The 57,671-nt window shown below is 58.1% G+C and carries 51 protein-coding genes (2 of these 51 cut by a window edge); 28 read left to right on the top strand and 23 right to left on the bottom strand.

The genetic code is table 11. The features are described 5' to 3' along the window. The 4 genes from CC94_RS0108560 to CC94_RS24635 all read right to left on the bottom strand — a co-directional run. Positions 1–679 carry the start of a cytochrome b gene (locus CC94_RS0108560; protein WP_005368925.1) on the bottom strand. It extends 737 nt beyond the left edge of the window, so 679 of the gene's 1,416 nt are visible here — the first part of the coding sequence; it begins with the start codon at positions 677–679; the stop codon falls past the left edge of the window. Beyond that, positions 676–1,275: a ubiquinol-cytochrome c reductase iron-sulfur subunit gene (gene petA / locus CC94_RS0108555; protein WP_005368923.1), complete on the bottom strand. Its 600-nt coding sequence runs from the start codon at positions 1,273–1,275 to the stop codon at positions 676–678. The genes CC94_RS0108560 and petA overlap by 4 nt, the downstream gene beginning before the upstream one ends. A 184-nt stretch (positions 1,276–1,459) precedes the next feature. Next, positions 1,460–2,551: a histidinol-phosphate transaminase gene (gene hisC / locus CC94_RS0108545; RefSeq protein WP_031430494.1), complete on the bottom strand. Its 1,092-nt coding sequence runs from the start codon at positions 2,549–2,551 to the stop codon at positions 1,460–1,462. 210 nt (positions 2,552–2,761) lie between these two features. After that, the gene (locus CC94_RS24635) at positions 2,762–2,956 is read right to left on the bottom strand and encodes a hypothetical protein (RefSeq protein WP_031430492.1); all 195 of its coding nucleotides are present in this window, start codon (positions 2,954–2,956) and stop codon (positions 2,762–2,764) included. Between CC94_RS24635 and CC94_RS0108535 the strand changes: the two genes are divergently transcribed. Next, complete coding sequence (locus tag CC94_RS0108535; RefSeq protein WP_031430491.1) at positions 2,940–6,383, top strand: PPi-type phosphoenolpyruvate carboxykinase family protein; 3,444 nt, start codon at positions 2,940–2,942, stop codon at positions 6,381–6,383. The two genes, CC94_RS24635 and CC94_RS0108535, sit on opposite strands and share 17 nt — an antisense overlap. Before the next feature lie 91 nt (positions 6,384–6,474). On the opposite strand, the gene CC94_RS0108530 is transcribed toward CC94_RS0108535, so the two are convergent. Beyond that, positions 6,475–8,520, bottom strand: a complete 2,046-nt coding sequence (locus tag CC94_RS0108530) for a TonB-dependent receptor (RefSeq protein WP_031430490.1) — start codon at positions 8,518–8,520, stop codon at positions 6,475–6,477. Positions 8,521–8,744: 224 nt separating this feature from the next. Here CC94_RS0108530 and CC94_RS0108525 point away from each other — a divergent pair, with 224 nt between their 5' ends. Both CC94_RS0108525 and CC94_RS0108515 read left to right on the top strand, forming a co-directional pair. After that, positions 8,745–10,097 carry an ATP-binding protein gene (locus CC94_RS0108525; RefSeq protein ID WP_031430488.1) on the top strand — a complete coding sequence of 451 codons (1,353 nt, stop codon included), beginning with the start codon at positions 8,745–8,747 and terminating at the stop codon, positions 10,095–10,097. A gap of 652 nt (positions 10,098–10,749) precedes the next feature. Next, entirely contained in the window at positions 10,750–12,000 is a 1,251-nt protein-coding gene (locus tag CC94_RS0108515; RefSeq protein ID WP_031430485.1) for a cysteine desulfurase-like protein, read from the top strand. Positions 12,001–12,163: 163 nt separating this feature from the next. Here CC94_RS0108515 and CC94_RS0108510 read toward each other — a convergent pair whose 3' ends face one another. The 3 genes from CC94_RS0108510 to CC94_RS24630 all read right to left on the bottom strand — a co-directional run bounded on the left by CC94_RS0108510 (position 12,164) and on the right by CC94_RS24630 (position 14,341). Further along, entirely contained in the window at positions 12,164–12,835 is a 672-nt protein-coding gene (locus CC94_RS0108510; RefSeq protein WP_031430484.1) for a 2OG-Fe dioxygenase family protein, read from the bottom strand. Positions 12,836–12,970: 135 nt separating this feature from the next. Next, entirely contained in the window at positions 12,971–13,681 is a 711-nt protein-coding gene (locus tag CC94_RS0108505; RefSeq protein WP_031430483.1) for a hypothetical protein, read from the bottom strand. A 429-nt stretch (positions 13,682–14,110) separates the two neighbouring features. Beyond that, entirely contained in the window at positions 14,111–14,341 is a 231-nt protein-coding gene (locus tag CC94_RS24630) for a hypothetical protein (RefSeq protein ID WP_169740932.1), read from the bottom strand. A 4-nt stretch (positions 14,342–14,345) separates the two neighbouring features. Here CC94_RS24630 and CC94_RS24625 point away from each other — a divergent pair, with 4 nt between their 5' ends. Continuing rightward, complete coding sequence (locus CC94_RS24625) at positions 14,346–14,501, top strand: hypothetical protein (RefSeq protein WP_169740931.1); 156 nt, start codon at positions 14,346–14,348, stop codon at positions 14,499–14,501. Positions 14,502–14,516: 15 nt separating this feature from the next. Here CC94_RS24625 and CC94_RS24620 read toward each other — a convergent pair whose 3' ends face one another. After that, the gene (locus CC94_RS24620; protein ID WP_281174036.1) at positions 14,517–15,506 is read right to left on the bottom strand and encodes a PAS domain-containing sensor histidine kinase; all 990 of its coding nucleotides are present in this window, start codon (positions 15,504–15,506) and stop codon (positions 14,517–14,519) included. Next, positions 15,507–16,985 (bottom strand): transporter substrate-binding domain-containing protein, encoded by a 1,479-nt coding sequence (locus tag CC94_RS24615; RefSeq protein ID WP_051911403.1) that lies wholly within the window; start codon positions 16,983–16,985, stop codon positions 15,507–15,509. A gap of 328 nt (positions 16,986–17,313) precedes the next feature. On the opposite strand from CC94_RS24615, the gene CC94_RS0108485 reads away from it, so the two are divergent. After that, positions 17,314–17,787 (top strand): Crp/Fnr family transcriptional regulator, encoded by a 474-nt coding sequence (locus CC94_RS0108485; RefSeq protein ID WP_005368905.1) that lies wholly within the window; start codon positions 17,314–17,316, stop codon positions 17,785–17,787. A gap of 339 nt (positions 17,788–18,126) precedes the next feature. On the opposite strand, the gene CC94_RS0108480 is transcribed toward CC94_RS0108485, so the two are convergent. Then, a complete protein-coding gene (locus CC94_RS0108480) occupies positions 18,127–18,819 on the bottom strand; it encodes a carbonic anhydrase family protein (RefSeq protein ID WP_005368903.1) in 693 nt (230 codons plus the stop codon). Between the two features lie 37 nt (positions 18,820–18,856). Further along, complete coding sequence (locus tag CC94_RS0108475) at positions 18,857–20,398, bottom strand: SulP family inorganic anion transporter (RefSeq protein ID WP_005368901.1); 1,542 nt, start codon at positions 20,396–20,398, stop codon at positions 18,857–18,859. A 182-nt stretch (positions 20,399–20,580) separates the two neighbouring features. Here CC94_RS0108475 and CC94_RS0108470 point away from each other — a divergent pair, with 182 nt between their 5' ends. The 3 genes from CC94_RS0108470 (at position 20,581) to CC94_RS0108460 (ending at position 22,358) form a co-directional block, all read left to right on the top strand. Continuing rightward, positions 20,581–21,249, top strand: a complete 669-nt coding sequence (locus CC94_RS0108470; protein ID WP_245619719.1) for a TetR/AcrR family transcriptional regulator — start codon at positions 20,581–20,583, stop codon at positions 21,247–21,249. Between the two features lie 146 nt (positions 21,250–21,395). Next, positions 21,396–21,533 carry a hypothetical protein gene (locus CC94_RS23690; RefSeq protein WP_005368897.1) on the top strand — a complete coding sequence of 46 codons (138 nt, stop codon included), beginning with the start codon at positions 21,396–21,398 and terminating at the stop codon, positions 21,531–21,533. A gap of 165 nt (positions 21,534–21,698) precedes the next feature. Beyond that, a complete protein-coding gene (locus tag CC94_RS0108460) occupies positions 21,699–22,358 on the top strand; it encodes a peroxiredoxin (RefSeq protein ID WP_031430478.1) in 660 nt (219 codons plus the stop codon). Positions 22,359–22,394: 36 nt separating this feature from the next. On the opposite strand, the gene CC94_RS0108455 is transcribed toward CC94_RS0108460, so the two are convergent. Then, positions 22,395–22,754 (bottom strand): DUF3301 domain-containing protein, encoded by a 360-nt coding sequence (locus CC94_RS0108455; RefSeq protein WP_005368893.1) that lies wholly within the window; start codon positions 22,752–22,754, stop codon positions 22,395–22,397. 86 nt (positions 22,755–22,840) lie between these two features. Between CC94_RS0108455 and CC94_RS0108450 the strand changes: the two genes are divergently transcribed. From CC94_RS0108450 to pyk, 4 genes are all read left to right on the top strand, one after another. Beyond that, on the top strand, positions 22,841–23,263 hold the full coding sequence (locus CC94_RS0108450; RefSeq protein ID WP_005368891.1) for a GFA family protein: 423 nt from the start codon (positions 22,841–22,843) through the stop codon (positions 23,261–23,263). Between the two features lie 8 nt (positions 23,264–23,271). Further along, positions 23,272–23,937 carry an alpha/beta hydrolase gene (locus CC94_RS0108445; protein WP_005368889.1) on the top strand — a complete coding sequence of 222 codons (666 nt, stop codon included), beginning with the start codon at positions 23,272–23,274 and terminating at the stop codon, positions 23,935–23,937. Between the two features lie 543 nt (positions 23,938–24,480). Further along, positions 24,481–25,494, top strand: a complete 1,014-nt coding sequence (gene gap / locus CC94_RS0108440) for a type I glyceraldehyde-3-phosphate dehydrogenase (RefSeq protein ID WP_005368887.1) — start codon at positions 24,481–24,483, stop codon at positions 25,492–25,494. A 15-nt stretch (positions 25,495–25,509) separates the two neighbouring features. Beyond that, positions 25,510–26,955 (top strand): pyruvate kinase, encoded by a 1,446-nt coding sequence (gene pyk, locus CC94_RS0108435; protein WP_005368886.1) that lies wholly within the window; start codon positions 25,510–25,512, stop codon positions 26,953–26,955. 89 nt (positions 26,956–27,044) lie between these two features. On the opposite strand, the gene CC94_RS0108430 is transcribed toward pyk, so the two are convergent. From CC94_RS0108430 to def, 6 genes are read right to left on the bottom strand one after another with little or no spacing between them, the layout of a single operon-like run. Beyond that, on the bottom strand, positions 27,045–28,406 hold the full coding sequence (locus tag CC94_RS0108430) for a sigma-54-dependent transcriptional regulator (protein ID WP_005368884.1): 1,362 nt from the start codon (positions 28,404–28,406) through the stop codon (positions 27,045–27,047). 17 nt (positions 28,407–28,423) lie between these two features. After that, complete coding sequence (locus CC94_RS0108425) at positions 28,424–30,565, bottom strand: sensor histidine kinase (protein ID WP_031430475.1); 2,142 nt, start codon at positions 30,563–30,565, stop codon at positions 28,424–28,426. Then, positions 30,547–31,119, bottom strand: coding sequence for a DUF4390 domain-containing protein (locus CC94_RS0108420; RefSeq protein ID WP_005368881.1), 573 nt, complete (start codon positions 31,117–31,119; stop codon positions 30,547–30,549). Before CC94_RS0108420 ends, CC94_RS0108425 begins: the two co-directional genes overlap by 19 nt. Further along, on the bottom strand, positions 31,097–32,383 hold the full coding sequence (gene rsmB, locus CC94_RS0108415; protein WP_005368879.1) for a 16S rRNA (cytosine(967)-C(5))-methyltransferase RsmB: 1,287 nt from the start codon (positions 32,381–32,383) through the stop codon (positions 31,097–31,099). Before rsmB ends, CC94_RS0108420 begins: the two co-directional genes overlap by 23 nt. Before the next feature lie 6 nt (positions 32,384–32,389). Beyond that, complete coding sequence (fmt, locus tag CC94_RS0108410) at positions 32,390–33,313, bottom strand: methionyl-tRNA formyltransferase (protein ID WP_005368877.1); 924 nt, start codon at positions 33,311–33,313, stop codon at positions 32,390–32,392. Then, on the bottom strand, positions 33,310–33,822 hold the full coding sequence (def, locus tag CC94_RS0108405) for a peptide deformylase (protein WP_005368876.1): 513 nt from the start codon (positions 33,820–33,822) through the stop codon (positions 33,310–33,312). Before def ends, fmt begins: the two co-directional genes overlap by 4 nt. 101 nt (positions 33,823–33,923) lie before the next feature. Here def and CC94_RS0108400 point away from each other — a divergent pair, with 101 nt between their 5' ends. The 5 genes from CC94_RS0108400 to grxC all read left to right on the top strand — a co-directional run bounded on the left by CC94_RS0108400 (position 33,924) and on the right by grxC (position 39,331). Next, the gene (locus CC94_RS0108400) at positions 33,924–35,042 is read left to right on the top strand and encodes a LysM peptidoglycan-binding domain-containing protein (RefSeq protein ID WP_005368875.1); all 1,119 of its coding nucleotides are present in this window, start codon (positions 33,924–33,926) and stop codon (positions 35,040–35,042) included. 46 nt (positions 35,043–35,088) lie between these two features. Further along, a complete protein-coding gene (gene dprA / locus CC94_RS0108395; RefSeq protein ID WP_031430474.1) occupies positions 35,089–36,141 on the top strand; it encodes a DNA-processing protein DprA in 1,053 nt (350 codons plus the stop codon). Positions 36,142–36,156: 15 nt separating this feature from the next. Further along, positions 36,157–36,624, top strand: coding sequence for a Smg family protein (locus tag CC94_RS0108390; RefSeq protein ID WP_005368871.1), 468 nt, complete (start codon positions 36,157–36,159; stop codon positions 36,622–36,624). A gap of 92 nt (positions 36,625–36,716) precedes the next feature. Further along, the gene (gene topA / locus CC94_RS0108385; RefSeq protein WP_005368869.1) at positions 36,717–39,041 is read left to right on the top strand and encodes a type I DNA topoisomerase; all 2,325 of its coding nucleotides are present in this window, start codon (positions 36,717–36,719) and stop codon (positions 39,039–39,041) included. Positions 39,042–39,076: 35 nt separating this feature from the next. Next, entirely contained in the window at positions 39,077–39,331 is a 255-nt protein-coding gene (gene grxC / locus CC94_RS0108380) for a glutaredoxin 3 (RefSeq protein ID WP_005368868.1), read from the top strand. A 59-nt stretch (positions 39,332–39,390) separates the two neighbouring features. Here grxC and CC94_RS21350 read toward each other — a convergent pair whose 3' ends face one another. Both CC94_RS21350 and CC94_RS0108370 read right to left on the bottom strand, forming a co-directional pair. Next, a complete protein-coding gene (locus CC94_RS21350) occupies positions 39,391–39,612 on the bottom strand; it encodes a PA3496 family putative envelope integrity protein (protein ID WP_036304347.1) in 222 nt (73 codons plus the stop codon). A 446-nt stretch (positions 39,613–40,058) separates the two neighbouring features. After that, entirely contained in the window at positions 40,059–43,751 is a 3,693-nt protein-coding gene (locus CC94_RS0108370; RefSeq protein ID WP_031430471.1) for an FAD-dependent oxidoreductase, read from the bottom strand. Positions 43,752–44,393: 642 nt separating this feature from the next. Between CC94_RS0108370 and nrdR the strand changes: the two genes are divergently transcribed. The 11 genes from nrdR (at position 44,394) to CC94_RS0108315 (ending at position 53,475) form a co-directional block, all read left to right on the top strand. Then, complete coding sequence (nrdR, locus tag CC94_RS0108365; RefSeq protein WP_005368862.1) at positions 44,394–44,846, top strand: transcriptional regulator NrdR; 453 nt, start codon at positions 44,394–44,396, stop codon at positions 44,844–44,846. Beyond that, entirely contained in the window at positions 44,847–45,935 is a 1,089-nt protein-coding gene (gene ribD / locus CC94_RS0108360; RefSeq protein WP_005368860.1) for a bifunctional diaminohydroxyphosphoribosylaminopyrimidine deaminase/5-amino-6-(5-phosphoribosylamino)uracil reductase RibD, read from the top strand. It begins immediately after the preceding gene. Positions 45,936–46,036: 101 nt separating this feature from the next. Then, the gene (locus tag CC94_RS0108355; protein ID WP_005368858.1) at positions 46,037–46,690 is read left to right on the top strand and encodes a riboflavin synthase; all 654 of its coding nucleotides are present in this window, start codon (positions 46,037–46,039) and stop codon (positions 46,688–46,690) included. Between the two features lie 15 nt (positions 46,691–46,705). Then, a complete protein-coding gene (gene ribBA / locus CC94_RS0108350; protein WP_005368857.1) occupies positions 46,706–47,836 on the top strand; it encodes a bifunctional 3,4-dihydroxy-2-butanone-4-phosphate synthase/GTP cyclohydrolase II in 1,131 nt (376 codons plus the stop codon). A 230-nt stretch (positions 47,837–48,066) separates the two neighbouring features. After that, a complete protein-coding gene (gene ribH / locus CC94_RS0108345; protein WP_005368855.1) occupies positions 48,067–48,540 on the top strand; it encodes a 6,7-dimethyl-8-ribityllumazine synthase in 474 nt (157 codons plus the stop codon). Further along, positions 48,540–48,998 carry a transcription antitermination factor NusB gene (gene nusB, locus CC94_RS0108340; protein WP_031430469.1) on the top strand — a complete coding sequence of 153 codons (459 nt, stop codon included), beginning with the start codon at positions 48,540–48,542 and terminating at the stop codon, positions 48,996–48,998. Before ribH ends, nusB begins: the two co-directional genes overlap by 1 nt. A 183-nt stretch (positions 48,999–49,181) precedes the next feature. Further along, the gene (gene thiL, locus CC94_RS0108335; protein WP_031430467.1) at positions 49,182–50,117 is read left to right on the top strand and encodes a thiamine-phosphate kinase; all 936 of its coding nucleotides are present in this window, start codon (positions 49,182–49,184) and stop codon (positions 50,115–50,117) included. Beyond that, complete coding sequence (locus tag CC94_RS0108330; protein WP_031430465.1) at positions 50,101–50,613, top strand: phosphatidylglycerophosphatase A family protein; 513 nt, start codon at positions 50,101–50,103, stop codon at positions 50,611–50,613. The genes thiL and CC94_RS0108330 overlap by 17 nt, the downstream gene beginning before the upstream one ends. 14 nt (positions 50,614–50,627) lie before the next feature. After that, positions 50,628–51,548 carry a glycerophosphodiester phosphodiesterase gene (locus CC94_RS0108325; protein WP_245619718.1) on the top strand — a complete coding sequence of 307 codons (921 nt, stop codon included), beginning with the start codon at positions 50,628–50,630 and terminating at the stop codon, positions 51,546–51,548. A 16-nt stretch (positions 51,549–51,564) separates the two neighbouring features. Next, complete coding sequence (locus CC94_RS0108320; RefSeq protein ID WP_036303834.1) at positions 51,565–52,989, top strand: MBL fold metallo-hydrolase; 1,425 nt, start codon at positions 51,565–51,567, stop codon at positions 52,987–52,989. 24 nt (positions 52,990–53,013) lie between these two features. Continuing rightward, positions 53,014–53,475 (top strand): nucleoside deaminase, encoded by a 462-nt coding sequence (locus CC94_RS0108315; RefSeq protein ID WP_031430461.1) that lies wholly within the window; start codon positions 53,014–53,016, stop codon positions 53,473–53,475. 93 nt (positions 53,476–53,568) lie between these two features. Here the strand turns inward: CC94_RS0108315 and CC94_RS22235 are convergent, their stop codons facing one another. Beyond that, a complete protein-coding gene (locus tag CC94_RS22235; protein ID WP_157203407.1) occupies positions 53,569–56,589 on the bottom strand; it encodes a bifunctional diguanylate cyclase/phosphodiesterase in 3,021 nt (1,006 codons plus the stop codon). A 271-nt stretch (positions 56,590–56,860) separates the two neighbouring features. Further along, positions 56,861–57,671: the 3' portion of an aldehyde dehydrogenase family protein gene (locus CC94_RS0108305; RefSeq protein ID WP_031430459.1), read on the bottom strand. The gene runs 635 nt beyond the window's last position; the window shows 811 of its 1,446 coding nt (coding positions 636–1,446); its start codon lies off the right edge, out of view; the stop codon is at positions 56,861–56,863.

The raw sequence follows: 57,671 nt of genomic DNA, 5'->3' as shown, positions 1-57,671 counted from the left end.
TCTTGATTTCGACGCCGTCCGGATTGTTCGAGCCGACTTCATGCAGCGCGACGATGTGCAGGAACACCAGCATCACCAGCACCAGCGGCACCGCGATCACGTGGAACGCGAAGAAGCGGTTCAGGGTCGCATCGGAAATCACGTAATCGCCGCGAATCCACAGCGACAGATCCTCGCCGATCACCGGAATCGCGCTGAACAGCGAAATGATCACCTGCGCCCCCCAGTAGGACATTTGGCCCCACGGCAGCAGATAACCCATAAAGGCCTCGGCCATCAAGGCGACGAAGATGAACATCCCGAAGATCCAGATCAGCTCGCGCGGATGCTTGAACGAACCGTAGATGATCCCCCGGAACATGTGCAGGTAAACCACGATGAAAAACGCGGAAGCGCCGGTCGAATGCATGTAGCGGATCAGCCAGCCCCAGTTCACCTCGCGCATGATGTATTCGACCGAATCGAAGGCCAATTGCGCATCCGGCTTGTAGTTCATCGTCAGCAGGATACCGGTAATGATCTGGTTGACCAGCACCAGAAGCGCCAGCGACCCGAAAAAATACCAGAAATTGAAGTTTTTCGGCGCGTAATAATGCGCCATGTGCTCTTCCCAAATCTTGGTGATCGGAAAGCGTTCGAGTATCCACTCGCCGAACAAAGTCAGACGTGAAGGTTTCATGCGCTTGCTCCTTGGCTGGGTTCACCAATGATCAGTTGGTTTTCGGTCACATACCGGTAAGGAGGAATCTCCAGATTGGTCGGCGCAGGCACGCCCCGGTAAACGCGTCCGGCCAGATCGAACCAGGAACCGTGGCAGGGGCAGAAGAAGCCGCCTTTCCATTTATCGCCGAGGTCGACGGGCGCAATTTCGGGCCGGAAAGTGGGCGAACAGCCCAGGTGGGTGCAGATACCGATCGCGACAAATATTTCGGGCTTCAGGGAGCGGTAGAGATTTTTGCTGTATTCGGGCTGGATCGACTCCTCGGACAGCGGATCGCGCAGCTCGTTATCCAGCGTTTTCAGCGTCGCCAGCACCTCGGGCGTGCGCTTCAGAATCCAGACCGGCTTGCCGCGCCAGGCCACACGGAGCAGTTGGCCGAGCTCCATCTTGCCGATGTCGACCTCGACCGGCGCCCCCGCCGCCATCGCCTTTACGCTGGGCTGCATCTGGGCGAGAAAGGGTACCGCTAAGTAACCCGTGCCTACCGCCCCCACTACGGTCAGCGCCGAGGTTAAAAATTGGCGCTTAGACTTATCGACGCCTTTATTATTCATTATCTAACTCTCCTGTTCCGGTCTATGCCGTGACTAACGCGTTAACCGGGGCAATATACCACTAGAACCTAGTCGATTTGAAGTGCTTCGACCGATTTGTTTACCGTGAAATAACAAAATGCGGCGAGAAAAAATGGAAAACCGGCGTCTTTTTCTCTGCCGCCTTCTCCCGTCGCAAGAAGACTCACTGACTGGATACAAAACTCTGATTCAGCGCGAAAAGAAAAGCTTGGTTTTCATCGGGCTTACCGATCGTCACGCGCAGGCAATCGGCCAGCAGGCCGCCCTGCGGGCTCAAATTCTTGATCAGTATCCCCCGCTGTTTAAGCCCGGCAAAAATTTCGTCCGCGCGGCCCGGCGGCGTTCTGAACAGAATGAAGTTGGCGGCGCTCGGGTAAGACATGATGCCGCCGATGGCGGCCAGCGCGGCGAAAACGCGTGCCCGCTCGGCGCAGATCAGCCGGGTCTGCTGATCGAACAGGGTTTTGTGGTTCAACGCGAACTCGGCGCTGGCCTGGGTCAGCACGTTGATGTTGTACGGCAGGCGGATTTTATCCAGTTGCCCGAGCAGTTCGGCGCTGCCGGCCAGGTAGCCGAGCCGCAGACCGGCCAGTCCCAACTTGGACACCGTACGCATCACCAGCAGGTTCGGATAGCGGCCAAGCATGCCCAGGTAACTGGCGCCGGCGAACGGCTCGTAAGCCTCGTCGATCACAACCAAGCCCGGCGCCTTTTCGACGATTGCCTCGATCGCGGCCCGGTCGAACAGATTGCCGGTCGGGTTGTTCGGATAGGCCAGGAAGATCAGCTTCGGCCGGTGCCGCTCGATCGCGGCCAGCATCGCCGGCAGATCGAGACCGAAATCCTCCGCACGCAGCGGCACGCCAACGTAATCCAGACCCAGGCAGCGGCTGAGCTGCCGGTACATCACGAATCCCGGCTCCGGCGACAGCACGGAGGAATCCGGCGGCAGCGCCATCAACAAGAGCTGAATGATTTCGTCGGAACCGTTGCCGAGCAGCAGCGGCGCATCGTCATCCAGGCCGGCGGAACGTCTGATCGCCGCGGCGAGACGGCGCGCACAGGGATCGGGATAACGGTTCAACGGACAGGCGCGCAGGGTTTCGAGCCAACGGGTTTTGAGGTCTTCGGGCCATTCGTAAGGATTTTCCATCGCGTCCAGCTTGATCAAGCCCTCCGCATCGGCAACGTGGTAGGCGGACATGGCCAGCACTTCCTTCCGGAAAACACCGGCCGCCAGGTCGTTCATGTTCATCATTAATATTAGGAGTCGGTATCGCTGCGGTTGAGTTTCGGTCACATTGTCCCAAATTCCTCGGCCGATGTCTTGCCGAGTTTCAACCGCTGTCGACAGCCTGTTGCTGGGACGCCGGCCGGCTTGGGCACGAATATTTTGGGAACAAAGTGTTAACCGGCGGAGATGATGATCTTCTCTGCGCAACCGCCATGAACCGACGCTCAATCGTTAACCGAAGTTCAGGCCGTCCGGATTTATGAATACAAACGCCAACATCCCGGCAACCGGCAACATGAAATTTCGCTTGAACGGCGCGTTAACTACCGGTACGCTGCACGGCGTCAGTTTCTCAAATGCGTTAGCAATAATAACTAAATTTAAACCAACGCTCGTTACCGTTACCCCGATGAATACATCCGTCATTCCGCCTCCCACCGATTCACCCGGCCAACAACGTGAACAATTGCATCTGATCAATCTGCATCTGGCGGCCTTGGGACAGCCGACCTGCGAAGCCGAGCACGATCAAAGTTATCTGAAGATCGCGGACGGCTTGTTGAAAAATTATTCCCTGCAGCGCCGCCTGCTGTCCCGCTACCGGTGTCCCGCCGATCAGCGCATTCAGGATTTCCTGAACGCCTACCTGCGCGAAAACGGCGTCGAGAGCGAAATTCTGCTGCCCGGCGAAACCTTCATCCTCGAAGAAGGGCTGGCCCGGGAATTGTCGCTGCCGTTCCAGTCGAACGAATACCATTCGCCTTACATCGACTCGTACCGGGTTCGGCAAGGCGTTCTGCACAATCCGAAAAACGACCGGCGCACGACCCAAGGCGTGTTCCACATCGCGGCCGGCGGCTTGCCGGTGCCGGCGGACAAAAGCGAAGTGCCGGTTCGCGCTTACGCGGAAATCCTGCTCCGGGCCCTGACCCCGCCCGACGACCTGCTGTGCCTACCTTATACGAGCCGGCAGCAAAATCCGGCGAAACTGTGGCTGTCGATGCTGATCCGGCCGCGGGTGGTTCCCGGCATTACCGGCGTAGCGCCGCCGAAAACGATGGAAACGCGTTTTTTTGCGCCGGCCGGCCTGGTCGCGAACCTGGACTTCGTCGAATCGATCTTCGGCAATGCCGGCAACCCGTTTCTGCCCGAAAACGATGCCGCGCTGGACATCGAGCATTGGACCGGCCATACCGGCTGCATCATTCTGGCGCCGCATCTGGTGCATTGCCGCAAAAAGGACCTGGGTTTGCCGCCTGTCGAGGAAGCGAGCGAACGGCAGCGCCAGGACGGCATGTGCTGGCGAAGCGAAGACGAACGTTACAACGACGGCAAGCCTTTCAAACTGGTGTGCCGGAACCTGCACGGCGTCATCGTGACGATCATCGCCGACAATTATTTCGGCTACAGCAAAAAAGAGATCAAATCGCAGATCAGCTATGCGGCCAATCTGTACGGCGGCTGCGAAGAAGAACACGCCGGCGGGGCGCTCGCGTTCGTCCGGGCCAGCCTGGGGGACATTTATCTGGCGGGCCCGGAAAACATCAAGGACGTCACCTTCGAACGGATTCCGCGCCTGTTGGGCGATACGATCGACCTGCACCCCGAAGAAGGCTATGCGGTCGACAAAACCCATCCCGACGTCATTTTCATTCCCGAAACGGCCGAAATCAACATCCAGCAACAGCACATCAGTTGGGGGCAGAACGGCGCGGCGCAGACGCTGAAACTGCTGGCCGACCGAACCTACGTGTATCCGAACGGTTTCCGCGTGCACATGGAGCGCCACCCGCACGCGCCGAGCTGGCGGCTGATCGGCACTTTCCCGGAAAGCACCCTGTGCCACAAACCGAGCACGGTGTCCGGCGGCGGCAAATCGGAAATTTCGAAGTCGATCGCCGGCGCGATCCTTTTCGGCTCCATCTTCGTCGAAGATTTCGACAAAGACATGGACACCGTCGCCGAAATTTTCGCCTACGACTATTCGCAGCGTTTTCGCGATCCGGCGCGCAACGGCGTCGACCGGCGCCCGCTGCTCAGCAACCAGCGCACGCTCGGCTCGGTGATCAAACTCTTGACTCCTTCGCAAGGCGAATATGCCGACGCCTACAACCATTGGCTGACGCAATTTCCGCAGCACATCTGGGCGCTGGTGCTGATCATCAAGCGCTTTTTCAACCCGGCGTGGGGCGAAGAAAACTGGCGCGAACATTTTTCGGTCGACGTGGTGAACGGTTATCCGGGCAACGAACTGAAATTTCAGGGCCGCAAACTGATCGCCTGCTATCTGCGCGTCGGCTACGACAGCAGCGGCGCCTGGCGGGTGTTCAAACTGCGCCAGGATTTCATCGCCTCGGAAAAAATCCAGTTCGAAGACGACATCACCGCATCGACCGTGGTGCCTGCCGGATTTTTGCCGGGATTGAGCCCGAACACGCCGAACCCGAGCGTCAAACTGGTCGACAACTGCGAAATGAGTTTTTTCCAGCGGCCGGACGACGCAGTCCACCGCGGCACCGACCTGCAAACCGAAACCGACCTGGCCGGCGGCAACAATTTCATTTCGAATTTCGAACCGCTGACGCCGGCCGACGCCCGGGAAATCCGGGACGACGTGGTGCATTTCGACCAGTTCAGCGAACCGATGCGCAATCTGATCGCGCGCGCCGCCGAGGCCCCGGAAGGCGAATTTTTCGTCTCCTCGGCGCATCCGCGCCGGGTCGACGGCAAACCGAGCCAGAACGTGCGCTACCTGCAGCGGCGGCCCGATCTCGTCGATCCGCGTCCGCGCTATCTGGCGGAACTGTCGACCCGGCTGGCGCGCGGCCTGCGCATCGATCAGCCGGTGCATTTTCCGGTCGATGCGGTGCTGCCCGGACGCCGCAACAACCCGCGCGATGCGGCGGCCGGCATCAAGCCGCTGGCGATTTACAACCCGATCCATTACCAGGATCTGCCCGAGCTGTTCATGGATTTCATCTGCAGCCTGACCGGAAAATCGCCCTCGACGACCGGCGCCGGCTCGGAAGGCGCGCTGACCAAAGGCCCGTTCAACGCGGTCTGCGCCACGGCCGACCTGAATACCGCGTTGGTGTCTTTCATCCTCTGCGGCTACGACGGCTTCTCGACCGCGGCCGGTTATATCGGTTCGGCGCGGCGGATCGATCACGACATCAGCCTGCTGATCCCGGAAATCTGGTCGCGCCTGCCGGTCGAGCAGCGCGATCCCCGCTACCTGATCGCCGAAGGCCATCTCGAAAAGCTCGAAGATTTCGAATTCGAAGGCCGGACCGTGTACGCGAGCCGCCTGGGTTATCGGATCACCGAACGCTTCGTGCATACCAATTTCGGCAAGGTCTTCGATTATCCGACCGCGGTGTTCGACGAAGCGATGCTGAAGCCGGAAATCCAGAGCCTGCCCGATTTCGTCGACGGCGTCGACAACGTTTACCAGGCGCAGCGACGGGTCGCCTCGCTCTATTTCGGGGACGGCTCGATCGACGACGCCTGCCCGCCGCTCAAAGCGCTGCTGCAGGTGATGGCTTACGGGCATTACGAAGGCAAAACGGTAGACGATCCATCCATTCGTGCGCTGTTCACCCGCGAGGCGCTGCTCGAAAGCGACTGGTACCGCGAAAGGCTGCAGATCAAGCAACAGCGGGAATACGCGCTTTGGCTGCGGCACCGCGAATATATCCGGCAACGTTTGAGCGAAACCGAACCAAGCGAAGCGTGGCACCGGGTTTTAAGCGAAAAGCTCGAAACCGCCGAACGGATGCTGGCCGAGGTTGGCGAACCGGCTTATTTCGAAAAGTTGTCCGGGACTTTGGGAGCGGACTGGGTGCATCGGTGAAGAATTGCAGGGCGCAATAGGCGATAGCCGTATTGCGCCGCATGCATAAACATCCGGCGGAATACGCTGCGCCATTCCGCCCTACGCGGGCTTAATAACTCAACCGGAAGCCGATCTCCGCCCCTCGTCCCGCTTCCGGCGCAAAATTGCGCAGGTACGAAGTCGAGTTGCGAATATTTTGATCGAGCAGGTTATTGCCCTTCGCGAACAGCAGCAGTTCGGCCTCCTTGTAAGCCTTCAGTCGATAGTTGACGCCGACATTCAGCAGGAAATAGCCGGCGGTGGAAGTTTCGAAGTCTCCGGCATGCGGCTGGTCCTCGGCGCGCGTGAAGCGCAAATAGCTCGACAGTTTGTCCTGCTGATAATCGAGCTGCAGCCCGTAACGCAAGGGCGGCATCCGCGGCACGTCGCCGCCGTTTACGAATTCGCCGCGCGTATAGTCGCTGAACAGCGTCAGGTCCAGCAGCCCGTAGCGGTTCTCCATCATCGGAAAGATCAGCTTGGCCTCAAAGCCTTTGAAGATCGCGTCCCGCTGGCTGCTGACCAGGACCGGCTTGCAGTCGACGGCGCAGGGATTGCCCTCCTCATCCACGAATTCGCCGCTGCGCTGCTGGTAGATATAATCGCCGGCCCAGTTGTGGAACAGGTCGAACTCGGCGCGCAGCCAGTCGGACTTGAAACGGTAGCCCAGATCGAGGTTGTAGGAAGTTTCTTCCTTGAGGTTCACATTGCCCCGCTCGAAGCTGCGGGTCGCGTCATGGAAGCCGTCGGCCAGCAGTTCCTGCACTTGCGGCGCGCGCGAGGCACGGGTGACGGCCAGATTCAGGCTGTTGCGTTTGTCGATTTTCCAGGCGGCGGACGCCGACGCACTGACCGGCGTGTAGTCGAGGCTTTTCATCCCGTCCGGCTGAATATCGGTTTGATCGATGCGCATGCCGAACTGATAAGCCACAGGCCCCGCATCGAACGATTCGATGGCAAAGAGACTATAGCTGTCGATCAGCGAATGCGGCACGATTGGGGCGCCGGTCAGTTTCTCGATCGCGGTAAAGTCGCTGGACTGCACCTGCAAACCGACGGTGCCGCGTAGGCGGCCGATGTCCCGGTGGTCCATTTCCAGCCGGCTTTCATAAGTCCGGTTCGCAAAAAACGCGCCCGGCTCGCCGTTCGCGATTTCGGTATGCTGGTAGTCGGTATAACCCAAACGGGCGCGCAGGCTTTTCGCCAAGCGGAACGGATCGGCCAGCTCGCCTTTGAAGTCGTACTTGTCCTGCCGGAGAGCGATACGCACGGTTTCTTCGCCGGTCCCATCCGGCGCGATGCCGTAATTGTTTTCGAGATGATTGATCGAGGCGCCCGCGAAGCCCGGTTCGCCGATCCAGGAGAGGCCGGCCGAACCGCTGATCGCCTCCGCGCCGGTGTTGTTCAGATGGCCTTTGGGATTATCGACGATCTCGAGCGAAGGGTCGGTAATCGAAGCCTTGGCCGTATCGATCGCGCTACCGCCGATCGAAAGATTATCGCGGTGGCGGTAGAAGCCGTCCAGGTGGTAGGCGATGTGGTCCCGGCCGCCGTCGATCTTCATCGCGGTGCCGGTTTCGTCGCTGGTCGAATCGAAGCGCTGTTCGAGCGCCCCGCCGACCGGTTTGTCGGGCAGCTTGTCCGGAATGCGGTTGTCGATCACGTTGACGATGCCGCCGATCGCGCCGCTGCCGTACATCAGCGTGGCCGGCCCGCGCAATACTTCGATCCGTTCGGCCAACAGCGGTTCGACGCTGGCGGCATGGTCCGGGCTGAATGCGGACGCATCGTTGCTGCCGATACCGTTGCTCAAGACCCGCACCCTGGGCCCCGCCTGTCCCCGGATCACCGGCGTGCCGACGCCGGGGCCGAACGACTGGCTGGCGATGCCCAGTTCGTCCTTCAGCGTTTCGCCGATGCTACGGCCGATCTTCATCCGCAGCGCTTCCTCGCTCAATACCACCGAAGGCTGTACGGGATTCTCTTTTTCTTTCCGCGCAGGCGCGGTGACGACGACTTCGCCCAGCGTCGTGTCGTTACCCGGTTCCCCGGCTTGCACGCCCCCGCCCGGCAAGAACAGGCAGGCCACGATATAAGGATAAATCGGTTTTTGCATCAAATCATCTCATCCGTTGTGATGTTATATTATAACATACAAAAAATTCTCCCTGCACTTCCATTCTTTCAATCGCCCGATCATCCAAAGCGCAGCCCCGCCCGAACAGTCTCATGATCAAGAACGAAAGCGGCGGAGGCGCGATTTTGATTAAAATAGAATTCCCGCTGACGACAGCGCTGTGACAAACCGATCAGCCTTTAATTCTCAACCGTCATCCGATAATGAATGCACTACGCGCCAAATCCCTAAGCTTTAGATTACTGACCTCCGAGGGCCTGGTGCTGGCGGCCTTTTTCGCGCTGGTCGCCGTGGTGCTCGAACAGGGCTTCCGCGAAAGCGCCGAAGAAGCGTTGAAGGAACGCTTGCAGGTGCAGGTGTACTCCCTCTTGTCTTCCGCCGAACTGAAGGACAACGGCGAATTGTCCGTTTCGCAGAATCTGCAGGACCCGCGCTTCATGAATCCGGGCTCGGGGCTCTACGGCTTCATCCGGCAGACGAACAAGAAACAGGTCTGGAGCTCGCCTTCCGCGATCGGCCTCGATCCGCCGCCGCTCCCCGACATGGCGCCGGGCGAGCCGGCTTTCACCCGTGAAAAACGCAACCGCTACGCGTTTCATTACCGGGTCATCTGGCAGACCCTGACAGGGATGGAACGCGAATACCTGTTTACCGTCGTCGAAGACGGCGATTTCGTCGAACAGCAGGTCAAGCACTTTGCGGTCACGCTGTGGACTTGGCTGCTGGTGATCGGCGTGGTATTGATTTTCATCCAGTTTTCGCTGCTGCGCTGGAGCCTGAAGCCGCTGCGCCGGATCGTCAGGGATCTGGAATCGATCGAAAAAGGCACGCGGTCGCGCCTGGACCATTATTATGCGACCGAACTGCAGGGACTGGCGAACAACCTGAACGCGTTCATCAGCAGCGAGCGCGCGCACCTGGAGCGCTACCGCAACACCCTGGCCGATCTGGCGCACAGCCTGAAGACGCCGCTGGCGATTCTGCACGGCTGCGCGCATTCGTTTCAGGGCAATCAGGACGCGGTGATCGAGCAGCTGACCTACATGGACAAGATTATCCAATACCAGTTGCAGCGCGCGGCCGCCAAAGGCGAAAGCAAGACCGTCGGCGCCTCCGACGTTTCGGACATCATCCGCAAAACGGTCGCTTCATTGACCAAGGTTTATCTGGATAAGGGAATCTCGTTCGACCTGAACATTCCCGAGGCGAGCCCGGTGTATTACGAGGAAGGCGATCTTTACGAAATCATCGGCAACCTGCTCGACAATGCCAGCAAATGGTGCCGGAAAACGGTCCGGGTCCAGGTCGCGCTGAAGCAGCGCAAGAACCGCCGCAATTATGCGGTGTTCCTGTTGATCGAGGACGACGGCCCCGGCATTCCGCAGCAGAAGCTCGGCGAGATTCTGAAACGCGGCGTCCGCGCCGACGAGAACATTCACGGGCACGGCATCGGAATGGCGGTGGTCAGCGACCTGATCGAACTTTTGGATGGCAAGCTGGAGGGCATGCCGAGCAAGACGCTGGGCGGGATGAGCTGGAGCGTGTATTTGCCCTAAAGCCTCTTTAGGATTGGGCCGATCATCACTGCCCTCCACGCGTTCCCTCGCCGCGCGCTTATCGGAATTCCCCCTTTGCCGGTTTGGGTTACACCCCCAAAGAGCACAAACCGCTGTAGGGTACGCTCGACTGCACGGGCAGAGATTTGCTCCGCGACAACCGCTCCCTGCGTTGCCCTACCTCCTGTATCCCTACAGTCGTGCAATCTCTGCATTCACGCCATCCCTGGCGTTCATGCAGGAGGTACGGGGCCCTAGGGATGAGGGAGGTAGATCGTGTCGGGAATATGCGATCGAGAGCAATGCCACCGCTAAAGGGTGGTCTAAGGACAGAGCAATTGCCGACGACTGCACGGAGGCAGGAGATAGAGCGATGCAGGAGCAATTGCCGAGTGCGTACCTTTTCATCACTCCATGGTACGCACAGCGTACCCTACGACTGAAAATAGGAACGAGCAGGCGGCATGTCGGGAAGTTATTTTTAGCCGCATCCTTAACGGCATTGGATAGGGGCTTTGGTGGCGCGGCGGGCGAGTTTGAATTTGTTCAAGGGAAACGGCTGGATTACCCTTTTTTGTTTTGCCGCGATAAACGAAAACCCTATCAACTTGTCCAAGAGCTGTTAACTCAGCATCGCAACAAGGAGTTTCGCATGCGTTCTCTCGACCCCGCTTGGGTACGCTCCCGGTTTCCGGCGCTCTCTCAGGAGATTGACGGGCGCATTCCCGTTTTCTTCGACGGCCCCGGCGGTTCACAAGTGCCCGGCTCCGTAATCGAGGCGATGGCCCGTTACCTGATATTCTCCAACGCCAACGCGCACGGGGCTTTTGCGAGCAGCCGGCGCACGGACAAATGCATTGCCTCGGCCCGGAAAGCGGCGGCCGATCTGCTCGGCTGCGAGCCTTACGAGGTGGTTTTCGGAGCCAATATGACCACGCTGACCTTTGCGTTGAGCCGCGCGATCGGCCGCGAGCTGAATCCGGGCGACGAAATTTTGGTGACCCGGCTCGACCATTACGCGAACGTCTCGCCCTGGAAGGCGCTGGAAGAGGAGGCCGGCGCGGTCGTCCGGGTTGCGGACATCCATCCCGAAGACTGCACGCTCGATCTGGAGAACCTGAAGCGCAAGATCAACGCGAAAACGCGGGTCGTGGCGATCGGCTATGCGTCCAATGCAGTCGGTACGGTCAACGACGTGGCGGCGGTGGTACGCCTGGCGCATGCGGTCGGCGCCTGGGTTTTCGTGGATGCGGTGCATTACGCTGCCCACGGGCCGATCGACGCGTATGCGCTCGATTGCGATTTTCTCGCCTGTTCCGCTTACAAATTCTACGGTCCGCATGTCGGAGTCCTGTACGGCAAGCAGCAACATCTGACCCGCCTGCGTCCGTGCAAGGTGCTGCCCGCCCCCGACGAGATCCCCTCACGCTGGGAAACCGGCACGCTGAACCACGAGAGTCTGGCGGGACTTACGGCGACCGTCGATTATCTGGCCGAATTGGGCCAGCAGATCTCGCCGTCCCCGTCGCGACGGGGCGCGCTCGTCGCCGCGCTGGAAGCGAGCCGGCGGTATGAGCGGGCGTTATGCGCACAATTGATGGCGGGACTGTCAAAGATACCGGGACTGACCGTTTACGGCATTACCGATCCCGCGCGTTTCGCCTGGCGCACCCCTACGGTCGCAGTCCGGCTGGCCGGGAAAAAGCCCGATACGGTTGCGAAGGAACTGGGCGATCGCGGCATTTATACCTGGCACGGCAATTTTTACGCGCCGGGCCTCACCGAAAAACTGAACGTCGAGGCGGACGGCGGTTTTTTGCGCATCGGGCTGCTGGCTTACAACACGTCTGACGAGATTGAACGGCTGCTCAGGGCATTGCGGGAAATTACTGTTGAGGGATAGCCTTTGCAATACGGCAGCGCTGTCCCAATATTAGGCTACAGTGCTTTCCATAGTGATAGATCAAGAAGGTAAGCCCCTTCTCCAGCAGGCATGAGTATCCATACAGCGTTGAACATGCCTGGTATAGGATGGGTAGAGCGCCAGCGAAACCCATCGGCGGGGACTAATCGACCAGCAAACTCGGGCAGGTCAGCACGAACACGTCGCGGGTGCCGTTGCCTTCGCCGGCCGGATGCACCGGCGTCGTATAATGGAAGAATCTGCGGTCGTTCACCAGCACCAGTTCGCCGGGATACAGCGTTTTGTTGAATACCGACGATTCTCCGCTCTCGCTCGTGTACAAATGGGTTTCCGCGCCTTCGACATTGTTCCGGTCGATCGAATAAATGCAGACGAAGTCGGTCCCGTCCCGGTGAATGCCTTCCGGGGCAGGGTCGCCGAAACTCTCCGGCGAACAGGTCGTCCGGATCTGGTGCACACCGATTTCGGCGCCGGGGCGAAGCGCGCAGAAATCCCGAAATACCAGCAAAAGAGCGCTGAACATGTCCAGCTTGACCAGTTTGTCGTCAAGCTCTTCGAATTCCCTTCTGATGTCGCCGACCAAAGGATTATAGTCCTTGCTCTGAAACAGATAGCCGTGGGGCAGCCTCATGATTCCGTCGTCGGTAATCCTGAACCGGGACAGTCTCCGATATCGGTAATGGCCCTCGATGTTGGGGTCGACCGGAAGGTCGTTGAAGAACGGTTTGAATACGGTCGGATCGATCGCGTTTTCCGTTCGCATGCAAAACAGAAACCCGAATTCGAATCCGGTCGATACGAAGACTTCTTGCATAGTGGCGGTCTCCTTTGCGGACGGCATCCCGTTTTTTCTTAGCCCTGAAACACAAGCCCGACGATGCGGGGACCTTTACTACATTCTTTAATCCCGGACGAAATAAGGCAAGATCGGTCTGAACCGGCTGCGATCTTACCAGTTCAAATCATGGACATCGAACTGAAAGGTTTGCTTGGTCTGATCCAGAAACGCGGCGGTAATCGTGACCGTATTGGACACTTCCGCAAAATGGATAAAGATATCCGCGTTTCTTATATAAATTCCCGGCATGTTTTCGTTTTGTGCCGGAGTGGCTTCAAAAAATTGCACCATGCCGGTATCGAACCGCGCGGTGATGCCGCAAGCCCGGTTATCGCACAGGAATTGGCCCTTTTCCAGTCCGAAATACACATCGTGCGAATTGTTGAAATTTTGGCGCAAGGTCAGCACGCCGCGCTGTTTGCCCTCGTAGGGCGGGCCGAATTCGATCTCGTTCAGCGAATAAGTGGTGGCGGTAACGATCGAACCGCGCCCGTTGGGGCTGTGCGTTTTTGCGTAAATCCAGCGCGTTTCCGGTTTTGTCTGTTGCGTTGCCGGTCCAATGGCCGCATCGAGGGGCGCTTCGGGAGGGTTGCCGCTGGACAGGCCGGAATAGACTTTGTAGCCGGCGATCGAAATCAAGGCGAGAAAAATGAGGATGATGAAGCCTACGTTCGTTTCGGTGGGCAAGCCGTATTCGCGGGCGATCTGATTGCGCCGCCGGGTATTGTGAATGCTGATCGCCAGCCACACCAGCAGCCATAAGCCTGCCGTGACGATACTCAAGAACGCGTGCAGGGAGCGATTGGTCTTGTGCCTTGCCATGTTACTAAAAGCAAACCTTCTTTGCGCGTCGCTAGGCTGTCGATTGGGCTGCTTATACGCTGACATTAGAGTGCCGCCTGCTGATAGTGCATGAGTGTCGGTCGTGTTCGGCCAGTGGACGCAAGACATTCGCCCGCAACGAACGGAGCTGCATTTTACTGAATTTTTTGCGAAGCCAGAAGAACTTCCGTACCGTTCCCTTTTTTAGGCTCATTCCCGAATACTCGTAAGACTTTCAAAGCCGGCTGAAATTCCTTCGCTCACAATGGCGAGACCGCCGATTGCATCTTAAAAGTCAGGGTTTCCGCGGTCAGGCGCGCGTTCATCCGCGGAACCGCCGGTTTTGAGGCAGCTTTATTCCCGGCGTCGCTCATTGATGTGGGTTGACTATTGGGAAAGCGGCCAAGGGAGGATTCAACGATTTTATCCCTACAGCGGGTTGGTTCCCTGCCGCTCCGGAGGAAAATTTACCGGCTCAGTCGGGCGCATCTGGACGTTTTCGGCAAACGGGTAGTCAGCCATGTTGAGGCAAAGAAATAAAATCAAACCTTCGAGGTTTTTAAAACCTCGAAGGTCTTTTAGTGCGGTAATCTTCGCTGTCAATGCCAATGGCGCCAACGATAATTTCAAAGGAGCCGCAAGCTTGTTCGGCAGCGGCATCCTCATGATTCTGGCGACCCGTTTCGGTTTTCCGGTCTCGACCAAGCACGCGCTGTTGGGCGCGATGGCCGGCAGGGCCGTAGGATGCGGTGACGATAGGAACCGCATCAATCGCGAACGATGCGGTTCGTTCCTCACCGCATCCTACGGCCCTGTATGATTGAGAATATCCGTTTCAGCCGGAGAAAATTCTCTCTCCTGGAATGAAGATGCGAAAGACTGCACCCGAACGGCGCTCGACGGTAAGCCGGCCATGCAGTTGCAGGACCAGGCTCTGTACGAGTTGCAGGCCCAGTGAGGGCGAGCGGTCGAGATTCAGAGTGTCCGGCAGGCCGCACCCGGAATCGCCCACTTCCAGCGTCAGCCCGCCGGGCGCATTCTGCGCCATTGTCACCCAAATCTCTCGCTTTTCGCCGCCGCTCGGCCTGGGAAACGCATGCTTGAAGCTGTTCGAAACCAGCTCATTGACGATCAGGCCCAGCGGCAGCGCATGGTCGATGTCCTGCGTGAAGGGAAGAATGTCCAGGCGGACCGTGACCTGGGGAATGGTGTGCGCAAACGAGCGGTGAAGGTGGCTGACCAATTGCTCCACATAATCGGCGAAATCGATCGTTTTCAGATCCTGGCTTTTGTAGAGTTGCTCGTGAATCAAGGCCATGGAGCGGATGCGGCACCGGCTGTCCTGGAATAATTCGCGCACAGCGGAGTCGGTTTGGGCATCCGCTTGCAATTGGAGCAGGCTGGCGATGATTTGCAGATTGTTCTTGACGCGGTGATGGATTTCTTTCAGCAGCACTTCCTTTTCATTCAGGGACGCCTGTAATTGTTCTTCGTTGCGCCGAAGTTCGGCGGTGCGTTCCAGGACCCGCCGCTCAAGTTCCGCATTCAGCCGAAGGAGGGCCTCTTCCGCCTGCTTGCGCTCGGTGATATTGAGCACGTGGCCTACAAATCCGCGGACCTGCCCTTCGGCGTCGACGTCCGGTGAGTATGTGCCATGAACCCAGCGCAAGTTCCCATCGTGAAAGAGTGATTGGAACTCGAAGTCGATCCGTTCTTGGGTAAGAACACGCTCCAGATAAGGCTCAACGGTTTGCCAAAGGGCTTCACCGTGGACGTCCCGTATGTGGCGCCCAAGCACCTGTTCAGCCGTATAGCCGAACCACAGTTAGTAGTTCTTGTTGATGCGCTGGTAACGGCCTTCCCGGTCAATGTAGGACATCAAGGCAGGAGCATTGTCCATGGTGATCTGCAACAGATCACGGGTATGCTCGGCCTCCTGCCATGCCTTTGCCAGCTCGGCTGTCCGTTCGGCCACGCGCCGCTCTAATGACGCATTGGCTTCGCTTAGCGCCTGCCTCGCCCGATTCACCTCCGTAATGTCGATGCCCACTTCCATGATCATCGGCGAACCGTCCGTGTCCGCAAAAGGAAAGTCGTGGATTTCGTAATCACGGCCGTCCGGGCCGCTCCAACGCCAGTCCAGTGGCCCCCCTGTCTTGAATATATTGAAAGTATCGCAAACTTCGCAGGGCGCATTACGGTTGAACAGATACTTATAGCAGGGCCTCCCTTGGGCTTTCCCGTAGCGTTGCTCGAAAAAACGGTTGGCAAAGATGACCCGATAATCCTTCGATAGCAGTACCACGTAAACCGGCAGTGCCTGCAGTACGTCATAAAGCCGCTGACGTTCGGCTTGCGCGGACTGGTTGGCCTGAGTCAGTTCTCGGGTTCTTAGCGCCACCTGGCGGCGCAACTGCCAGGTCCACAGCCCCATCAATGCCAACAGGCTGACAGCGGCCGATACGCCCCAAGCCAAGTAGGTCGCCGGAAAAGTCGGGATCTCGTTGATGCCCAGCCATTTCCGGTAGAGCCGGTCGTATTCGCCATTGGCCTTGACGATGGCAAGGCCCTGATCGAGACGATCGCGTAATTCGGTATTGCCTTTACGGACGGCGAAACAGAATTCCCGCCGGTATTCCTTGAGCAGGGGGCCCGGCACGATAATGCTTTCCAGGCCGATTCGATGCCGTAACTGATTGCCCTGCAGCTGCGGGGCCAGTAGCGCGTCATGTTGTCCCGAAGCCAACAGGCGAAAGCCGTCAGCCAGATTATCGACGAGTACCAGTTGCTGATCGAAACCCCGGCTGCGGAGCGCATCATGTGCGGCATCCGCCCGCAGTACGATAATATTCAAGCTCCGTGCCTGCTCGATAAACTTGATCGGGTCACGCCCTTTACGTACGAAGAAGCTGTCATAGCCGATCGTATGCGGTTTAGTGAACTCCACCTGACCTTCGCTTTCCGGCATGTGCGCGACTAACGGCAGGGCATCGAGCTTGCCCGTTTTCAAACCCTGCCAGACCGTATCCCAGCGTCCCGGATGAAAGTCGATGGGAATATCCATAGTAGAGGCAACGGCCTCGAACAGCTCGACGGCGAAACCGGTCGCGCGCCCCTGATCATCGATATCGACATAAGGGAGAAAGCCGATTTCAGAGCCCACGCGCAAGGGCTGCTGCGGTTCGGTGCCGGCAAAACTCGGAAGCCCGGCGATAATACAGGCCAACACGAAGGCAAATAGAGTCGATGGACAGGAAAAAAGAAGCGCCGCGGCCTTTGCCGGAAAAGGGAGTAATGTTTTCAAGATGAAGGGCTCGGATCGATTCTGAAATTCTGAAATAAGGGGGCGTAGCTGACGAACGCAGCCGTTAAACCTTGTTCATGGCCGGATAAGGGCCGGTTGGTACATAAGGAGAACGCTTGCTTCCGTTTTAATTCGGCTATTGATATTGATGATATTACTAATAAGTGCGCTTCGAGGAAACCATCGGTTTTTGCTATGAGCCATGGATTTGGATACACTTTACCGAAAAAATTCGGTCCCTTATTGACAACCGGAGCATCTTCATTGTCAAAACGGTACGTTGATCTTTTTATTCTCCCTATCAGCCGTCGATTCATGGAGGCAAACAATGAGCGATCAAGCCACGCGAGACTATCTGTCGGCTCACGAGTTTTTCTCCGGCCTGGGCGATGAGGCTCTGGAATTCCTGTCCAAATGCTCGAACGTTCAGGCGATCAAAAAGGGGCAAATCCTGTTTCGGCAGGGCGAAAATGCGGATAAGTTCTATGTAGTCCGGAGCGGGCGGATCACCGTGCAGATGCCGGCCATCCTGGGGCCGCCGCTGGAAATCCAGACGCTGGGTCAGGGCCAGGTGCTGGGATGGTCGTGGCTGATCTCGCCTTATAAATGGACTTTCCAGTCCAGAGCCGAAGAAGACTCGGAAGTGCTCCAGTTTGACGGGACGGCGATTCTGGCACGGTGCGAGCGGGAACCGAAATTCGGCTACGAACTGTTGAAGAAATTTGCCGGCTTGATGTCGGTGCGTCTCGATGCGGCGCGCCTGAAGATGATGGATGAATGGAACCCGGCCGGGTTTGCTTAGGATTTGGCTCCAAATAATTTCCCGAAATTGGTAGGCTACGGATGGGCTGAAATAAGCGCTCACCTCCCCCTTTGAAAAAAGGGGGATCGAGGGGAATTTATTAAAAAATCTCCCCTAACCCCTCTTTTTCAAAGAGGGGGACTGAACGCGTACGCGCTGAAAAGGTAGGCGATGCGAACACGTTAAAACCGCGAAGTTATTTCCACCCAAATTCTTAGGTGTAGCCTCGAGTTTTTCCCTGTTTGCAGCCCTATAGGGACGGCGAACCCGGCGCTTATCCCGGCACGCACGCGAAACGCATGGCGCGCGGGCACGGCTCGACGGAAAAAACAGGTCCGTTTAATCGGTTCTGACCGCTGTTCTGCTTGGCGGGGCGCCGGCTTTACCCGGTTCGTTGATGATCAAGGTATCCTCGTAAAAATCCACCGTGCCGCTGCCGACTTCATACATGCCGCCGACGATGCCGATCTCGCCGTTCTGGATCATTTCCTTCAGGATCGGGCTGCGCTCCATGATCGCATGGACGGTGCGCCTGACATTGATCACCGCCACTTTTTCCACGAAACCGCCGTTATCGGAGTTCCGGTTCGCCGTTTCGGTTTTTTCCTGATAGACCGCCGGCTGCAGTTTGGCGAGCAGCGCGGTCAGATTGCCCATTTCGACGTGGTCGCAGGCCCCCTTCACCGCCCCGCATTTGGTGTGGCCCAGCACGACGATGATCTTGGCGCCGGCGACTTTGCAGGCAAATTCCATGCTGCCCAGGATGTCTTCGTTGATGATGTTGCCGGCAATCCGGACGCTGAAAATATCGCCCAGCCCCTGGTCGAAGATCAGTTCCGCCGAAGTCCGGGAGTCGATGCAGCTCAGGATCACCGCAAACGGATGCTGGCCGTCGGAGGTTTCGTTGACCTGCTGCAGCAGGTTGCGGTTGATCTTCAGGTTGTTCACGAAGCGCTTATTGCCTTCCTTCAGCAAATCCAGCGCGATCCGGGGCGTGATCAGGTCCTGCAATTCTTTGGTCAAGGTCTTCATGTTCGGTAGTCTCTTTCGGATAAATTTTTAAGGCGGATCAGGCGAAATTGATTTTTTTCACGGCAATGTTTTTGATTTTGGCGCTCTGTTCATAGTTTTTAATGACTTCGACGACATCCTGAGCGATCGATTTCGAATGGGAACCATCGATGATCACGGTGGAATTGGCCGGTATCGCCTCCAGCGCCTGCAGAATGTTGGCCTTGTTGAAAAAAGACACCACTTCCGCCAACACCAGATGATGCGTCTCGCGGCCATCTTGCGAAGTGACGATGTCTTTCATCGAATAACCGTTCAGGTAGCTGTTGCGCAAGGTATAAAAGATCCCGAAAACCATCCCGATCGCGATCCCGGTCAACAAATCGGTCGTCAACAAGCCGATCACGGTGGCGACGAACGGCACGAACTGCTCGCTGCCTTGTGCGTACATCTGTTTGAACAGGGCGGGCCTGGCCAGCTTGTAGCCGACCGTGATCAGGATCGCCGCCAGGCTGGCCAGCGGGATCATGTTGAGGACTTCGGCCAGCGTGATCGCGCTGATCAGGATGAAGACGCCGTGCAGGATCGCCGACAGCTTGGTTTTGCCGCCGAACGAAATATTGACCGAACTGCGCACGATCACCTGGGTAATGGGCAGGCCGCCGCACAATCCTGAAACGATATTGCCGAGGCCCTGCGCCTTCAACTCCCGGTTGGGCGGCGTCACGCGTTTGTAGGGATCCAGTTTGTCGGCGGCTTCCACGCTCAACAGGGTTTCCAGGCTGGCGATCAAGGTAATCAAAAAGGCGATTTTCCAGACCTCGAACCGGGTCATCACCGAAAAATCGGGAAAAATGAACTGGCCGAAAAAGCCGGCCATGTTTTCCGGAACCGGGATGTTGACCAGATGATCGGGCGCCAGGCTCAAATTTAAAAATCCCATCCGGATGCCGTAATTGATCGCGATGCCGGTAAAAACCACGACCAGAGAACCCTGCAGCACCTGAAACAGCTTGTGTTTTTTCATCAGCACCGTTTCCCACAGGATCAGGATCGCCAGCGACAAAAGCGAAATCAGCAGCGCGGCCGGAGTAATGGCCTGCACGGCGTTGCCGATCGCGGACAAAGTCGTTTCGCCGGACGCCTGCAAAAACGAAAAATCCCCTTCGAAATCCCTGTCGTAGCCCAGCGCGTGGGGTATCTGTTTGAGAATGATCAAGAGGCCGATGCCTGCCAGCATCCCCTTGATCACCGAAGAGGGAAAAAAGTAGGCGATGAAGCCGGCTTCCAGATAACCGAATATCACCTGCATGACGCCGGCCAGCACGACGCAGGTCAGGAATTGTGGCCAGGATCCGAGCATCGCGATGGCAGAGGCCACCAGAACGGTCAAGCCGTTGCCCGGCCCGCTGACGCCCAGAGGCGAACCGCTGGCGATCCCCACCACGATGCCGCCGACGATCCCCGCTACGATGCCGGCGAACAAAGGCGCGCCGGACGCCAAGGCAATGCCCAGGCATAAAGGCACCGCCACCAGAAATACCACGATGCTGGCCGATAAATCGCTTTTGAATTCCTGAAACAGCCTGGGAGCGTGCATAGCCGATCACCCGTAAAAGTAGTGGTACATATTAATAATGGTAGTAATACTATCATTGTAAATTGTAATACTTCAAGTATAATTTTTCCCGGCCCGCAGCCGTCCTGCCGGCATACCCTATCGACAAGTCAATCCCGCAAAACGCTTAACCCGACATCATGGACATACAACTGCATTTCAAAATGAATGAAAAACTTTTTCTCAAAGATCCCGAACAGTCGGAACTGGGCAGGAAAATCATTCAGCACAGCATCCTGTCGATTCATCAAAACGGTTTCGAAGCGTTTACGTTTAAAAAACTGGCGGAGCGCATCGGCACGACCGAGGCGAGCATTTACCGTTATTTCGAGAACAAGCACCGATTGCTGGTTTATATCGCGGCCTGGTACTGGAGCTGGCTCGAATATCAGGTCGCCTTTCAGACCCACAATATTCAAGACCCGGTGCTCAAGCTAAAGAAGGTGATCAAATTGCTGGCCTTTTCCGTGGAAGACGATTTGAGCACGCATCATGTCGACGAAAGCCTGCTGCACCAGATCATCATCACGGAAGGTTCGAAGACCTATTTGACCCGACGGGTTTCGGAAGACAACAAGGACCGGCTGTTCAAGCCGTACAAGGATTTGTGCGCGATGATCGGAAATATCATTCTGGAGTGCCGCCCGGACTATCGCTATCCGAAATCGTTGGCTTCCACGATCATCGAAATGGCCCATTTCCAGAATTTTTTCATGAATCACCTGCCGTCGCTGACCGATTTCGGGGACGGCAAGGACGAACTGAAAATCGTCGCGTTTCTGGAGGATCTGGTGTTTTCCTGTATTCGAGGCAGTGAGAAACCGGAGTGTTGAAAATTTGGGCAATAAGGTTTTAGCGCCCTGGCTCATCCTTACACCGAGATAGGAAAACCCGCTCCATTATTCTTTATGTTGCAGGGCTTTTACCCTGAAATTTTTCCGTATTTGCAACGGATAATTCAGTATTTGGTCTTAAAAACATGAACCCCATTACTGCACAGCAGCTGCAGAATCATGTCGAGAAACTGGCGTCCGAGGACAAGTCCGACAGGCTCGATTATCTCTCTTTCGCGCGGCTCACGAACGAGGTGTTTTTGATATTGAAAGCCGAACAGTAAAAGCCGGGACCGGCCGATTGTCTTTCGGCAGAATTTAAAGAGAAGGTGAGTGGGGTCAATTCGAAGGAAGCGGCGGCGTCGGCATGGCTCAGCGGCTTGCCGGCGCGGCGGCATTTTTCCGCGAGTGATATCTCGACATGGGTTTAAAAATTCAGGAGGACGCACATGGCTCTTAGAATCAATGATGAAGCGCCGAATTTCACGGCCAAAACGACACAGGGTACAATCAATTTTCACGAATGGATCGGCGATAGCTGGGCCATCCTTTTTTCGCATCCGAAAGACTTTACGCCCGTCTGTACGACCGAGCTCGGCTACATGGCACAGCTGGAACCCGAGTTTCACAAACGCAACTGCAAAATCATCGGCCTGAGCATCGACCCGGTCGAAAGCCATACGGCGTGGTGCAAGGATATCGAGGAGACTCAAGGCTGCACGGTCAATTATCCGCTCATCGCCGACGACGAACTGAAGGTCGCCAAACTTTACAACATGCTGCCCGCCGACGAGCCGGGAACATCGGAAGGCAGAACTGCCGCGACCAACGCGACGGTGCGCACCGTCTTCATCATCGGCCCGGACAAAAGGATCAAACTGATGCTGACCTATCCGATGGCGACCGGCCGCAATTTCGACGAAATTTTGCGGGTATTGGACTCGATGCAATTGACCTCGAAACATAAGGTGGCGACACCGGTCAACTGGAAGAGCGGCGAAGACGTGATCATCTCCCCGTCCGTATCCGACGAGGAGGCGAAGGCGATGTTTCCGCAAGGCTGGAAGACGCTGAAACCTTATCTGCGCGTTGCCCCTTCCCCCAAGTAAGAGGCCGTCCTTGCGCCGTAATGGATCCGCCGGGTTTTATGAACCCGGCAGGTCTTCGGCCGAAAAAGCGGGTGGAGTGGGATTCTGCGGAAACCGGTAAGCCGGCATTTCGATCGCGGCGACTTCGGTTCCCCGCATGAGGCAGACGCCTTGGCAACGGTCTTCGCCGGTGGCCGAGAACTCGAACGTAAAACGCCTCAGGATGCGGAGTTTTCCCGCCTTGTCCCGTTCCAGGCCGCAACGGCTCAGGGCAACGTAATCGTCCAGCATTTGCACCTCGCACAATCGGCATTGACGCCGGGTTGCCGCCAAGGCGGCTTCCTTGATTTGCTGGGCATGGCGCCAATACAGATACGCGGCGACCAGTAACGCAATCAGCACGATGTCGGTGGGCATCGGTTCGGATAAACGGGGTTGAAGTTTGTCATTAGTCTGCCAATTGTACTAAGATGGCCGGAAATCCGCTAAACAAAGGGTGATCGATGAAATTTCCGATAACCGGCGGCTGTCTCTGTGGCGCCGTGCGGTATGAGATCGGCGCGAAACCGGTGCGGATGGTGAATTGCCACTGCAGGACCTGCCAGAAATCGTCCGGCTCGCCTTACATGGCGCTGCTGTTCGTGCCGGCTTCAGCGTTGAAGGTGGATGGAAACTATCGGGAATTTCCGACTGTCGCGGCAAGCGGCAATACGGTTTACCGGGCTTTTTGCCCGCAGTGCGGAACGCCCTTGTTCGGACGCAACAGCGCCTTTACCCAACTCCGGCCGGTCGCGGCGATGTCGCTCGACGATCCCGACCTTTACCGTCCCGAGCTGGATATGTGGGTTGCCGATGCCCCATCCTGGGATTTAATGAATCCCGGCTTACCCAAATACCCCGGCAACTTCTGGCAAACCGCAGATTGAGGACCTGAATGAACCCACTCAGTATCGTCGAAATCGAACCTCGGGCGGAACACCGCCATTCGATCATCTGGCTGCACGGCCTCGGCGCCGACGGGCACGATTTCGAATCGATTGTGCCCGAACTCAGGCTTCAGGCCGAGCCGCACATTCATTTCGTTTTCCCCGACGCCCCGTTTCGCCCGATCACGATCAACGGCGGCATGACCATGCGCGCCTGGTTCGACATTCTCGAACTCTCGCGCCACCTCAGGGTGGATATTGCCGGCCTCTATGCTTCCTGCCGATTGGTCGGGCAGCTGATCGAGGCCGAAATCGCCCGGGGCATTCCAGCCGACCAGATCATGCTGGCCGGTTTTTCGCAGGGCGGCGCGGTCGCTTTACAGGCCGGCCTGAGCTATTCCCGGAGACTGGCTGGCATCGTGGCGCTCTCGACCTTCCTGCCGACGCTGACGCAGTTGGAGTCCGAACGCTCCGCCGCCAATCGGGATCTGCCGATCTTCATCGGGCACGGCATCCTCGACTCGGTCGTCGCGGTCGAATACGGCAAACAAACCAGCGACCGGCTGCAAGCGTGGGGCTACCCGGTCGAATGGCACGATTACATGATGGACCATTCGGTCTGCCGGGAAGAAATCGAACGGCTCGCCGGCTTCATCAATGGCATCTTTCGTTAGGCCGCCTGAATCTGCCTCCGGGCAGGCCTGCCGCGCTTAAGGGTGCGGTTAAAAATAACCTCCCCGCATGCCGCCCGATCGTTCCCTCGCGCGGCGCGCGTCATGATTACCTCGTAGGGCGACCGCGGGTAGAGGCGCTCTGTAGGGTACGCTGTGCGTACCTTTTCACTCCCCCAGTGGTATAGCACACCAATGGTACGCACAGCGTACCCTACAGCGGTTTGTACTCTTTGGGGTGTAACCCACAAGCCGGCAAAGAGTGTATCGCGATAAGCGTTCGACGGGGAACGAGAGGGGAAAGTGATGATCGACCCAATCCTTAGCATTCTCTGTATCGTTCAAAGACACCGCAAAAAACCGCGATCATTTTGCCTCCGGCACCTGAAAATTCACCCGCAAGCTTTAGTGCAAGGGAAAAAGATTTTTCCGCCCATGTCAATAGACGAATACCCCCCGTTTTTGGTATAGTGAGCGGATTTTAGGGTTGCTCTATAACCCCTCATCTTAGTTGGTTTTTCATACTCATCACTCTGGAGAGACTCAATGGCAATTAAAATTGCAATCAACGGTTATGGCCGGATCGGCCGCAATGTGATTCGCGCCCTCTACGAATCAGGCCGCACCGGCGAAATTCAAGTCGTCGCCATCAACGATCTGGGCGACAGTAAAACCAACGCGCACCTGACCCAGTACGACACCGTACACGGCAAATTCCCATTCGACGTGAGCGTCGACGGCGACTACATCGTAATCAACGGCGACCGGATCCGAGTCCTCTCCGAGCGCGACCCTTCCAAACTGCCCTGGGGCGAACTGGGTATCGACGTGGTTCACGAGTGCACCGGCCTGTTCACCAGCAAGGCCAAAGCCTCCGCGCACATCACCGCCGGCGCCAAAAAAGTGATCATCTCCGCGCCGGGCGGCAACGATGTCGACGCGACGATCGTTTACGGCGTCAACCACGATACCCTGAAAGCCTCCGACACGGTCATCTCGAACGCTTCCTGCACCACCAACTGCCTGGCGCCTCTGGTCAAGCCGCTGCACGATGCGATCGGTATCGAACACGGTTTGATGACCACGATCCACTCTTACACCAATGACCAGGTGCTGACCGACGTTTATCACAGCGACCTACGCCGCGCGCGTTCCGCAACCCAATCGATGATCCCGACCAAGACCGGCGCTGCGGCTGCGGTAGGTCTGGTACTGCCCGAACTGAAAGGCAAGTTGGACGGTTTCGCGATGCGCGTTCCGACCATCAACGTTTCGGTCGTCGACCTAGTGTTCAAAGCGAAGCGCCCTACCAGCAAGGAAGAAATCACTTCGATTTTGACCGCCGCGTCCGAAGGCCCGCTGAAAGGCATTCTGGCGATCAATGACCTGCCGCTGGTTTCGAGCGACTTCAACCACAATCCGGCTTCTTCGATCTTCGAAGCGCCTTCCACTTACGTGGTCGACGGCGATTTCGTGAAGGTTCTGTCCTGGTACGACAACGAATGGGGCTTCTCGAACCGGATGCTGGATACCACCGTTGCCTTAGTCAACGCTAAATAAGCGATTTATTATCGAATGTTAAGACGAACCAAAATTTTAGCGACCCTGGGTCCGGCTACCGACAAACCCGGCGTACTGGAAGGGTTATTCGAAGCCGGCATCGATGTGGTCCGGATGAACTTCTCGCACGGCTCCGCCGAGGATCATATCAACCGTGCGGAGCGGGTCCGGGAACTCAGCAAGGAGACCGGCCGCCGCGTCGGCATTCTCGGCGACCTGCAAGGCCCCAAGATTCGAATCGAACGCTTCAAGGATACCAAGGTCTCCCTGAGCGAAGGCCAGGACTTTGCGCTGGATATCAACCTCGGCAAACTGGACGGCGACGAAACCCAGGTCGGGATCAGCTACGAGCCTCTGCCGCGGGAAGTCAAGCCCGGCAGCCGCCTGCTGCTGGATGACGGCCGCATCGTGCTGGACGTCGTAAACGTCGAACCGAATCTGCGGATCAACTGCAAGGTCGTCGTCGGCGGTTACCTGTCCAACAACAAAGGCATCAACCTGCTCGGCGGCGGTCTGTCGGCGGCGGCGTTGACCGACAAGGACAAGGAAGACATCAAGACGATCGCGAAAATCGGCTGCGATTTCGTCGCGGTGTCGTTCCCGCGCTGCGCGGCCGACCTGAACGAAGCGCGCGAACTGCTCGAAGCCGCGGGCTGCTATGCCAACATCGTCGCGAAAGTCGAACGCGCCGAAGCGCTGGAGGTGATGGATGAGATCATTCTGGCCTCCGACGTGATCATGGTCGCGCGCGGCGACCTCGGCGTCGAAATCGGCGATGCGAATCTGCCGGCGGTACAGAAAAAGCTGATCAAACGTTCCCGCGAACTGAACCGGGTCGTGATCACCGCGACGCAGATGATGGAATCGATGATCGACAACCCGATTCCGACCCGCGCGGAAGTGTTGGACGTCGCAAACGCGGTGTTCGACGGCACCGATGCGATCATGCTGTCCGCGGAAACCGCTTCCGGCAAATACCCGGTCAAGGCGGTCGAAGCGATGCACCGGATCTGCATCGAGGCCGAAAAGCAGCCCAGCATGCTGAGATCGGAGCATGTCCCGAACGTCAATTTCGAACGCGACGATGAAGCGATCGCGCGGTCGGCGATGTACATGGCGAACCATACCGAAATCAAAGGCATCGTCGCGTTGACCGAATCGGGTGCGACGCCGCTGTGGATGTCGCGGATCAGTTCCGGCCTGCCGATCTTCGCGATGAGCCGGCTGGAAAAGACGCTGGGCAAGGTGACTCTGTACCGTGGCGTCTTCCCGATTTATTTCCCGTTGGAAATGAATATGGATCACGGGGAAGTGAACCGCAATATCGTCAAGGAACTGCGCAAATGGAAGCAAGCCGAAGACGGCGACAAGTTCATTATCACCAAAGGCGATCTGAACGGCGTCGAGGGCGGCACCAACACGCTGAAAGTAGTTGTGGTCGGACAGGGCCTGACGCCTTAGCCGTTATTTGATTTCACAACTTTCGAGGGGTTGAAAAGTCCATGACGGATTTTTCAACCCTTTTTATTTTGCGCAACGGCAAATGGCCGTTACAGTTTGATGTTCAACGAGTGCAGCTTGCGGTATAAATGCGTGCGCTCCATCCCCACGATCGAAGACAGCTTGGCGACGCTGCCGCCGCTTCTTTCGAAATGGTATTCCAGATAAGCCTTTTCGAACTGGTCGCGCGCATCCTTCAACGGCAGATTGAAAAAATCCGGAACCGACGAGGACACGGGAACTTCGTTACTCACCGTGCCCAGCGCCGACTTGACTTCTTCCAGTTCGATGTCTTCGCCGACGCCGAGAATCATCAGCCGCTGCACCAGATTCTTCAACTCGCGCACATTGCCGCGCCAGCTGTAATTACGCAGAAAATTCTGCGCCGCCATCGAGAACTTCCGAAACGGCAGATTTTCGTGCTTTACGAAGTAGTCCACATAAAAGCTCAACAGCCCCGGCACGTCTTCGCTGTGCTCGCGCAAGGGCGGCATGGTCAGGGCCACCTCGTTCAACAGGTAATACAACTCCTGCCGGAAGCGGCCGGCTTTAACTTCTTCGTCCAGAGGAATCCGGGTCGAGGCGATTACCCGCACGTCGACCCGCACCGCCTCGCTGCCGCCGACGCGCAGGAACGAGCTCGACTCCAGCGCGCTCAGCAGACGCAACTGCGTTTCCTTGTCCATTCCGCCGATCTCGCCCAGAAACAGGGTGCCGCGGTGCGCCCGTTCGAGCAGGCCCGGATTGATCTTGCCCGCACTTTCCTTACCGAAAAATTCGACCGCCGAATTTTCCGGGGCGATGCTGCCGACCGCGACATCGACGAACGGCCCGTTCCGCCGCGGACTGTTGTTGTGCAGATAGCGGGCGAACAATTCCTTGCCGACGCCGGCTTCCCCGGCCAGCAAAACCCGCGCTTCGTGCTGCGCAAGGCGCTTGATCTGGTCCTTGATCCGGGCGATCGCGGCGCTTTTGCCGACCGGTTCGATGTCCGCGTACAGTTGCTGCCGGAGCCCGGCATTTTCCTTTTGCAGATTGCTCGTTTCCAGCGCACGGCCGACGATCAGCAGCAATTTGGCCAGCGACAGCGGTTTTTCGAGAAAGTCGTAGGCGCCCAGGCGTGTCGCTTCGACCGCCGTTTCGACCGACCCGTGCCCGGACATCATCACGACCGGACACAGCATCGCATCCTCGGCGACCCATTCCTTCAGCAGCGTGATTCCGTCGGTATCCGGCATCCAGATATCGAGCAAAATCAGGCTCGGGTTTTCGGTTTTCTTCAATTCGCGGGCCGCGGCGGCGTTATCCGCCATGGCGACTTCGTAGCCTTCGTCCGCGAGGATTTCGCCGACCAGGCTGCGGATTTCCGGCTCATCGTCAACGACGAGAATGCGAGTTTTGTTTGCGTTCATATCGGTTTGTTTGAAAGTTAAATGGCGGGCAGCTGAATGATGAAGCCCGCGCCTTGTTTGTGCCGGGTATCGACCCAGATCGCACCGCCATGCTCCTCGATGATTTTTTTGACGATCGCCAGTCCGAGCCCGGTGCCTTTGGCTTTAGTTGTAACATAGGGTTCGAAAATTTGCTCGATTTGTTCTTCCCTGATGCCGGGCCCGTCGTCGAAGAACCCGATTTCGATGAAATCGCTGTTGTTCTTTTGCATCCGGCGCATGTCGATTTCGATATGGCCGTGGCCCTCGGTCGCTTCCAGGGCGTTTTTGAGCAGATTATGCAGCACTTGCCGGATGCTGATCGGATCGCCGTTGATGCAAAGCCGCTTTTTATCCTGTTCGGCCTGTACGGTAACGCCCGATTTCAGCGTATAAAGTCCGAGCACCTCCTGGACGAGCGCATAAAGGTCGACATTGACCGTCTGCTTTTTCGAAGTCTTCGCATATTCGGAAAAATCATCGACCATTTCCTTCATCGCCTCGACCTGCTGCACGATCGTGCGCGTCGAGCGCTGCAGGATATCGGCATCGCCGGATTCCAGCTTGGCGGACAGTTTAAGCTGCAAACGTTCGGCTGACAATTGGATCGGCGTCAGCGGGTTTTTGATTTCGTGCGCGAGACGTCGGGCAACCTCGCCCCAGGCGGCGTTTTTCTGGGCCTGAATCAAATCGGTCACATCGTCGAACACCACGACTGCGCCGACGCGCGCACCGTCGTGCGAAAACATCGGGGTGCCGCGGCAAAGCAGCTCACGGCGGCCGTTCTGACCCAAAAACGCAATCCGCTGCTGCCAGATGTCGTCCGCCTGTTCCAGTAAACGCTGGATCGACTTCAGCGGTTCGGACAGTTCGCTATGCTCCTCGGCCAGCGATAACAGCGATTGGCCGATGAACTGGTTCACATGCACATGAAAAATCCGGAACGCCGCCTGGTTCGCGGTGCGGATCTTATACCTCGAATCGAAGCTGATCACGCCCGCGGTCAGGTTGGCCAGTATCGTTTCGAGATAGGCGCGCTGGTTTTCGACCTCGACGCCGGCGCGCCGGATTTCGTCGCGCGCCCGCGCGATGCGCTGGGTCATGATGTTGAACGACTCGACCAGAAAGCCCAGATCGTCCTGGGCGGCAACCGGCAATTGCTGGTCGTAATGCCCCGAAGCGACCGCCTGCGTGCCTTTGACCAGTTCCTTGACCGGCGCGACGATGTTGCGGATGCTGATGAAAGCGACCCAGATCGCCGCCAGCAAGCTCATCAGCAAAACCAGCGACAGCGCCAGCGAAAAGGTCAGTTTCAGCGAATCCCTGAGAAAATTCATTTCCTGATAGCGTACGAAAGCGAACTCGACCGAATCGGCCAGATCCGCAATCCGCAAAGGCACCGGAAACAGCGCCTGGATATACCAGGTATCGAGGCCCCGGACCGCCACGATCGAGCGGATCATCAGTTCGTTTTCGCTGACCGGCGCCAGCGCGACGTAATCGTCGCTCTGGCGCAACTGCAGCCAGGTTTGCTCGTCGGGAATGCTGGGCAGGATATCGGTCGGGTTTGCGCTGCTGGATGCGATGATTCGGCCCTGGCGCGAAAACAGCGTCATTTCGGCGGCGCCGACCTGCGCCCGGTAATTTTCGATTTCATGCGCGGTAAAGCCGTCGGAACCGAGCCGGAGTTTTTCGGCCAGCTGCCGGGTCTGCATCAAATGCCAGTGCATTCGCTGGTCCAGTGACGCCTGGCTCAATTCGAGCGCATCTTCCATCGCCCGGTCGATTTCGACGTTGAACCAGCTGTCAATGCCCTGATGCAGAAACTGCATCGAAAAATAAAACACGATCGCGGCCGGCGCCAGCGCCTGCAGCACGAACAATGAGAGCATCCTCGTCGTCAGCCGCGAGCCGGCTTCGCGTTTTTTGAGCTGGCGCGCCAGTGCGTAGATGTTCGCGACCACCAGCGCGAGCAGCACCACCGAACCCAGCGCATTGATCAGCAACAGCCAGGAATACAGTGCGCTGAGTTCGGACGACTCCTGAGTCGCCGTGCTCATCAGTTGCAGCGAAAACAGGATCAGCGCGAACAGGACCAGGATCGATGCACTGACCGGCGGTTTCAGTTTTTCAGATTCCATGAGTACCAGTCGCTCGATAAATACCACTGCGGATTGAGATAGGCGAAAGGACGCAGCGGCAAAGGCAACAATTCGCGGTCGAAGACGACCCGCAGGCCCGCCGTATAACGCTCGCCGGCGGCCAACTCCGATTTGGCCGCAACCGGCACGTATCGAATCGTCGACAGCGCATCCAGCGCCGAGGCCAGCGATGAAAAACTGCCGCCTTCGCCGCTGTCTTCGTTACGGACCCGGTAGACGTTGAGCAGGGCCTGATATTGAATTCTGAAGCGCAGACTTTTTTCCACGATCGTTTCGTCCGGCCAGAAGTCGCGCTGGCGCTTTACCCGGATATTGACCGCCCAGAACAGCGGCACGCCGTTTTTGAGGGCGTCGATCGCTTTCGGGCTGAGCCGGTAGCGAATCTCGGCGGATAATAAATATTCTTCTCCCTGTAAGCCCAGCTCGGCGTATTCGACAAGCGCAGAATAAGCGCCCGCCGACGCGGGCAAAGGTATCAGCCAGCCCAAAATCAGCAGACAGACCGCCGCCTTACGCTTTGCGGAGGCGGGCATAATAAAAACCGTCCATCGCCAGGTCGCCGGGCAGAATCTGCCGCCCTGCCGCGCGCGCGGCACCCCATTCCGCCGTGATCGGCCATTCGATCGCGTCGGGATGGCCGGCCAGAAAGTCTACAATTCGACGCTCGTTCTCTTCCTTCAACACCGAGCAGGTGGCGTACAGCAGGCATCCCCCCGGCGCCAGCAGGCTCCAGGCCGCGTCCAGGATCGCGCGTTGCAGCGCGGCAAGCGGTTCGATATCACCGGCGCGGCGCAGCAGTTTGATGTCGGGATGGCGGCGAATCACGCCGAGCGCCGAACACGGCGCATCGACCAGAATCCGGTCGAACTGCCGCCCGTCCCACCAGTCTTCCGGATGCGAAGCATCGCCGGCTACCGTCTTGGCCTCCAGCCTGAGGCGCCGTAAATTGTCCTCCACGCGGCGCAGCCGGTTTGCGTCGACATCGATCGCAACCATTTCTTTCAGTTGCGGCTGCATCTCGAGAATGTGCGCGGTTTTCCCGCCCGGCGCCGCGCACAGGTCGAGCACCCGCTGCCCCGGTTGTACGTCGAGCAGGCCGGCGGCCAGTTGGGCGGCGGTATCCTGAACCGAAACCAGGCCTTCGGCAAACCCCGGCAGCCTCTCGACCGGCACCGGCTGGTCGAGGATCAGCGCGGAAGCGCAAAAACCGGGCAGCTCGGCGGCGAGGCCTTGCGCGTTCAATAATTCACGATAGGCTTCCCTGGAAATCCGGGCCAAATTGACGCGCAATGCGAAAGGCGGCGGCTGGTTGTTTTCCCGCAGGCAGCGATCGGCTTCATCTGGCCAATCCTGGCGGATTTTCGCGATCAGCCATTCGGGATGGCTACAGCTTGCCGAAGCATTCTCGTCGGCCGCTTTTTCGAACGGTTCCCGTTCCCGGAGATAACGCCGCAACAGCGCGTTGATCAAGCCTTTCGCCCAGGGTTTGCGTCCTGCCGCATTCACCGTTTCGGAAACCGCCGCATGCGTTTTGATCCGCATGAAGCCGAGCTGGTAAAGCCCCACGAGAATCAACAGCCGGATGTGAATATCCTTCAGCGGCCTGTCGAGAAGTTGGGACAGAATGAAGTCGAGCCGGTGGTACTGCCGGCAGACGCCGTAGCACAAGGCCTGCACCAGGGCCCGATCCTGCGGGGACTCGACGGTTTGCAGAACCTGCTCCAGCGCCACGGTCAGGGATTGGCCGTCCACCACGACCCGGGTCAGCACTTTGGCTGCAAGCAATCGTAAGTTCACGGCGGATCAACCCAGCTTCAGGCCATGTACGTCATGCGCATTCAGAAACGCCTGCGCCGGCATCCGTTTGCCCCCGGGCAACTGCACTTCGAGCAGCCTGAGCCAGCCGCTGCCGGTCGCCACGTCCAGATGCTTGTGCGTACATTTCACCTGTCCGGGTTCCGTCCCCGTCTGTTCGAGGAGCGGCTGCGCGCGCCATATGCGCAGCGCTTCCTCCCGGTAGAGGGTTTGAGCGACCGGCCAGGGGTTCAGTCCGCGCACTCGCCGGTCCAGTTCGTCCGCCGGTTTCGTCCAGTCGAGCTCGGCTTCGCTCTTTTCGAGCTTGGCGGCATAAGTGACCTGGGCTTCGTTTTGCGGCTCGGCCCGCACCGTCCCGGCCTCGACCTGGCGCAAGACTTTTTCGAGGCCGATCGGCCCCAAGGCGGCCAGCTTGTCGTGCAGATCGCCAGCCGTATCTTCCGCACCGATCGCGATAGCTTCCTTGTGCAGCATGTCGCCGGCATCCAGCTTCAAGGCGATGCGCATGATCGTGACGCCGGTTTCGGCATCCCCGGCCATCAGCGCGCGCTGGATCGGTGCGGCGCCGCGCCAGCGCGGCAGCAGAGAGGCATGCACATTCAGGCAGCCGTATCTCGGCACATCGAGTACCGCCTGCGGCAAAATCATGCCATAGGCGACGACGACCATCAGATCGGGTTCGAACGCGGCAAGCAAAGCAATCGCTTCGGCCGATTTGAGCGAATCGGGCTGCAGCACCGGAATGCCGGCGGCCAGGGCGGTTTCTTTGACGGGGCTCGGTTGCAGCTTGCGCCCGCGTCCGGCGGGACGGTCGGGTTGGGTATAAACGGCGCAGACCTCGTGTCCGGAAGCCAGCAGCATGTTCAGGGTCGGCACCGCGAATTCGGGGGTACCGGCAAAAATGATCCTCATGCTTTGCCGGCTTCCATTTTATGTATTTTTTCGAGTTTCTTTTTGATACGCTGGCGTTTCAGCGGGGACAGATAATCGACGAATAATTTGCCGTCCAGATGGTCTATTTCATGCTGAATACAGACCGCCAGCAAGTCTCTCGCTTCAAGTTCGAACGGCTGGCCGTCGCGATTCAGCGCCTTGACCCGGACATGCTCGGCCCGCTGGACCTTCTCGAAAAAGCCGGGCACGGACAGGCAGCCTTCTTCGGATTCCTCGACGCCGTCTTTCGCGACGATCTCCGGGTTGATCAGGCAAAGCGGCACATTTTTTTCTTCGCTGACATCGATCACGATCACCCGCCGCTGCACATTCACCTGCGTCGCTGCCAGCCCCACGCCGCGCGATTCGTACATCGTCTCGAACATATCGTCGACCAGTTTCCGAATCGAATCATCGATCGCCTGGACTTTTTCGGCTTTTTTGCGCAACCTTTCATCCGGAAATTCCAGAATGGTTAAAATACTCAACGAACTCTCCACACTTGGTAACTGTTATCAATACTGGAATTCTATCTGAATTCATCTAAACTTTAAAATCAGACAGTTTAAAAACACTCGGCAGGTTTTTTATGGCTTTTCGAACGATTCTCAGCTTTATAGTTCCCTTGGTGTGTTGCTCTGCGGTGCTGGCCGAAGAAATCAGATTGAATCCCTCCCATCCCGACCGCTATACGGTCGTAGAGGGCGATACGCTCTGGGACATCTCCGGAAAGTTTTTAAAGAATCCGGGGCAATGGCCTCTTCTGTGGAGTTATAATAGTCAGATCAAAAATCCGCATCTGATCTATCCCGGCGACACGGTCTATTTTTCGATGGTGAACGGTCAGCCCCGGCTGAGTTTCTCTCCGACCGAAACGGCCGCCGTTTCTCCTTCCTCCGGACCTTGCGTCCTCAACGAAGCGGACATCCAAAACGGACGCACCAGTTTTGCGCTGTCCCCCGAAGGCAAGCTGCAACCCTGCATACGCGAGTCGGCAACCGCCAAGGCCGTACAATTGATTCCGGCCGGAGCGATTCAGAAGTTCCTGTCCCTGCCGCGCGTGCTCGGTGAAAACGAATTGAACCAGGCGCCTTATATAGTGGACATTGCCGGAGAGCATCTGATTGCAGGTAATGGCGACAAGGTGTATGTTCGTGCGATCGAACGGCCGGACAGTCTGACATATGCCGTCTACCGCGAAGGCGATATCTTGAGAAATCCAACCACCCAGGAAGTGTTGGGGCACGAAGCCAAGTACATCGCCGACCTGACCCTGCAGGAGCCCGGAGACCCCGCGACCCTGACGATTACGCAGGCTAAAGGTGAAATCCGTGCCGGCGACCGGGTTCTTCCCATCGGCGAAGAAGAGGTCATGCTGAATTATTTTCCGGTGCCGCCCGAAGAAAGCATCAAAGGCAGCATTATCGGCGTACTCGACGGCGTGACGCAAATCGGCCGGTATAATGTCGTGGTGATCGACAAGGGCATTTCCGACGGCCTAAAAACCGGCCACGAACTGGACATTTACCAGCGCGGCAAAGTCGCGTCGGACCCTTACAGCCCGGTCAAGAACGATACCGTGCAAATGCCCGACGAATACGCCGGCAAGCTGATGGTGTTCAGGCCGTTCAATCGGGTCAGTTATGCACTGGTGATGCAGGCGCAGCGAAACATTCATGTTCTCGACAAGGTTCAAACTCCGGAGTAACGTTACGTCAACCCCCTCTTGCGATCTTTCTTATTGGCTTGCACTGCTGCGCGTGCCGGGAGTCGGCAGCAGAACTTTTCTCGAACTGTTGGAAACGCACTCACCGGCGCAGCTGTTTTCCGAGTCTTCCTCCGCGCTGGCCTCCCTGGGTCTGAAGCCCGCCGCTATTCAGGCGATCAAGCATCCCGACTGGCGGTTGATTGAAGCCGATCTGGCTTGGTCGAGCGGAGCGGATCAACACATCGTCACGTTCGACGACCTTCTTTATCCCGAGTTATTGAAGCAAATCGCCGATCCGCCGCCGGTGCTGTTCGTGCGCGGGGATCCGGCTCTCCTGGCTCGGCCGCAAATCGCGATCGTAGGCAGCCGCAATCCCTCCGCACTGGGACGGGAAACCGCCTTCCAGTTCGCCAAAGTGCTTAGCGCACACGGCTTCGTGATTGTCAGCGGCCTGGCCCTGGGAATCGATGCGGCCGGCCATGAAGGCGCTCTGGAAGGGCAAGGGTTGACCGTGGCCGTGGTCGGCACCGGTCCGGACCGCATCTATCCCGCCGCAAACAAAAACCTGGCCATGCGCATCGTCGGGCAGGGCGCCATCATAACTGAACTGCCGCCCGGCACTCCTGCCAAGGCGCATCATTTCCCGCGCCGCAACCGGATCATCAGCGGTTTATGTCGGGGCCTTCTGGTCGTCGAGGCGGCCAGAGAAAGCGGCTCGCTGATCACGGCGCGCCTGGCGCTGGAGCAAAACCGCGAGGTCTTCGCGATTCCCGGCTCGATTCACAATCCCCTGGCGCGCGGCTGCAATGCGCTGATTCGGGAAGGCGCCAAACTTGTCGAAACGGTGCGAGATATTGTCGAGGAATTAGGTCAATATTATCAAGAAGATATGAATTACATCGCGACGCAGGAGCAATCAATGCTTGACCTGGAGCAGCAAACATTATTGAATCTTGTCATGTATGACCCCACATCCATCGACGATCTGGTCGAGAAAACCGGCAAATCGGTCGAAACGATCGCCTCAATGCTGCTAATCCTGGAGCTGAATGGTTACGTTTCAGCTGTCGCGGGTGGCCGTTATACCCGAATTAAATAATCTCTGGCGGGCGCTATGAAAGAAAATATTTTTGATGTTCTGATGTATCTCTTCGAAAACTATATGGAAGGCGAAACCGAAATTCTTCCCGACAGCGATGTGATCAGAACCGAGTTGCTGGAAGCCGGCTTCGAACAGATCGAAGTCAGCAAGGCGTTCGACTGGCTGGAATCGTTGAGTTTGCAAGGTGCGATTTCACCGACCGTCGCCCCGGCGTTCCGCATTTTTTGCGCCGAGGAAAAAGCCAAGCTGAGCACCGATTGCCTCGATCTGATCCTGTTCCTGGAGCAGAAAGGCATCTTGAGCTCCGCCAATCGCGAAATTGTGATCGATCGGGCGATGGCGCTCGAAAACGAGGAAATTTCGGTCGAAAAACTCAAATGGATCGTGCTGATGGTGCTGTTGAGCCAACCTGATCAGGAAATCGCCTTTTCCCGAATGGAAGATTTCGTTTACGATCTGATTCCAACCTATTTGCATTGATGTTTGAGGCTCGGGTACGCGATTCGAGGTTCGAAGACTTCACCGATTCATCCGATCGCCCGTACTTGGGCCTTGACTTTATTTAAGGATAAATGAGCAAAAATCTTGTTATCGTCGAATCTCCCGCCAAGGCCAAAACCATTGAAAAATACCTCGGCAAGGATTTTCAGGTGCTGGCGTCCTATGGACATGTCCGTGATTTGATCCCGAAGGAAGGCGCGGTTGATCCCGATCATCATTTCGCGATGAAATACGAGGTGATCGAACGCAATTTGCGCCACGTGCAGGCTATCGGCAAGGCGCTCAAAGACGCCGACGCCTTGTATCTCGCGACCGACCCCGACCGCGAGGGCGAAGCGATCTCCTGGCATCTCTATGAGTTGCTGAAGGAAAGAAAAGCTTTGAAAAACAAGGCAGTGCACCGGGTCGTCTTTCACGAAATCACTAAAAAGGCAGTTACCGAAGCGATCGCGCATCCGTCCGAACTGGCAACGAACCTGATCAATGCGCAACAGGCGCGGCGGGCGCTCGATTACCTGGTCGGCTTCAAGCTGTCGCCGCTGCTCTGGAAAAAGATCCGCCGCGGCCTGTCCGCCGGCCGTGTGCAGAGTCCCGCGCTCAGGATGATCGTCGAACGCGAGATGGAAATCGAAGCGTTCAAGAGCCGTGAATATTGGACCATCGATGCGCTGCTGACGGCGGACGAGCAGAACTTCAAGGCCAAGCTGACTCATCTGGCCGGCGAGAAACTGAATCAGTTCAGCATGACCGACCGGCAAACCGCCGACCGGGCCCGGCAAGCCTTGCTGGAGGCCGCGGACGGCCGCCTGATCGTTTCCAAACTCGAAAAGAAGCAGCAGAAGCGCAACCCGGCGCCCCCCTTCACGACCTCGACCCTGCAGCAGGAAGCCGCGCGCAAGCTCGGCTTTACCACCAAACGCACGATGATGGTCGCCCAGCAGCTGTACGAAGGCATCGACATCGGCGGCGAAACCGCCGGGCTGATCACCTACATGCGGACCGACTCGGTCAATTTATCGGTCGAGGCGGTCGCCGAAATGCGCGAGATGATCGCGGAAAACTACGGCCCCGAAAACGTGCCGAAAGAACCGCGGATATTCAAGACCAAATCGAAAAACGCCCAGGAGGCGCATGAAGCGATTCGGCCGACTTACCCCCGCTATCAACCGGCTCAGCTCAAAAAGCATCTCAGCGACGAGCAGTTCAAGCTTTATGACCTGATCTGGAAACGCACGATTGCCTGCCAGATGGCTCAGGCCACGATCAACATGATCGCGGTCGATCTGACCTGCGGCGAACGCAATGAGCATGTATTCAGGGCGACCGGTTCGACGATCGCCTCTCCGGGCTTCATGGCGGTTTATCTGGAAGGCAGGGACGACGCCGGCGACAGCGACGACAAGGAAAGTTTTCTGCCGCCGCTTGCGGAAGGCAGACCGGTGCCGCTGAACGACATCGTCAATGCGCAGCATTTCACCGAACCGCCGCCGCGCTACAGCGAAGCGAGCCTGGTCAAGGCGCTCGAAGAGCATGGGATCGGCCGGCCGTCGACCTATGCCTCGATCATTTCGACCCTGCAGAACCGTGACTACGCGACGCTCGAAAACAAACGCTTCCATCCGACCGATGTCGGCCGGATCGTGAACAAGTTTCTGACCGAGCATTTCACCAAGTATGTCGATTACGACTTCACCGCAAAGCTCGAAGACGATCTCGATGCGGTGTCGCGCGGCGAAAAGGACTGGATTCCGCTGATGGGCGAGTTCTGGAACCCGTTCAACACGCTGATCCAGGAAAAAGACGAAAACGTGCAGCGCAAGGACGTGACCCAGGAAGCGCTCGACGAAAGCTGCCCCGAATGCGGCAGCCCGTTGTCGATTCGCCTCGGCCGCAACGGCCGCTTCATCGGTTGCACCAATTATCCGGGCTGCTCCTATACCCGCAATCTGAACGAGGATCAAAACGAAGCCGCGGAGCCTGAAGTTGTCGATGGACGGACCTGCCCGAAATGCGCTTCGCCACTGGTGCTGAAATCGGGGCGCTACGGCAAATTCATCGGCTGCAGCGCCTACCCGAAGTGCAAACATATCGAACCCTTGGAAAAACCGCTCGATACCGGCGTCGAATGTCCGAAGTGTAAAAAAGGCAGCATCCTGAAGCGCAAGTCGCGCAGCAACAAGATTTTTTATTCCTGCTCGGAATATCCGAAATGCGACTATGCGCTCTGGAATGCACCGCTGAAGGAAAGCTGTCCGGAATGCAACTGGCCGGTGCTGACCGTCAAGGAAACGAAGCGGCGCGGCGTGGAAAAAGTCTGCCCGCAGAAGGATTGCAGCTACGCGACGCCTTATGAAGGCGACCCCGCAGACGCGCAAGGGCCGAAAGAGACCGTCTGATTTGTCGGGCCGATACCCGCTCCCGAACCGAATTTATGCCGAATATCATCATCTACACGACCAAAATCTGCCCTTACTGCATCATGGCAAAACGTTTGCTGGACAGAAAAGGCATCAGCTATACCGAAATCAATGTCGATGCGGAACCCGGCCTGCGCGAAGAAATGATGATCAAATCGAAACGCCGCACCGTTCCGCAGATTTTTATCGGAGACCGCCATATCGGTGGCTTTGACGAGCTGTATGCGCTGGACCAGTCGAAACAACTGGATCCGCTATTGGAGAAATGAGAAGCCGACGGAAGCGGGCCGGGAGTCGGGGCGATTGACGCCCCGGAAAGAATGAAGGCTCAAAACCCTAATTCAGCCTCGTCCAGATCGTCGAACTGCTCTCTGAGCCGCTTTTTTTCCCAGTAAATTTCAATTTTCCGGCGAGCATCGCGTTTGATGGTATCGCCTTCGCTCGAATCGAGCGCTCCAAATTCGGCATCGTCGAAAATGTCGTCCTCATGATCCATATGAGTCAAGGGTTCATCGGCTTTGCTCGCCAACTTTACAGAAGTTCTTGCCATAGTTACACTCTTCAAAAACAAGGATGCTTCCCGGCGGTTTTGCGGAAAGATCGGAAACAAATTGAATAACGCATTCGGTGTCCGGTCCGGCATCGAAACGCTATCCGTTTCAAACAGCCAAACCCAAGGGTCTTGAAATAATGGCGGCGGCTTTCTCGAATTTCAAGCCGTTCCGAAGTATTTCGTATCGAAAAAATCAGCCGTTTTCCACCGCGCATCCCCGCTGATCTACGATGTTAGTGGGGTCAAGAATCCCTCAGAATGGACGCCGGGAGAAACCCACCCTCTATCTTACCGATAAACAGTCGATTTCCTTTCTAAGGACCGGAAAAACCTTCAAAAGTTCTCTGTCGGCCCTCAATCTTTCAAGCCGACGCAAAGCGGAGCCGGAGGAAGGGCTTGAACCGCATCGCCCTTCCGACAGCCCCGCTTTACGGAGAGCGGATTTACCGCTTTTCGAGCAGATAATCCAGCCACAGATTCGACAGCTTTTCCTGCACCGTATTTTGACGCAGGCGCGCGTTCAGATGCGGGAAGTCGACCTTGTCCAGATCCTGATCCTGGTTGTAGCAGGAATACACGAAATATTCCTTGCCGGATTCCGCATCGACGTGCTTGCACAGGCATTGCGCGCAGATGCCTTTCATCATGCACTGCATCGGCGAGTTGATCGAACCGATGGCATGCTGGACCTTGTTCAGGTACGGCTTCAGCACATTGAAGCGGGCATCCTTCACCGCGGCCATCATCCGGTCCGAACCGATCACGATCAGGTGGTCCACATCGGCAAGCGGAATAGGCTGCTCGCCGAGTTCGCCCTTCGCATAGGCAACCATGCACTCCAGAATATTGCCGACGAAGGTCTTGTCCTGCGGCCGCGTCGGCGGGAACGCTTCGGCGCCCGGCGTATTGTCGATCGACCAGATGATTACGTCGGATGCCGCCTCGATGTCTTCGACCTTGAAAATGTCCCGGCGATACTTGTAGCCGGCGAAATAGATCACCTTGTTGCCGGCGTTGCGCAATGCCTTGCCGATCGAGAACAAGACCGCATTGCCGAGGCCGCCGCCGATCAAGAGCACGGTCTGGCCGGTCGGGATTTCGGTCGGCGTGCCGGTTACGCCCATCAGGATCAACGGATCGCCGACCTTCCAGGTCGCGCACAAGCGCGAAGACGAGCCCATTTCCAGCGCGATCAGCGAAATCGTGCCTTTTTCCTTGTCGACTTCCGCTCCGGTCAACGCCAGACCTTCGGACGCCAGCACGGTGCCTTCCTTGACCGGCGCATGGGCTTCGAAATTCTGCAGACGGTAGAACTGGCCCGGCTCGAATTTGGCCGCCGCCATCGGCGCCTTCACGACCACTTCGATGATCGTCGGCGTCAGCCGGTTGATCGCCACGATGGTCGCGCTAAAGGCTTCGTCCAGCGACGCGAAGAACTGTTTCAGGCCGGCGTTGCGTTCGGCTTGCTGGGACGGATCGAGTTCCGCCAGTTCTTTTTCGAATAGTTTCGCAATGTGCGGATAGCCGTTTTTCGCGCTCGCCATCGCCTTGACTACGTTGCCGGCATAGACCGGGTGGTTGTCCCCGTAGAAACTGATGAACCTGCCGTCCTTTTGATAGGAAGTCAGCGGCGCGGGCTTGCCGAGTTTCGGCGCGGCCTCGTCGTGCATCGCCACCAGTTCCAGGTTGCCGCCGTGCCATTCCGGCTGGTAGCGCTGGAAGAACCATTTATCCATCACGAAGGTATCCGGGTACTCGCTCTGGTAAATCGTGTTCGGCGAAGTGCCGGCCGCGATGTACAGGTTGCGCAACGGCACGGTCACCCTTTGCTTCTTGCTGACCCAGCGGCCTTCTTCGAACTCCAGTTTTTCGAATTCGACGGCTTGCAAATGACCGTACGGGTCAGGAATCGCGCTGACCGGACTCATGCCTTCGGCAAGCGCAATGCCTTCTTCGAGCGCTTCGGAAATTTCCTCGTGGTTTTGCCGGTAGGCCGGCGCATCCTTCATGCCTTTACGGTAGAACAGCGTCACGCCGCCCCAGCCCTCGACCAGCGGCTGGAAGTTCGGCGCTTCGCCGGCCGTGGCGGCGCGCTCGCGTTCGGTGCGGATCGCCCGGCCGTGCCCCAGGAATTCGTCCAGGATGATTGTTTCTTCCTGATCGTAGCGCTTCCGCACCGCTTCTTCGCCGTAGACCGACGCCAGCGTTTCGTAGCGGCCGAGCAGTTTTTCGACCTGCACCGGATAATAAGCCATCAGTTCGGTCGCGGTATCGATCGCGGTCAGGCCGCCGCCGATCACGCCGGCCGGCAGGCGTACCTGCAGGTTCGCCAGTGAAGACGACTTCGCCGCGCCGGTCAGCTGCAGCGCCATCAGGAAATCAGACGCCTTGCGGATGCCGCGCAGCAGGTTGTTCTTCAGATCAATGATCGTCGGCTTGCCGGCGCCGGACGCGATGCAGATGTGGTCGAAGCCCATCCGCCAGGCGTCTTCGATCGTGATCGTGCCGCCGAAGCGGATCCCGCCGTAAGCGCGGAACGCGTTCCGGCGCAGCAGCGTCAGGTAGATCACCTTCAAAAAGTTCTTGTCCCAGCGCACGGTAATCCCGTATTCGGCGACGCCGCCGAAACCGGCCAGAATCCGCTTGTCCAGGTCTTCATACAGTTCGCGGAAATCCGCAATCGGCGGAGGCACTGTGTCGCCATCGCCGGTCAACGCGGCAGGCAAAGGCTCCAGCTTCAGGCCGTCGATGCCGGCCACGCCGAAGCCTTCGTTCAACAGGTAATGGCTCATCGTGTAGCCGGCAGGGCCGAGGCCGACGACCAGCACGTTCTTGCCGTTGTAAGGCTGCATTACCGGACGCTTGACGTTCAAAGGATTCCAGCGCGTCAGCAGGCTGTAAATCTCGAAACCGTACGGCATGAACAACACGTCGGTCAACACGTTCGTTTCGATCTGCGGAATATTGACCGGATCGGTTTTCTGGTAGATGCAGCCCTTCATGCAGTCGTTGCAGATCCGGTGGCCGGTGCCGGGGCACATCGGATTGTCGACGATGATGATCGCCAGCGCGCCGATATTGTCGCCGCCGCGCTTGACCAGGTGCATCTCCGAAATCTTCTCTTCGAGCGGGCAGCCGGTCGTGGTGACGCCCAAAGGGTCGACCTTGTAAGTATTGGTTTTCTTGTTGCGCATGCCTTTCGAGCAGGAATCGGTATCCCGGTCATGGCAATAGATGCAGTGATCGACTTCGGACAGGGTTTGCCGCTCGTTGTAGCGCGGATCGGTCAGCTTGAAACCGTCGCGGCGGCGGCGGTGCGCCAGTTCGCCCATCCAGACCGAAAATTCGCCCTTGGCGACGACATCGTGCTCGACCAGATTTTCGAAATCGCGTTTTTCGGGGAATTTGAAACTGAGCCAGTGCTCGGCGATCTGGGGATCGTGCTGGGCAATGAAAGCCCAACGCTGGGCCAAGTCCATCAGCCCATCGACAAAGCTCGCCGCATCGGCTGCCGCGATGATTTCGGCGAACGCCTTTGCCGCTTCGGGATGCGCGGCAAGCTGCGCGCGCAGTTTTTCGGCGGCCGCGTCCGCATTCGGGTAAATGCCGTCCTTGCCTTTCGCAACCGCTTTGTAATGCGAGGACAACTGCCCGATCAGTCCGCCCGCGCGCGCAACCCGGCGCTCGGCATCGCTGTCGTTGACCGCTTCCGGAAACGCGGCCTGAATCAATAACTCGAAGCGGCTTTTGATCCCGCCGACGTCCCACTCGGAAATTGCCTGATTCTTGAAGACCAGATTCAATTTCGCGACGACTTCGTTCTTGTAAGTGAAGATGGTATCGAACTCTTCCCGAATCTTTGCCGCCTGGGCCTGATGCGCTTCCTCGACGCCGAACAGTTTCGCGACGAAACGCCCGACATAAGGCCCCATCTTGACCAGCAAATCCGATACCGCCTCGACCGCCATCCCTTCGCCCTGACATTGGCGGTAAGCGGCAAATTTCTCGAACAATTCGGGGTCATGGCGTTTCACCGAGGCATCGAACGCTTCGAGCAGATCGTTCAGGCGCCGGGCGTCGTACAAATCAGGATAAGTAAAGCCGGAAATTCCAAGCGTAAAGTCGTTATGATCCATAGTCACTTAGGGTCGATTAGCTCAAGACAGTCCAAACGCTGCGAAATTCGCCTGCGTCTGATCTTATGAGAATTGCAAATGAGTCGATGTAACAGGCCATTATATAAATTTTTTATTGACATTTCTACAAAAACCGAATCATTAACCCGCCTGGCTTCTTCAGGCCGGCAAATCTCACGGTACAGCCTATTGTTGCCGGGCGAGATTTTTGGCGGTTCGGCAAAAAACTCGGTTACGGCCTGCGATACGGGCCATCCACCTATCCTGTGGATAACTCTGTGGGTAAACTGCCGACAACTATCCGGAGCGCTTCCTGCGATGAAATCGGCAGCCTGGCTGGCGGGACGAACAGTCTTCTGCAGATTTAGGAATTTATAACTTAATATCAATGGGATATAGGATATCAAACGGCATTGCCGGGATGCTTCGATAAAAAAATAATGCTCGCCTTACGACCCGTCGGCCAGACCGGACAATGTTGCCGGCTGTGGAAAAACCTGCGGAGAACCCTGACGCTTTCGGCCAGGCGTTTCCGTGATTCGGGCAAACCGTTTAAGATTCAATGCGAATGGACCGATAGTATTATATAATGAGAAATTTTGAAACGATTCGCCGGATTATCGGCATTATTAAAGATCAGCCATGCGATGTCCGTTTTGCGCCGCCCAGGATACGCGCGTTCTGGATTCCCGATTGACGAATGAAGGCGACCAGGTCCGCCGACGCCGCGAATGCACGGCCTGCAAGGAACGGTTCACGACTTTCGAAGCCGCCGAATTGAGCTTGCCGCGCGTGGTCAAGCGCGACGGCAGCCGCCAGCCGTTCGACGAAAAGAAACTGCGCTCCGGGATGTTGAAGGCGCTCGAAAAACGGCCGGTCAGCGGCGATGATATCGAAATGGCGCTGAACCGGATCAAGAAAGCCTTGATGAGCTCCGGCGACCGGGAAATTACCGCCCAGCAGCTCGGCGAAAAAGTGATGCATGAATTGAGTCATCTCGATCATGTCGCCTATGTCCGCTTCGCCTCGGTTTACCGGAGCTTTCAGGATGTCAGCGAATTCACCGACATGATCAAGCATCTGCAAGAAAAATAGATGGATTCCGCAGACAGCCGGGATTTTCATTACATGGCCAGCGCCTTGCGGCTGGCCCGGAACGGCTTATACACGACCCATCCGAACCCGCGGGTCGGCTGCGTACTGGTCCGCGATGACGAAGTGATCGGCGAAGGCTGGCACGTCAGGGCCGGCGGCGATCATGCCGAAATTGCGGCACTCAAAAGCGCGGATAACGCGAGCGGTGCTACTGCCTATGTGACGCTAGAACCGTGCAGCCATCACGGCAAAACGCCGCCTTGCGCCGACGCGTTGATCGAGGCCGGCATCCGCCGGGTCGTGGCGGCGATGCCGGACCCCAACCCTCTGGTCGCCGGCAGGGGTCTGGCCAAGCTCCGGGAGGCCGGCATCGAAGCCGTCTGCGGCGTGCTGGAAGAAGATGCGCGCCGATTGAACCCCGGCTTCATCCAACGGATGACCACGGGGCGGCCTTTCGTGCGCAGCAAGCTCGCGATGAGCCTGGACGGACGGACGGCGCTGGAATCCGGCGAAAGCCGATGGATCACTTCCCGCGAAGCCCGGCAGGACGTGCACCGGCTCCGGGCGCAAAGTTCGGCGATCCTGACCGGCATCGGCACCGTGCTGGCCGACGATCCGGCGCTGACCGCCCGGATCGGGGACGACGTGCTGCAGCCGGTCAGGATCGTGCTGGATACGCACCTCAGGATGCCGCCCCACATGCAGTTGGCGAAATTGCCGGGGCGCAGCCTGATTTTGACAGCCAGCGGCGATCGGCGCAGAATGGCGGACTTGCAGAAAGCCGGTTTCGAAATTCACCGAATCGTCGAAAAAAACGGCCGCATCGATCTGAACGTCGTAATGACTTTTATGGCCGACCAGCAAGTCAACGAATTGCTGGTCGAAGCGGGACCGGTATTGAACGGCGCCTTGCTGGCCGAGAACCTGGCCGACGAATGGATTGTCTATATGGCACCTTGCGTATTGGGCGACCGGGGACGCGGCCTATTCACGCTGCCCGGCATAAGAACGATGGCCGACAAAAAATTATTGAAGCTGGCCGATGCCCGGCAGATCGGCCCGGACCTGAGATTGACTTACAAGATGTAGGGTACGCGGTGCGTACCTTTGCCAGAGTTGCCGGCCGACTTCCCACTTAGAAGAGGTACGCACAGCGTACCCTACAGTTTTTAAATATATTCGCTTACTTCATGTTCACAGGCATCATTCTGGCAGTCGGAAAAATCACCGCGATCGAGCAACAGGCCGGCGACTGCAGGCTCACGATCGACACCGGCAAGCTTTCGCTGCAAGACGCCGCGCTCGGCGACAGCATCGCGGTGAACGGGGTCTGCCTGACCGCGATCGCGCTGGGGCCGCATTCGTTTTCCGCCGACGTTTCGAACGAAACCCTGTCCCGTACCAGCCTGAAAAGCGCCACGGTCGGCACGCCGGTCAACCTGGAACTGGCGCTGACTCCATCGACCCGTCTCGGCGGCCATATCGTCAGCGGCCATGTCGACGGCCTCGCGACCGTGATCGACAAAAAACCGGATGCGCGCTCGGTGCGCTTCAAATTCAAGGCGCCGGACCCTCTGGCCAGATACATCGCCGAGAAAGGTTCGGTCTGCCTGGACGGGATCAGCCTGACCGTCAACGAAGTCGAAGGCAGCGTTTTCGGCGTGAACATCGTGCCGCACACGCTGAAGGAAACCACGCTGGGCTTTGCGGCTCCCGGCACCGTCGTCAACCTCGAAGTGGACTTGCTGACCCGCTATCTGGAGCGGCTGATGCTTGGCCAGAGCGCCCAGCCCGAAGAAAAGGTCACGCTCGACCTTCTGCAGCGCAGCGGATTTTTAGGCTGACCGAAATCAAAAGCTATGAACACGATCGAAGAAATCATCGAAGATTTGCGCCAGGGCAAGATGGTCATCATCATGGATAACGAGGACCGCGAGAACGAAGGCGACCTAGTAATGGCGGCCGCATTTACGCGCCCCGAGGACATCAATTTCATGGCGCGCTACGGCCGCGGCCTGATCTGCCTGACGCTGACCGGCGAACGCTGCCAGAAGCTGCGCCTGCCACTGATGACCAACGAGAACAAAACCGCGCATTCGACCAATTTCACCGTCTCGATCGAGGCGGCGACCGGCGTTACGACCGGCATTTCGGCCGCCGACCGGGCCCGTACCGTGCAGTGCGCGGTCGCGCCGGACGCCAAGCCGGAAGATTTGATCCAACCCGGCCACATCTTTCCACTGATGGCGAAATCGGGCGGCGTGCTGAACCGGGCCGGCCACACCGAAGCCGGCTGCGATCTGGCGCGCCTGGCCGGCGTCGAGCCGGCCGCGGTGATCGTCGAGATCCTGAACGACGACGGCACGATGGCCCGGCGTCCCGATCTCGAACGCTTCGCCGCGGAGCATAATTTGAAGATCGGCACGATCTCCGACCTGATCCACTACCGGATTCAGCACGAAAATACGCTCGAACGGATCAGCGAATGCCTGCTTCCGAGCGAATTCGGCGATTTCCGGCTTTACGCGTACCAGGACCGCAACGACAACAACCTGCATCTGGCACTGGTGATGGGGCAGGTGTCCGGCGACGAACCGGTGCTGGTCCGGGTGCATGCCCGCAACCTGCTCGACGACCTGTTCGCCTCGAAACGCAACGCGAGCAGCGTCTCGATTCGCGCGGCGATGCAGAAAATCGCCGAAGCGGGCCGTGGGGTGCTGGTGGTGATCCGGCGCAGCGACGATACCAAGTCGCTGGTCGAACTGATCCACCGCTATCAATTGCAGGATAACGGCATCCATGTCGGCGAAGACGAATTCGAAGGGCCGGACTGGCGGATGACCGGCACCGGCGCGCGGATACTGGCCGATCTCGGCGTGCACAAGCTGAAAGTGCTGGGCGCCCAGAAAAAATATGTCGGCCTGTCGGGCTTCGATCTGGAAGTGTCCGAACATGTCGGCGCGGACGCGTCGGACGAATCGTCCGCGTAGGGCGGATTCGGCGTGCTCGGCGCAAACCTGGCGGGTTCGTCAATGCGTTCCGCGCGCCGAATCCGCCATTGGCTGCTACCTCTCTGTCCAAAACGTCAGCCCCGCGTAAAGCCCAACGACTTTCCCCTGAGCGAGCAGGGCTTTTTGAACCCGCGTATTCTCGCGTACGAGCATACGCGCGCACGGCCTCTGTCTGCCGGCGCATTTCTCTTTATCTGTGCGGATTTTCTATGAGCATTACCACGTTTGAAGGCAATTTCTCGGCGGAAGGCGGCAAATTTTGCATCATCGCCTCCCGTTTCAACAGTTTCATCGTCGAGCAACTGGAGGCCGGCGCGATCGATACGCTGGTTCGCCACGGCGCGAACAAGGCGGACATTCATCTGGTCAAGGCACCCGGCGCGTTCGAATTGCCTTTGGTCGCGCAGCGCGTCGCCGCTTCGCAGAAATACCATGCGCTCATCGCGATCGGCGCGGTCATTCGGGGCGGCACGCCGCATTTCGAATATGTCGCGGGCGAATGCGTGAAAGGGCTGGCCGGCGTCTCGCTGCAATACAATGTGCCGGTCAGCTTCGGGGTATTGACCGTCGATACGATCGAACAGGCGATCGAACGCGCCGGCACGAAGGCCGGCAACAAAGGCGCCGAAGCGGCCCTGTCCGCGATCGAGATGGTTAGCCTGTTCAACCGGCTGGACAACTGATGAGCCAGGCCCGTACCCATGCCCGCCAAGCCGCTGTCCAGGCTTTGTATCAATGGCAGATGAGCGGACACAACCTCGGCGAGATCGAGCGCCAGTTTCTCGAAGACGGCCGCCTGAAAGATGCGCAGAAAAACTATTTCAACGAGCTCTTGTTCGGCGTTCCGAAAAACCTGGAGGCGATAGACCAATTGCTGGCCGAATTTGTCGACCGGCCGATCGACAAGATCGATCCGGTCGAGCGCGCGATTCTGCGGATCGGCGTTTACGAACTGGAGCATCGCCCGGACATGCCTTACCGGGTCATCCTGAACGAAGGCATCAATCTGGCCAAGTGCTTCGGCGCCGACGGCAGCCATAAATATGTGAACGGGATTCTCGACAAAGTCGCGCAAAAAAAACGCGCCGCGGAAGTCAAAAGCAAAAAAAGCGCGGGAACCAAAATCCAGGGACCGGGGTAGGATGGGTAGAGCGAAGCGAAACCCATCAGTCGGTGTACGGCATGGTTATTTGTCGAGATGGGTTTGGATCGATAGGTTTCGGCTGACGCCTCTCGGCAACTGTTCCCAGCGTTGCTCTAGCTCCTGCATCCATGCAGTCGTACCCATCCTACCCTTGCCATCCGGAATGAATGCCCTAAAATCATGCCCCTCTCCGAATTTTCGCTGATACGGCGTTTTTTTACCGAACAACGAGCCGGCAATCCGAGCACCCGTCTCGGCATCGGCGACGATTGCGCCTTGCTTTCGATTCCCGAAGGCTACGAGCTCGCGATCACCGCCGACACGATGGTCGAAAACGTGCATTTTTTCGCGGGCGCCGATCCGCAACGGCTGGGGCATAAACTGCTGGCGGTCAATCTCAGCGATCTGGCCGCGATGGGCGCAAGCCCCCTGTCCGTTACGCTGGCGCTGACCCTGCCGAAAGTCGACGAAGCCTGGCTGGCCGATTTCGCGCAAGGCTTCCTGGACCTGGCCGCCCGCTACTCGGTCGACCTGATCGGCGGCGACACCACGTCGGGACCGTTGACCCTGACCGTGCAGGCGATGGGCCTGGTGCCGGCAGGCCAAGCCTTGAGGCGCTCCACCGCCAGGCCCGGCGATTCAATCTACGTGACCGGCCATCTCGGCGACGCCGGACTCGGCCTGAAGATCTGCCAGGGTTACCGCTGCGACCGGCCGGAGGCGGCCTTAAACCGTTTCCACCAGCCCGAGCCGAGGTGCGCCGAAGGCCAGGCGCTGCGCGGCATCGCGAACGCCTGCATCGACATTTCGGACGGCCTTGCCGGCGATCTCGGCCATATCCTCGCGCAAAGCGGCGTCGGCGCGACGCTCGACTGGGATGCGCTGCCGCTGTCGGCGGAAGTGCAAGCCTACATCGAAGCGACCGGCGACTGGCGACTGCCGCTGACCGCCGGAGACGATTACGAACTGTGCTTTACGGTCAGCCCCGAAAAAATTTCAACATTGCCTTTGGAATGTCATAAAATCGGCATAATCGGGCCGGAGCCGGGACTGCGGCTGAACAAAGCGGACACGATATATTTTTTGAAGGCGCAAGGCTATGAACATTTTTCATAAAACGGGACTGGGCCAAAACCAATTGACCGCCAGGCAGATCATGACCGATCCGGTGCTGTTCCTGGCCTTCGGGTTCGGCTCCGGGCTCGCCAGAAAGGCGCCCGGCACCTTCGGCACGGCCGCCGCGATTCCTTTGTACTGGCTGTTCGTGCAAATGGGCCTGCCTGTCTACAGCGTGCTGACCGTCGCCGCGATACTGGCGGGCATCCCGATTTGCGGGATCGCGGCCGCAAAACTCGGCGAGCACGACTTCAACGGAATCGTCTGGGACGAAGTCGCCGGCCTCCTGGTCACGATGTGGCTGGTTCCCTTTTCCTGGAAAGCCTTGCTGCTCGGCTTCGCGCTGTTCCGGATTTTCGACATCGTCAAACCCTGGCCGATCAAATGGATCGATCGGAAAGTGATGGGCGGCCTCGGCATCATGCTCGACGACGTGCTGGCGGCGGTGTTCGCGGGCGCGCTGCTGTGGGCGGCGGCGCAGCAGGGCTGGCTTTGAGGGGGGCGTTGACCGTGGCGGATAACGGCGCCGAACCCCGGCCGCGTATCCTGAACATCGCTCATCGCGGCGCGCGCGCTTTTGCGCCCGAAAACACCCTGGAGGCGTTTGCCAAGGCGCAAACCTTCGGCTGCGAGATGATCGAGCTGGACGTGCACCTCTCCCGGGATAGCGAGCTCATCGTCCACCACGACGATAATCTGCTCCGCTGTACCGATATCGAGGATCAATTTCCGGGACAGCCGAGCTACTTCATCTCCGATTTCGCCTACGAAGAAATCCGGCAGCTCGATGCGGGCCGCTGGTTTACGCAGGAGCTGGCACTGGCGCCCGAAAAACGGCAAGGGTTCCTGCAGAGCCTGACGCCGGACGAATTCGCCCGCTACATTCCGCCCGAAGATCTCGCCCATTACGCCTCCGGCGCGGTCAGGGTGCCCACGCTCCGGCAGGCGCTCGAACTGGCCAGAAACCTGGGCTTGAAGGTCAACATCGAACTCAAGATGCTGCCGCGCATGTATTCCGGCCTGACCGACGCGGTGCTCGATCTGGTCGAAGCACTGGCGATGCAGGCCGATGTCCTGATTTCTTCGTTCGATCACGAGCAAGTGCGGCAGGTACGCCAGCGTACGCCGGCTGTAGCGACCGCGGTCCTGACCAACGAACGCCTAGCCTTGCCCGGAGACTACCTCGAACGCATCGGCGCGGATGCCTTTCATCCGGGTACCGAACCGCTAGGGCTTCATGCCGTCATCCGCCGCCTGGACAGCGAACCGATCGATGCCCTGCGCAGGCGGGGCAAACAGGTGAACGTCTGGACCTGCAACGACAAAGCGCAGATGCGGCAGCTGATCGCGGCGGGCGTGACCGGCCTGATTTCGGATTATCCGAACCGGGTTCGCGAGGTTCTCGACGAAACGTTCGCGCCGACGTCTTAAACCGGGAGATTGACTCATGAAACTCGAATTCCACGGCGCCGATCAAAATGTAACGGGCTCCTGTCATCTGCTGGAAGCCGCCGGCAAGAAAATGCTGATCGATTGCGGGCTCTACCAGGGCGGCCGCGAAATGGAAGAAGAAAATGCCGAACCGTTCGGCTTCGATCCCGCAGGCATCGATTACCTGCTGCTGACGCACGCCCACCTGGATCACTGCGGACGCATCCCGTTGCTGGTCAAACAGGGATTCAAAGGCGAAATCATCGCGACCGCGGCAACCTGCGAACTGGCGCGCATCGTATTGCTGGATTCGGCGAAGCTGCTCGAAGACGAAGCCAACTATAAGGCCAGGAAAGCTTCCAGGCACGGTCATGAAGCCTCGATCGAGCCGATCTATAATGTGGTCGACGTATTGAACTGCTTCGGTTTTTTCGGCCGCGCCGCGACTTACGACCAACCCGTTGCGATCGCTCCGGGGATAAAGGCGACCTTCATCGACGCCGGGCATATCCTGGGTTCCGCCGCGATCGTACTCGATATCGAACAGGGGGGGCGGCCACACAGGCTCCTGTTTTCCGGCGACCTGGGCTACAGCGGCCGGGCCATTATCCGGGATCCGGCGCCGCCCCCGCCAGCCGATATCGTGGTGATGGAAACCACTTACGGCGACCGTCTGCATAAAGCGCTGGAACCGACACGGGAAGAATTCTACGCGGCCATCCGCAAAACCCTGGGCCGGGGCGGCAATGTGATCATTCCCAGCTTCGCGCTCGAACGCGCGCAGGAGCTGCTCTATTACCTGCGCGAGGGGATCGAGCAGAGGCGCCTTCCACCTTACCTGCCGGTGTTTCTCGATTCGCCGATGGCCATTTCCGCAACGCAAATCTATCAGCGCCATCCGGAGTGTTTCGACGAGGAAACCCGTGCGACTCTGGCCTCGGGTCAAGATCCGTTCATGTTTCCCGGCCTGCGCTTCTGCCGGGAAACCGCCGATTCGATCGCGATCAACAATTTTGCCGGCGGCGCGGTGATCATCGCCGGTTCCGGGATGTGTACCGGCGGCCGCGTCAAGCATCATCTCAAGCACAACCTTTGGGGACGCAACAACGCGGTCATTTTCGTGGGTTTCGCCGCGTACGGGACGCTGGCGCGCCAGATTGTGGACAGCGCCGAGTCGGTCAGGATCTTCGGCGAAGAGATTCCGGTCAATGCCGAAATCCATACGATCGGCGGCTTCTCCGCGCATGCGGACCAGGCCGAACTGCTGGCCTGGCACAAACGGACGGGCCGGCCGAAGGTCACTTTTCTGGTGCACGGCGATAAAGAGGTGATTCCGATCTTCGCGAACAAACTGCTGAATACCGAGGTGGAGATACCGGCCCTGCATCAGCGTTACGATCTGGAAAAATGGCTTGAGTCGCCAGGAATGATTCCATCCTGAAATCCAACTGCTTGAGGTGCCGCCATGCCTGTAAATTCCACTTCTTCAACAGATCCGTTCATGCTGGCGGCGATTGCCGAGGCGGAAGCCGGCCTGAGTGAAGGCGGCATCCCGATCGGTTCGGTGCTCGTCCATCAGGGCAGGATCATCGGCCGGGGCCACAACCGCCGGGTTCAGCAGGGCAGCGCGATCCTGCACGGCGAAATGGATGCGCTCGAAAATGCGGGACGGCTGCCCGCCTCGGTGTACACGCAGAGCGTCCTGTACACGACGCTGTCTCCCTGCGCGATGTGCACCGGCGCAATTTTACTTTACTGCATTCCACAGGTCGTCGTCGGCGAAAATCTCACTTTTTTGGGCGAAGAAGCGTTGCTGCGGAACCGGGGCGTGAAAGTCGACGTGCTCCAGAATACCCGCTGCATCGACCTGATGAAACAGTTCATCCGGAATCATCCGGCACTCTGGAACGAAGATATCGGAGCCTGAATTCCGGCGTAACGGCACCTCGCTGCCCGCCGTACGGCGCGCTTCCGGTTGAACGCGCGGCGATCGGGCCGGAAACCCGCGGCATCGTCCCCCTTATACCGTCAATCGCCAGGGTTCGCCCAAGCGCGCATTCTGCAAAACACGGCCCGAATCCCCCGGAAACGGCGAAACATCCCGCGCAAACCAGCCGGCGACTTCGGCGGCGGGAACGGGGCGGCTAAAGTAAAACCCTTGCACTTCGTCGCAGCCTTCGTTTTTCAGAAAATCCAATTGAGCTTTCGTTTCCACCCCTTCGGCGATGACGGTAAGCTGTAAAGTATGCCCAAGCAGAATGATCGCCCTGGCGATCGCCGCATCTTCCGGATTGCTTGCCAGATCGCGCACGAAGGACTGGTCGATCTTGAGTTTATCGACGGCCAGCCGTTTCAGGTAGGACAGGCTGGAATAGCCCGTACCGAAATCGTCGATCGACAGCTTGACTCCCCTCTCCTTCAATTCGGCGATGGTTTTTATGGCGGCTTCCTGGTCTTGCAGCAGGATGGATTCGGTCAGCTCCAGTTCGAGCAGACTGGGCGGCAAACCCGAGTCTTCAAGCGCATGCGTGACGGTTTCCAGAAGATTGCCGCGCTTGAACTGCAAGACGGAAAGATTGACCGCCACGACCAAAGGATGCCCTTCGTCGAACCATGCCTTGGCCTGGCGGCACGCTTCGTTCAGCACCCATTCGCCGATAGGGATGATCAAGCCGCTGCGCTCGGCAAGCGGAATGAACCGGGCGGGCGAAATCATGCCCCGCTCGGGATGTTCCCAGCGCAACAGCGCTTCAACGCCTGCGATGCATCCCCTGGATAAATCGATCTGCGGCTGATAGTGCAGCCGCAGCTCCCGGTTTTTCAGCCCGCCGCTTAACTGGCCTTGCAGCCACATCTGCTCCATCCCGTCGCTGTTCATTTGTTTGGTATAAAAACAGTAGGTGTTCCGGCCGCTGTCCTTCGCGTAAAACATCGCCGTATCTGCTTTTTTGAACAAGGCGTCAAAGTCGGTGCCGTCGTTCGGAAACACGCTGATGCCGATGCTGAAAGTGGCGTTGATGAGGTTGTTCTCGACCGCGAAGGGCTCGGCAAAAGCCTCGATGACGCTCCGGGCAACCGCATCGATGCAATCCGGCCGGCGCACATTCGCCATCAGCACGACGAACTGATCGCCGCCGTTGCGGCCCAGCATGCCGGTGTCCCGGACGCAGCGGCTCAGCCTTTCCGCGACGAGAACCAATAGCCTGTCGCCCTGGCTGTGGCCCAACGTATCGTTGACTTGCTTGAAATTGTCCAGTCCGAGATAGAGCAGGGCTACCTGGGCGGCATTGCGGCCGGCGGGCACGATCTCCTGATCGAAGCGGGCATGCAGCAGCCGGCGATTGGGCAATTGCGTCAGAGGATCGTGGTAGGCCATGAAGGACAGTTGTTCCTCCGCCCGCTGATGCTCGGCCCGAGTGCGCAACGTCTCGATTCCATAGGCAAGGTCGCCGGCCAGCTCTTCCAGCAGTTGCACTTCCTCGGCGCTAAAGGCGAAGGATTCCTGCGAATAGAGGGTGAGCGCGCCCAAAACGCCTTTGTTGCCGATCAAGGGCAGTGCAATGCTCGACCGGTAGCCGCACTGCAACGCCGCTTCGCGCCAGGGAGCCATGCGCGGATTGTCCAGGTAGTTCTGGTTGATGTCGGTCAGGCCGGTTCTGATCGCGGTACCGGTCGGGCCGCGTCCGCGTTCGGTATCGGCCCAGGTGACGTTTATGTTGTTCAGATAGCCCATTTCGAAACCGGCTTGCGCTACCGGGCGAACGGTCTTGGCTTCGTCGTGTTCCGCAAATCCCACCCACACCAATAGATAGCCGCCCTGCATGACGATCAACCGGCATATCTCGGACAGCAGCTGATGCTCTTCTTCGGCACGCACCAACGCCATGTTGCAGTCGCTCAACAGTTTGAGCGACCGGTTGAGCCGGCGGGTATGGGATTCGCTCTCCCTCAATTCGCGGGTCATATCCCGGGCCATCGCGAACGCGCGTTCGCGTCCCGTCACCAGCAGCCAGACGGTCAGGCAGGCAAGTAGGCTGCCGAGTCCTCCGGCAATGCGGATGAATTGCGCATTTTGGCTTTTCAGTCTGGATTCGAAGTCGGGCAGCGAACGCACTTCGATTGTCCAGAGACGGCCGCCGACATCGAAGGTTCTGATCGAGCGGAAAACCGGCTCGCGGTCGTCGGCAGCGGCCCCGGTTTCCGCGCCGGAGTTATACATCAAAGCGGCTTGCAAAGGCTGGTCCCCGTCATAGATATAAAAGATCAGCGAATTGCCGATCTCGCCGAAGTGTTGACCCAATATGCCGTGCATCAGGTCGAACATCCGGAAGGGCGCGTAGACCCAGCCGATCAGGTTTTTCCGCCGATCCGCCAGCGTATCGTCCGGCAGGCCGTTGCGATAGACGGGAAGATACATCAGAAAACCGGGCTGCATATCGTTTTCGGTCTCCTGCACCAGCGTCACCTTGCCGGAAACGATGGCCCGGTTCTCGTCGCGCGCACGCTCCATGGCGGCACGGCGCACCGCTTCCGAATACATGTCGTAGCCGAAGGCGCGCTGGTTGCGCCAGTCGAAGGGTTCCAGGTAAATAATGGAGGTATAGAGGTCGCGCACCCCGTCCGGACGGATCGTATAGTGGGGGAAGCCTTGATTGCGGATGCGCCTGATATGGGCCTTTTTGTCGGGCGCCTCGATCAACTGCGAAAACCCCACGCCCTGGATGCCGGGATACTGCTGTTGCAACATGAGCCTGCCGACGTATTCGCGGAATTCGTCGCGTTCCACGGAGACCGACGAGACGAACAGCGCTTTCGCGCCCAACAGCACCTGTTCGTAGCCCCGCAGCCGGTTTTCGATATTGACCACGATTTCGTTGCAACGAAAGTCGAAATGCTCGCGCACATTCTCCCGGTTATTGCGGGATACGGCATTCTCCAGCGTATAAGTCAGCAGCAGTACGCTGCACAGAACCAGCCACGGCAACAGCGACGGGATGGAAAATCTGCTTCGGGAAGTGGCGTGTCGAGTTTCTGTTTTCACGCGGAAAGGGTAGCACAGGAATAGGACTTTGCGGAGTTGCCCCGCCTATTTTCGGTATTGCAAAGTCTTGCTCTCTCGGACCGCCCGCCACGACTATCGGAAGCGGTCGGACCGATACGGCGAAGCTGGCCGATGCCTTTATCTTCCGCTACAAGGGAAGACATCACTGCGCACTTGGCTTATTAACGGCAATGCCCCGGATCCTGCCCGAAACCCAAACGCTCCACAGGGGGCGGATTTCTGCGGCAAGCCGGATTCCCGACCCTCCGGCTTACAGGCTGGAACGATGGTCAGTGACCAGTATCTTGGGTTCCAACATTTCCATCATCGCATATTTCGGCCCTTCCCGTCCCAGACCCGAATCCTTGACGCCGCCGTAAGGCATATGATCGGCACGGAAGCTCGGCGCTTCGTTCACCAGGACGCCGCCGACATCCAGATGCTGAAAAGCATAGCGGATTTGCCGGCTGTCGAAGGTAAATAGGCCCGCCTGCAAACCGAAGCTCGAGGCATTGACCGCGTTAACCGCGACCTTGAAATCGGTAAAGGGTTCGATCACCACAACCGGCGCGAACGCTTCCTGCGCGTAGACTTTCATGCCGCGATGGACGCCGGTCAATACGGTCGGCGCGTATAGGCAGCCCTGGCGCGTTCCTCCCGCCAATAACGTCGCTCCGCCCGCGACAGCTTCCTTTACCCAGGATTCGATGCGCATCGCATGTCGTTCGGAGATCATCACCGACAGATCGGTATCGGGTTTCTCCGGATCGCCGATCACCCATTTCACCATCGTATCCAGAAAATGGCTGACGAACGGCTCGAAAACCGGCCTTTCGACATAAATCCGCTGGGTATGGATGCATGACTGTCCGGCATAGGTAAAGCCGCCCTCGACCGCTTTCGCGGCGGCGGCCGCCACATCGGCGTCTTGCGAAACGATCAGCGCCGCATTGCCGCCGAGTTCCAGCAGCACTTTCTTCTTGCCCGCCTGCTGTTTCATTTTCCAGCCGTTCTCCGCCGAACCGGTGAAGCTGAGCAAAGCGAAACGCGGATCGGTGACCAGCCGATTGCCGCCCGCGCGG

The sequence above is a fragment of the Methylomicrobium agile genome (genome assembly GCF_000733855.1).
Taxonomy (GTDB): Bacteria; Pseudomonadota; Gammaproteobacteria; order Methylococcales; family Methylomonadaceae; genus Methylomicrobium; species Methylomicrobium agile.
The sequence above is the reverse complement of the archived record's forward strand: the minus strand, read 5'-3'. Positions and strand labels throughout refer to the sequence as shown.

Excerpts from the sequence above, each read along its gene's own strand:
- CC94_RS0108425 (WP_031430475.1), bottom strand. The coding sequence starts at position 30,565 with ATGGAATCTGAAAAACTGAAACCGCCGGTCAGTGCATCGATCCTGGTC.
- CC94_RS0108460 (WP_031430478.1), top strand. The coding sequence starts at position 21,699 with ATGGCTCTTAGAATCAATGATGAAGCGCCGAATTTCACGGCCAAAACG.
- fmt (WP_005368877.1), bottom strand. The coding sequence starts at position 33,313 with ATGAGGATCATTTTTGCCGGTACCCCCGAATTCGCGGTGCCGACCCTG.
- thiL (WP_031430467.1), top strand. The coding sequence starts at position 49,182 with ATGCCCCTCTCCGAATTTTCGCTGATACGGCGTTTTTTTACCGAACAA.
- CC94_RS0108450 (WP_005368891.1), top strand. The coding sequence starts at position 22,841 with ATGAAATTTCCGATAACCGGCGGCTGTCTCTGTGGCGCCGTGCGGTAT.
- CC94_RS0108455 (WP_005368893.1), bottom strand. The coding sequence starts at position 22,754 with ATGCCCACCGACATCGTGCTGATTGCGTTACTGGTCGCCGCGTATCTG.
- ribD (WP_005368860.1), top strand. The coding sequence starts at position 44,847 with ATGGATTCCGCAGACAGCCGGGATTTTCATTACATGGCCAGCGCCTTG.
- CC94_RS0108535 (WP_031430491.1), top strand. The coding sequence starts at position 2,940 with ATGAATACATCCGTCATTCCGCCTCCCACCGATTCACCCGGCCAACAA.
- CC94_RS0108510 (WP_031430484.1), bottom strand. The coding sequence starts at position 12,835 with ATGCAAGAAGTCTTCGTATCGACCGGATTCGAATTCGGGTTTCTGTTT.
- CC94_RS0108420 (WP_005368881.1), bottom strand. The coding sequence starts at position 31,119 with ATGCCCGCCTCCGCAAAGCGTAAGGCGGCGGTCTGTCTGCTGATTTTG.
- CC94_RS0108505 (WP_031430483.1), bottom strand. The coding sequence starts at position 13,681 with ATGGCAAGGCACAAGACCAATCGCTCCCTGCACGCGTTCTTGAGTATC.
- CC94_RS0108315 (WP_031430461.1), top strand. The coding sequence starts at position 53,014 with ATGCCTGTAAATTCCACTTCTTCAACAGATCCGTTCATGCTGGCGGCG.
- CC94_RS0108525 (WP_031430488.1), top strand. The coding sequence starts at position 8,745 with ATGAATGCACTACGCGCCAAATCCCTAAGCTTTAGATTACTGACCTCC.
- CC94_RS0108400 (WP_005368875.1), top strand. The coding sequence starts at position 33,924 with ATGGCTTTTCGAACGATTCTCAGCTTTATAGTTCCCTTGGTGTGTTGC.
- CC94_RS0108430 (WP_005368884.1), bottom strand. The coding sequence starts at position 28,406 with ATGAACGCAAACAAAACTCGCATTCTCGTCGTTGACGATGAGCCGGAA.
- CC94_RS0108355 (WP_005368858.1), top strand. The coding sequence starts at position 46,037 with ATGTTCACAGGCATCATTCTGGCAGTCGGAAAAATCACCGCGATCGAG.
- nrdR (WP_005368862.1), top strand. The coding sequence starts at position 44,394 with ATGCGATGTCCGTTTTGCGCCGCCCAGGATACGCGCGTTCTGGATTCC.
- grxC (WP_005368868.1), top strand. The coding sequence starts at position 39,077 with ATGCCGAATATCATCATCTACACGACCAAAATCTGCCCTTACTGCATC.
- CC94_RS0108470 (WP_245619719.1), top strand. The coding sequence starts at position 20,581 with ATGAATGAAAAACTTTTTCTCAAAGATCCCGAACAGTCGGAACTGGGC.
- CC94_RS24630 (WP_169740932.1), bottom strand. The coding sequence starts at position 14,341 with ATGCCGCTGCCGAACAAGCTTGCGGCTCCTTTGAAATTATCGTTGGCG.
- ribBA (WP_005368857.1), top strand. The coding sequence starts at position 46,706 with ATGAACACGATCGAAGAAATCATCGAAGATTTGCGCCAGGGCAAGATG.
- CC94_RS0108485 (WP_005368905.1), top strand. The coding sequence starts at position 17,314 with ATGAGCGATCAAGCCACGCGAGACTATCTGTCGGCTCACGAGTTTTTC.
- CC94_RS0108370 (WP_031430471.1), bottom strand. The coding sequence starts at position 43,751 with ATGGATCATAACGACTTTACGCTTGGAATTTCCGGCTTTACTTATCCT.
- nusB (WP_031430469.1), top strand. The coding sequence starts at position 48,540 with ATGAGCCAGGCCCGTACCCATGCCCGCCAAGCCGCTGTCCAGGCTTTG.
- CC94_RS0108320 (WP_036303834.1), top strand. The coding sequence starts at position 51,565 with ATGAAACTCGAATTCCACGGCGCCGATCAAAATGTAACGGGCTCCTGT.
- ribH (WP_005368855.1), top strand. The coding sequence starts at position 48,067 with ATGAGCATTACCACGTTTGAAGGCAATTTCTCGGCGGAAGGCGGCAAA.
- CC94_RS0108480 (WP_005368903.1), bottom strand. The coding sequence starts at position 18,819 with ATGAAGACCTTGACCAAAGAATTGCAGGACCTGATCACGCCCCGGATC.
- CC94_RS0108515 (WP_031430485.1), top strand. The coding sequence starts at position 10,750 with ATGCGTTCTCTCGACCCCGCTTGGGTACGCTCCCGGTTTCCGGCGCTC.
- pyk (WP_005368886.1), top strand. The coding sequence starts at position 25,510 with ATGTTAAGACGAACCAAAATTTTAGCGACCCTGGGTCCGGCTACCGAC.
- CC94_RS0108445 (WP_005368889.1), top strand. The coding sequence starts at position 23,272 with ATGAACCCACTCAGTATCGTCGAAATCGAACCTCGGGCGGAACACCGC.
- CC94_RS21350 (WP_036304347.1), bottom strand. The coding sequence starts at position 39,612 with ATGGCAAGAACTTCTGTAAAGTTGGCGAGCAAAGCCGATGAACCCTTG.
- CC94_RS0108330 (WP_031430465.1), top strand. The coding sequence starts at position 50,101 with ATGAACATTTTTCATAAAACGGGACTGGGCCAAAACCAATTGACCGCC.
- CC94_RS0108390 (WP_005368871.1), top strand. The coding sequence starts at position 36,157 with ATGAAAGAAAATATTTTTGATGTTCTGATGTATCTCTTCGAAAACTAT.
- CC94_RS24625 (WP_169740931.1), top strand. The coding sequence starts at position 14,346 with ATGATTCTGGCGACCCGTTTCGGTTTTCCGGTCTCGACCAAGCACGCG.
- CC94_RS24635 (WP_031430492.1), bottom strand. The coding sequence starts at position 2,956 with ATGACGGATGTATTCATCGGGGTAACGGTAACGAGCGTTGGTTTAAAT.
- petA (WP_005368923.1), bottom strand. The coding sequence starts at position 1,275 with ATGAATAATAAAGGCGTCGATAAGTCTAAGCGCCAATTTTTAACCTCG.
- CC94_RS0108530 (WP_031430490.1), bottom strand. The coding sequence starts at position 8,520 with ATGCAAAAACCGATTTATCCTTATATCGTGGCCTGCCTGTTCTTGCCG.
- topA (WP_005368869.1), top strand. The coding sequence starts at position 36,717 with ATGAGCAAAAATCTTGTTATCGTCGAATCTCCCGCCAAGGCCAAAACC.
- CC94_RS23690 (WP_005368897.1), top strand. The coding sequence starts at position 21,396 with ATGAACCCCATTACTGCACAGCAGCTGCAGAATCATGTCGAGAAACTG.
- CC94_RS0108475 (WP_005368901.1), bottom strand. The coding sequence starts at position 20,398 with ATGCACGCTCCCAGGCTGTTTCAGGAATTCAAAAGCGATTTATCGGCC.
- hisC (WP_031430494.1), bottom strand. The coding sequence starts at position 2,551 with ATGAACATGAACGACCTGGCGGCCGGTGTTTTCCGGAAGGAAGTGCTG.
- gap (WP_005368887.1), top strand. The coding sequence starts at position 24,481 with ATGGCAATTAAAATTGCAATCAACGGTTATGGCCGGATCGGCCGCAAT.